This is a genomic window from Bacillus sp. UNCCL81, assembly GCF_900112535.1.
In the GTDB taxonomy this organism is placed as follows: domain Bacteria; phylum Bacillota; class Bacilli; order Bacillales; family Bacillaceae_G; genus Gottfriedia; species Gottfriedia luciferensis_B.
This window is the reverse complement of sequence record NZ_FOMF01000002.1, coordinates 824393-882063: the sequence shown is the minus strand read 5'-3', so window position 1 is coordinate 882063 and position 57671 is coordinate 824393. Positions and strand designations below refer to the sequence as shown.

General features: G+C 32.2%; 53 protein-coding genes and 1 riboswitch (2 of these 54 running past the window's edge). Of the genes, 44 read left to right on the top strand and 9 right to left on the bottom strand.

The window, feature by feature from the left end:
* The 7 genes from BM319_RS04305 to BM319_RS04275 form a co-directional block, all read left to right on the top strand.
* Nucleotides 1–178 carry the end of a YxiH-YxzG fusion protein gene (locus BM319_RS04305; protein ID WP_069032515.1) on the top strand. 686 nt of this gene lie to the left of the window's left edge, so 178 of the gene's 864 nt are visible here — the last part of the coding sequence; its start codon lies beyond the left edge, outside the window; its stop codon occupies nucleotides 176–178.
* A 219-nt stretch (nucleotides 179–397) separates the two neighbouring features.
* Nucleotides 398–1009, top strand: coding sequence for a hypothetical protein (locus BM319_RS04300; RefSeq protein WP_069032516.1), 612 nt, complete (start codon nucleotides 398–400; stop codon nucleotides 1007–1009).
* Nucleotides 1010–1434: 425 nt separating this feature from the next.
* Nucleotides 1435–2439, top strand: coding sequence for a serine hydrolase domain-containing protein (locus BM319_RS04295; protein WP_069032517.1), 1005 nt, complete (start codon nucleotides 1435–1437; stop codon nucleotides 2437–2439).
* Nucleotides 2440–2619: 180 nt separating this feature from the next.
* Nucleotides 2620–3288, top strand: coding sequence for a Type 1 glutamine amidotransferase-like domain-containing protein (locus BM319_RS04290; protein WP_069032518.1), 669 nt, complete (start codon nucleotides 2620–2622; stop codon nucleotides 3286–3288).
* Between the two features lie 162 nt (nucleotides 3289–3450).
* Nucleotides 3451–3675: a hypothetical protein gene (locus BM319_RS04285; protein ID WP_025568784.1), complete on the top strand. Its 225-nt coding sequence runs from the start codon at nucleotides 3451–3453 to the stop codon at nucleotides 3673–3675.
* A gap of 394 nt (nucleotides 3676–4069) precedes the next feature.
* Nucleotides 4070–4447 (top strand): barstar family protein, encoded by a 378-nt coding sequence (locus BM319_RS04280; RefSeq protein ID WP_084006753.1) that lies wholly within the window; start codon nucleotides 4070–4072, stop codon nucleotides 4445–4447.
* Nucleotides 4448–4541: 94 nt separating this feature from the next.
* Nucleotides 4542–4880 (top strand): hypothetical protein, encoded by a 339-nt coding sequence (locus BM319_RS04275; protein WP_084006754.1) that lies wholly within the window; start codon nucleotides 4542–4544, stop codon nucleotides 4878–4880.
* A gap of 500 nt (nucleotides 4881–5380) precedes the next feature.
* On the opposite strand, the gene BM319_RS04270 is transcribed toward BM319_RS04275, so the two are convergent.
* The 4 genes from BM319_RS04270 to BM319_RS04260 all read right to left on the bottom strand — a co-directional run bounded on the left by BM319_RS04270 (nucleotide 5381) and on the right by BM319_RS04260 (nucleotide 8161).
* Nucleotides 5381–5866, bottom strand: coding sequence for a DinB family protein (locus BM319_RS04270; RefSeq protein ID WP_069032519.1), 486 nt, complete (start codon nucleotides 5864–5866; stop codon nucleotides 5381–5383).
* Nucleotides 5867–5910: 44 nt separating this feature from the next.
* Nucleotides 5911–6576: a nucleoside/nucleotide kinase family protein gene (locus BM319_RS04265; RefSeq protein WP_069032520.1), complete on the bottom strand. Its 666-nt coding sequence runs from the start codon at nucleotides 6574–6576 to the stop codon at nucleotides 5911–5913.
* Between the two features lie 27 nt (nucleotides 6577–6603).
* Nucleotides 6604–6780, bottom strand: coding sequence for a hypothetical protein (locus BM319_RS24550; protein WP_175403445.1), 177 nt, complete (start codon nucleotides 6778–6780; stop codon nucleotides 6604–6606).
* A gap of 301 nt (nucleotides 6781–7081) precedes the next feature.
* On the bottom strand, nucleotides 7082–8161 hold the full coding sequence (locus BM319_RS04260; RefSeq protein WP_049813524.1) for a site-2 protease family protein: 1080 nt from the start codon (nucleotides 8159–8161) through the stop codon (nucleotides 7082–7084).
* 259 nt (nucleotides 8162–8420) lie between these two features.
* Between BM319_RS04260 and BM319_RS04255 the strand changes: the two genes are divergently transcribed.
* From BM319_RS04255 to BM319_RS04230, 6 genes are all read left to right on the top strand, one after another.
* On the top strand, nucleotides 8421–9890 hold the full coding sequence (locus BM319_RS04255) for a long-chain-fatty-acid--CoA ligase (RefSeq protein WP_025568466.1): 1470 nt from the start codon (nucleotides 8421–8423) through the stop codon (nucleotides 9888–9890).
* A 461-nt stretch (nucleotides 9891–10351) separates the two neighbouring features.
* The gene (locus tag BM319_RS04250) at nucleotides 10352–10939 is read left to right on the top strand and encodes a M10 family metallopeptidase domain-containing protein (protein ID WP_069032521.1); all 588 of its coding nucleotides are present in this window, start codon (nucleotides 10352–10354) and stop codon (nucleotides 10937–10939) included.
* A gap of 13 nt (nucleotides 10940–10952) precedes the next feature.
* Nucleotides 10953–11741 (top strand): hypothetical protein, encoded by a 789-nt coding sequence (locus tag BM319_RS04245; protein ID WP_139116333.1) that lies wholly within the window; start codon nucleotides 10953–10955, stop codon nucleotides 11739–11741.
* Nucleotides 11742–11826: 85 nt separating this feature from the next.
* Entirely contained in the window at nucleotides 11827–12249 is a 423-nt protein-coding gene (locus tag BM319_RS04240; protein ID WP_091021391.1) for a hypothetical protein, read from the top strand.
* A complete protein-coding gene (locus BM319_RS04235; RefSeq protein ID WP_069032523.1) occupies nucleotides 12246–12557 on the top strand; it encodes a hypothetical protein in 312 nt (103 codons plus the stop codon). The genes BM319_RS04240 and BM319_RS04235 overlap by 4 nt, the downstream gene beginning before the upstream one ends.
* A 613-nt stretch (nucleotides 12558–13170) precedes the next feature.
* Complete coding sequence (locus BM319_RS04230; protein ID WP_175495548.1) at nucleotides 13171–17334, top strand: S8 family serine peptidase; 4164 nt, start codon at nucleotides 13171–13173, stop codon at nucleotides 17332–17334.
* Nucleotides 17335–18179: 845 nt separating this feature from the next.
* Here BM319_RS04230 and BM319_RS04225 read toward each other — a convergent pair.
* Nucleotides 18180–19088, bottom strand: coding sequence for a nuclease-related domain-containing protein (locus BM319_RS04225; RefSeq protein WP_091021389.1), 909 nt, complete (start codon nucleotides 19086–19088; stop codon nucleotides 18180–18182).
* 256 nt (nucleotides 19089–19344) lie between these two features.
* Here BM319_RS04225 and BM319_RS04220 point away from each other — a divergent pair, with 256 nt between their 5' ends.
* Both BM319_RS04220 and BM319_RS04215 read left to right on the top strand, forming a co-directional pair.
* Complete coding sequence (locus BM319_RS04220; protein WP_069032526.1) at nucleotides 19345–20793, top strand: sensor histidine kinase; 1449 nt, start codon at nucleotides 19345–19347, stop codon at nucleotides 20791–20793.
* The gene (locus BM319_RS04215; RefSeq protein ID WP_091021388.1) at nucleotides 20790–21476 is read left to right on the top strand and encodes a response regulator transcription factor; all 687 of its coding nucleotides are present in this window, start codon (nucleotides 20790–20792) and stop codon (nucleotides 21474–21476) included. Before BM319_RS04220 ends, BM319_RS04215 begins: the two co-directional genes overlap by 4 nt.
* A gap of 226 nt (nucleotides 21477–21702) precedes the next feature.
* On the opposite strand, the gene BM319_RS04210 is transcribed toward BM319_RS04215, so the two are convergent.
* Nucleotides 21703–22644, bottom strand: a complete 942-nt coding sequence (locus tag BM319_RS04210; RefSeq protein ID WP_069032528.1) for a S66 peptidase family protein — start codon at nucleotides 22642–22644, stop codon at nucleotides 21703–21705.
* A gap of 166 nt (nucleotides 22645–22810) precedes the next feature.
* On the opposite strand from BM319_RS04210, the gene BM319_RS04205 reads away from it, so the two are divergent.
* The 9 genes from BM319_RS04205 to BM319_RS04170 all read left to right on the top strand — a co-directional run bounded on the left by BM319_RS04205 (nucleotide 22811) and on the right by BM319_RS04170 (nucleotide 32700).
* Nucleotides 22811–23995: an amidohydrolase gene (locus tag BM319_RS04205; protein WP_069032529.1), complete on the top strand. Its 1185-nt coding sequence runs from the start codon at nucleotides 22811–22813 to the stop codon at nucleotides 23993–23995.
* Between the two features lie 112 nt (nucleotides 23996–24107).
* On the top strand, nucleotides 24108–25742 hold the full coding sequence (locus BM319_RS04200) for a peptide ABC transporter substrate-binding protein (protein WP_254664541.1): 1635 nt from the start codon (nucleotides 24108–24110) through the stop codon (nucleotides 25740–25742).
* 355 nt (nucleotides 25743–26097) lie between these two features.
* Nucleotides 26098–26772 (top strand): ankyrin repeat domain-containing protein, encoded by a 675-nt coding sequence (locus BM319_RS04195; protein WP_069032530.1) that lies wholly within the window; start codon nucleotides 26098–26100, stop codon nucleotides 26770–26772.
* A 68-nt stretch (nucleotides 26773–26840) separates the two neighbouring features.
* Complete coding sequence (locus BM319_RS04190; protein ID WP_069032531.1) at nucleotides 26841–27812, top strand: DUF4822 domain-containing protein; 972 nt, start codon at nucleotides 26841–26843, stop codon at nucleotides 27810–27812.
* A gap of 287 nt (nucleotides 27813–28099) precedes the next feature.
* Complete coding sequence (locus BM319_RS24545; protein WP_175403446.1) at nucleotides 28100–28249, top strand: hypothetical protein; 150 nt, start codon at nucleotides 28100–28102, stop codon at nucleotides 28247–28249.
* Nucleotides 28250–28501: 252 nt separating this feature from the next.
* On the top strand, nucleotides 28502–29140 hold the full coding sequence (locus BM319_RS04185; RefSeq protein ID WP_217648343.1) for an SIMPL domain-containing protein: 639 nt from the start codon (nucleotides 28502–28504) through the stop codon (nucleotides 29138–29140).
* A gap of 469 nt (nucleotides 29141–29609) precedes the next feature.
* Nucleotides 29610–31499, top strand: a complete 1890-nt coding sequence (abc-f, locus tag BM319_RS04180) for a ribosomal protection-like ABC-F family protein (protein ID WP_286143676.1) — start codon at nucleotides 29610–29612, stop codon at nucleotides 31497–31499.
* A 393-nt stretch (nucleotides 31500–31892) separates the two neighbouring features.
* Nucleotides 31893–32237 carry a Na-translocating system protein MpsC family protein gene (locus BM319_RS04175; protein ID WP_069032532.1) on the top strand — a complete coding sequence of 115 codons (345 nt, stop codon included), beginning with the start codon at nucleotides 31893–31895 and terminating at the stop codon, nucleotides 32235–32237.
* Between the two features lie 52 nt (nucleotides 32238–32289).
* Nucleotides 32290–32700, top strand: a complete 411-nt coding sequence (locus BM319_RS04170; RefSeq protein ID WP_084006757.1) for a phosphate-starvation-inducible protein PsiE — start codon at nucleotides 32290–32292, stop codon at nucleotides 32698–32700.
* Between the two features lie 100 nt (nucleotides 32701–32800).
* Here BM319_RS04170 and BM319_RS04165 read toward each other — a convergent pair whose 3' ends face one another.
* Complete coding sequence (locus tag BM319_RS04165; RefSeq protein ID WP_069032533.1) at nucleotides 32801–33751, bottom strand: UCP032817 domain-containing protein; 951 nt, start codon at nucleotides 33749–33751, stop codon at nucleotides 32801–32803.
* A gap of 354 nt (nucleotides 33752–34105) precedes the next feature.
* Here BM319_RS04165 and BM319_RS04160 point away from each other — a divergent pair, with 354 nt between their 5' ends.
* The 8 genes from BM319_RS04160 (at nucleotide 34106) to BM319_RS04125 (ending at nucleotide 42174) form a co-directional block, all read left to right on the top strand.
* Nucleotides 34106–34540, top strand: coding sequence for a VOC family protein (locus BM319_RS04160; RefSeq protein ID WP_069032534.1), 435 nt, complete (start codon nucleotides 34106–34108; stop codon nucleotides 34538–34540).
* 244 nt (nucleotides 34541–34784) lie between these two features.
* A complete protein-coding gene (gene hutP / locus BM319_RS04155; RefSeq protein ID WP_025671549.1) occupies nucleotides 34785–35216 on the top strand; it encodes a histidine utilization transcription antiterminator HutP in 432 nt (143 codons plus the stop codon).
* Nucleotides 35217–35323: 107 nt separating this feature from the next.
* On the top strand, nucleotides 35324–36832 hold the full coding sequence (hutH, locus tag BM319_RS04150) for a histidine ammonia-lyase (RefSeq protein WP_091021386.1): 1509 nt from the start codon (nucleotides 35324–35326) through the stop codon (nucleotides 36830–36832).
* Nucleotides 36833–36849: 17 nt separating this feature from the next.
* On the top strand, nucleotides 36850–38508 hold the full coding sequence (hutU, locus tag BM319_RS04145; protein WP_091021385.1) for a urocanate hydratase: 1659 nt from the start codon (nucleotides 36850–36852) through the stop codon (nucleotides 38506–38508).
* A gap of 54 nt (nucleotides 38509–38562) precedes the next feature.
* On the top strand, nucleotides 38563–39786 hold the full coding sequence (gene hutI, locus BM319_RS04140) for an imidazolonepropionase (protein ID WP_069032635.1): 1224 nt from the start codon (nucleotides 38563–38565) through the stop codon (nucleotides 39784–39786).
* Nucleotides 39767–40726, top strand: coding sequence for a formimidoylglutamase (gene hutG, locus BM319_RS04135; RefSeq protein ID WP_069032537.1), 960 nt, complete (start codon nucleotides 39767–39769; stop codon nucleotides 40724–40726). Before hutI ends, hutG begins: the two co-directional genes overlap by 20 nt.
* Before the next feature lie 377 nt (nucleotides 40727–41103).
* Nucleotides 41104–41673 carry a dihydrofolate reductase family protein gene (locus BM319_RS04130; protein ID WP_091021384.1) on the top strand — a complete coding sequence of 190 codons (570 nt, stop codon included), beginning with the start codon at nucleotides 41104–41106 and terminating at the stop codon, nucleotides 41671–41673.
* Nucleotides 41674–41730: 57 nt separating this feature from the next.
* The gene (locus tag BM319_RS04125; RefSeq protein ID WP_091021383.1) at nucleotides 41731–42174 is read left to right on the top strand and encodes a hypothetical protein; all 444 of its coding nucleotides are present in this window, start codon (nucleotides 41731–41733) and stop codon (nucleotides 42172–42174) included.
* Between the two features lie 172 nt (nucleotides 42175–42346).
* Here BM319_RS04125 and BM319_RS04120 read toward each other — a convergent pair whose 3' ends face one another.
* Nucleotides 42347–42955 carry a YgaN family protein gene (locus BM319_RS04120; RefSeq protein WP_069032540.1) on the bottom strand — a complete coding sequence of 203 codons (609 nt, stop codon included), beginning with the start codon at nucleotides 42953–42955 and terminating at the stop codon, nucleotides 42347–42349.
* 196 nt (nucleotides 42956–43151) lie between these two features.
* On the opposite strand from BM319_RS04120, the gene BM319_RS04115 reads away from it, so the two are divergent.
* The 7 genes from BM319_RS04115 to BM319_RS04080 all read left to right on the top strand — a co-directional run bounded on the left by BM319_RS04115 (nucleotide 43152) and on the right by BM319_RS04080 (nucleotide 48871).
* Nucleotides 43152–43586: a hypothetical protein gene (locus BM319_RS04115; RefSeq protein ID WP_091021382.1), complete on the top strand. Its 435-nt coding sequence runs from the start codon at nucleotides 43152–43154 to the stop codon at nucleotides 43584–43586.
* Between the two features lie 558 nt (nucleotides 43587–44144).
* A complete protein-coding gene (locus BM319_RS04105; protein ID WP_091021380.1) occupies nucleotides 44145–44849 on the top strand; it encodes an HAD family hydrolase in 705 nt (234 codons plus the stop codon).
* Nucleotides 44850–45236: 387 nt separating this feature from the next.
* Complete coding sequence (locus BM319_RS04100) at nucleotides 45237–46676, top strand: hypothetical protein (protein ID WP_139226482.1); 1440 nt, start codon at nucleotides 45237–45239, stop codon at nucleotides 46674–46676.
* A gap of 182 nt (nucleotides 46677–46858) precedes the next feature.
* Complete coding sequence (locus BM319_RS04095) at nucleotides 46859–47254, top strand: hypothetical protein (protein ID WP_091021378.1); 396 nt, start codon at nucleotides 46859–46861, stop codon at nucleotides 47252–47254.
* Nucleotides 47255–47310: 56 nt separating this feature from the next.
* On the top strand, nucleotides 47311–47766 hold the full coding sequence (locus tag BM319_RS04090) for a DUF4240 domain-containing protein (RefSeq protein WP_091021377.1): 456 nt from the start codon (nucleotides 47311–47313) through the stop codon (nucleotides 47764–47766).
* 340 nt (nucleotides 47767–48106) lie between these two features.
* A complete protein-coding gene (locus tag BM319_RS04085; protein ID WP_069032545.1) occupies nucleotides 48107–48382 on the top strand; it encodes a hypothetical protein in 276 nt (91 codons plus the stop codon).
* A 210-nt stretch (nucleotides 48383–48592) separates the two neighbouring features.
* The gene (locus BM319_RS04080; protein WP_175495570.1) at nucleotides 48593–48871 is read left to right on the top strand and encodes a DUF3892 domain-containing protein; all 279 of its coding nucleotides are present in this window, start codon (nucleotides 48593–48595) and stop codon (nucleotides 48869–48871) included.
* A gap of 236 nt (nucleotides 48872–49107) precedes the next feature.
* Here the strand turns inward: BM319_RS04080 and BM319_RS24990 are convergent, their stop codons facing one another.
* On the bottom strand, nucleotides 49108–49557 hold the full coding sequence (locus BM319_RS24990; RefSeq protein ID WP_254664542.1) for a hypothetical protein: 450 nt from the start codon (nucleotides 49555–49557) through the stop codon (nucleotides 49108–49110).
* A gap of 242 nt (nucleotides 49558–49799) precedes the next feature.
* On the opposite strand from BM319_RS24990, the gene BM319_RS04070 reads away from it, so the two are divergent.
* The 5 genes from BM319_RS04070 to metA all read left to right on the top strand — a co-directional run.
* Complete coding sequence (locus tag BM319_RS04070; protein ID WP_069032547.1) at nucleotides 49800–50096, top strand: hypothetical protein; 297 nt, start codon at nucleotides 49800–49802, stop codon at nucleotides 50094–50096.
* Between the two features lie 14 nt (nucleotides 50097–50110).
* Nucleotides 50111–51976 carry a terpene cyclase/mutase family protein gene (locus BM319_RS04065; RefSeq protein ID WP_091021375.1) on the top strand — a complete coding sequence of 622 codons (1866 nt, stop codon included), beginning with the start codon at nucleotides 50111–50113 and terminating at the stop codon, nucleotides 51974–51976.
* A 113-nt stretch (nucleotides 51977–52089) separates the two neighbouring features.
* A riboswitch (SAM riboswitch) is annotated at nucleotides 52090–52193 on the top strand.
* A gap of 81 nt (nucleotides 52194–52274) precedes the next feature.
* A complete protein-coding gene (locus tag BM319_RS04060) occupies nucleotides 52275–54101 on the top strand; it encodes a bifunctional homocysteine S-methyltransferase/methylenetetrahydrofolate reductase (protein WP_069032549.1) in 1827 nt (608 codons plus the stop codon).
* A complete protein-coding gene (gene metH, locus BM319_RS04055) occupies nucleotides 54098–57475 on the top strand; it encodes a methionine synthase (protein ID WP_091021374.1) in 3378 nt (1125 codons plus the stop codon). Before BM319_RS04060 ends, metH begins: the two co-directional genes overlap by 4 nt.
* Nucleotides 57476–57604: 129 nt before the next feature.
* Nucleotides 57605–57671, top strand: partial view of a homoserine O-acetyltransferase MetA gene (gene metA, locus BM319_RS04050; protein WP_091021373.1) — the 5' portion only. It continues 839 nt past the right edge of the window; 67 of the gene's 906 nt are visible here — the first part of the coding sequence; its start codon is at nucleotides 57605–57607; its stop codon lies off the right edge, out of view.

Here is a 57671-nt window from a genome sequence, read left to right as displayed (position 1 = left end):
AGGTGAGGTATATTTATATTCGTTACAAAATAGGAGTAAGAATCTATTTTATACTCTGGATCAAGAGGGTAAATCTCTAAACTATGATTATGCTAAAGGTAGAGATAATAAATTATTCTTAACAAAGGATAAAGATATTTATCTAGTAGATATAGAAAATATATTAAGTGTAATTTAAATTGAAGTTTTCTAAAGAGTAAATGAACTATTTCTTACTCAACTAACGCACTGCGTTAGCCATCCATGAATCCTCAGATTCACAACAGTGAATGGTAGTTTATTTCGTACTCCCAAGGTAGTTGTATTAGGATCCTGTATCCAAAGTTGGAGCTTCAAAAAATATCCTTGAGTACCTTGAGTTTCATCATAGTTAAACAATAAGTGAGGTAAATAATTTATGGAATATCCAATAATGGAACCACCATTTGAAATAAAATCTTTTAGGGAATTAAGTGCTAAAGAATCGAAGGCACTTTTAAATTGGTTTGAGAGTCAAATACCTGTACGTCTAGATTTATTACAAAAAGCAATAAAACATACGACCGATGATTCAACTGAATTTCTAGATTTTAGTCCCTTATCATTGATACCATTGTGGCGTTGGTTCTTAGACCAAATTGAAATTAAGGAAAAGACACAAGAAGAAATCATGATCGAGAAATTGAATATTCCTGAACAACTTCGAAACATAATTGAAATAGAGACGCAAGAATTAAGTGTTGGAACACAAATTCTTGCGATGGATATTGCAATTTATACTGCCGAGGTATTAATAAGAAGTAATTCAGAAATAAAATGGGGAAGAATTAGAAAACCCAAGAGTTCTATAGATGTAAATCGTCCAGTTCTAATTAGTAATTCGTCTAAGGTGGTAATAAACCCGACTAATCAAATTAGCAATCTGACAGAGCGAATGGTGGAAATTGGAAATACTAACGAAAGAATACTTAAAGAAAAATATGAATCATGGGTTTATTTTTTCAGTAATAACCATTTAAAAGAATATTGAATAACTTTTATTAAATTTTAAAAATGTTGATTATTGCAAAAGAAAAAGGCATTTATTTCTAAATAAAAACAAGCTGAAAGACCGCATTTATTACTTGCTGTCTTTTTTAATATTTAATTGAATATGATATAGTCATTTTTTATGATTTAAATAGTAATCTTATTATATTTTAATCACTTCCGATGCAGCTAAATTTCTTTTGTTTATATGACCTATTATTTTTCTCAGAAAAAGCAGGATGCCACTAACTATTTTGCCAAAAATAAAAGTGACTGCTCATACACTCCTTAAACTAATGGAATGCGATATTTCAATAGAAGATCGCATTTTCTAATTCAACAAAAATGGAAGGTTAGTTGAACAAGGAAATTCAAATTAAATGTTGAATTTATAAACTTAAAAGAAGTAATAGGTGGATAAAGTATATGAGTGATAAATTCAAAGAAATAGTAAACTGGGTAGAGAATATAAATGTTCGAAATCGAAGTTCTGCTTCAGCTTTAATAATCATGAAAGATAATAATATAGTGCTAGAAAATTATAATGGTTTTCATAGTAATTCTGATAATTCTATACCTGTAACATTAACATCTAAGTTCAATGTTGCTTCAGCAAGGAAATGTTATTTAGAATTAGCAGTTGCGTTTGCACTATATGAAGGGAAAATTAAAAGCCTTGATGATTATGCAATCGAATATTTTGATGAACTAGATGAAAAAATACTTGGAAAAACAACAATAAGACATTTAGTTACACATTCACATGGCTTGAATGAGACAGATAATGGATCAGTTTTTAGAGAATTTGAACCAGGTCAAGGATGGGCATATAGAGGGATTAACATATTAATGATGACAAATCTCATAAAAAAACTGTATAACAAAAGCTTTCCATATCTTCTAAAAGAAAGGGTCTTTAGACCATTAGGATTTAAAGAAACTAGCTGGGAAACAAAAGAAAATGAGAGTTTAGTTAAAGTAATTGATAATCCTGACAAAAAAGCATCATTTAAATTAGGATATTCAAATGATGGTTCCGAGTCTAACCTTCATGTCTCAACAAGAGAATTTGCATACTGGGGTAATCTTCATTTGAATAAAGGAAATCTAAATGGAAAACAGATAGTCCCCAATGAAGTTATTGAAATAGCAACTCAAGTTCAAAATTTTAATAATAAAAATAAAGATTTACCACAAAATGGCTTGTTTTGGTATGTTCAAGATATTCCGAGGAAAAAGAGTGAGATTGGTGATAGAGTACCACAAGGATCTTATCAAATATTAGGAATAACAGGTCCAACTATTCTAGTAATACCTAAATATAATGTTGTTGTTGCTAAAATGTATAACAAAAGATATAACTATGGTGGAGATCATTATCTTTATTATTTAAAAGAATTCAGTAATATAGTAGCAGATGCTTTTAAGTAATAGAGTAACATTCTAATGTAACTTACGCAGTGCGTTTGTTGAATAAAGAAGTTACATGAATAATTTTCCGATTCGCCCATTGATTAAATTGAAGTGTTCTAATCAGTCATAAAGCTAGGGTTGCTATTATAGAAGAATGAACAAAATTGAAATTACCAAACTAGGACAAGGAGTGAAGTTATGAAATTTCTGCTTACATCTGGAGGCATCAATAACAAAAGCATACTCGACGCGTTGGTAGATATGCTAGGCAAGCCAATTGCTGACTCCAACGCCCTGTGCATCCCCACTGCGATGTATGGACACCCTTGGGTTGGTCCTGGCGTCAAAGCTTGGGAGTTCATCAGTGGGAAAGAAGAAAATCCCATGGTCAGCCTCGGCTGGAAATCAGTCGGCGTGTTGGAGCTCACAGCGCTGCCAAGCATCGACGAAAACCGCTGGAAACCACTGCTTCAGGAGACAGATGTATTGCTGGTGTCAGGCGGTGACGCCCTATACCTGAACCACTGGATGCGTCAATCTGGGCTGGCAGATCTTGTACTGTCACTGAACTCAGTCTATGTGGGAATGAGTGCTGGGAGCATGGTGATGGGACCTAACATAGGGGAATACTTCGTTGGCTGGACTCCGCCAAACGGTGATGATGAAACACTGGGACTGGTTGATTTTTCAATCTTTCCGCACCTAAATCACGAGATGCTGCCAGGAAACACCAGTGCTGCCGCAGAGAGATGGGCAGCAGGGATGCCGGGGCCGGCGTATGCGATTGACGATCATACCGCCATCAAAGTAATCGACGGAGAGGTTGAAGTTGTTTCCGAAGGGCATTGGAAACTGTTTTCGCCCTGATACTATTCCTCAGGAAACTGTTGCTAAATTAATATTGAAATAGATTGAGTTGCTCATTTTAACTTAAATAAGGATGGGCTATATTAAAAATTCATAACATAATGCAACTATCGCATGCAATAGTTGAACAACCTTTAATCTGCTTTGGTAGGGAGAATCAAATTGAATAGTTACATTTCATCAGGGGCTTGGTTTGTGCAAGTGATTGGTATTGGAATAATAGGAATTGCATATTTTCATACAAAAGACCGTCATGATAAAGCAAGAAAGAGAGGGAGTACATACTTTTCAGTAGAACTCTTTTTATTATTACCATGGTACATCGCTAAAAGTTTAATTTTCTTTTTAGGTGTATTTTTCATTTTAGTTCCTTTTAGTTCGTTGTAAAACTATTTAGAACTAATACAGTGCGTTAGTTGAAGATCACGATCTAGTATAATTTACAAAAAAGGATGTTTATATGGCACATTAATTGTAATTATTTATATAACTTCAATACTTGTATCATACTTTTTTGCGGGTACTTATGCTCCATTAGTGGGTATCGCTATTGGATTTCCGATACATGTACTATTATTACTAGATAAAATCCTTCAAAAACTAAATGAGATAGATAGTAAACTAGAAAAATAATAACTAAAAATCAACAAAATCGGCTAAAAAGTCGATTTTTTTTTGTGCTAACTGGCAATTTAGTTGAATAAAACATGGTAAAATATTGTTATTAATTTAATTAAAATAATTTTGTCCAAGCACTTTTTGAGATGTAAGGGGTAATAGGATGACAATTTTTGTACTGGGTTCTATTTTATTATTTTTTTTATTTGTCTTGCCTTATTTTATTGTATTTCTATCCAAAATTGAAAAGAAAAAAACTGAATCACCCACGTTGTACATTAATGTATCAACCGTACGAACTACCAAAGAATTGCACTCACTTTTGAAAAAAAAACTGAAATTTCCAGATTATTATAATGAGGACTGGGACTCGTTTTGGGAGATCATTTCTGGTGTCGTTGAGTTACCAAATAAAATCAGGTTTGTTGGGTGGTCAGAATTGGAGAGAAGATTCCCTGAAGATTCGAATATTATGAAAGAGTATCTTCTAGAACATAATCAGGAATTTCCCAATTGGAAATGTGAGTTCTTGTTCAACTAACACAATGCATTAGTTCAATAATTGGAGAGAGCTAATGAATAATACAATCATTTAATTTTATAATTAATGAATTATTTCAAATAGGAGAATATTAATGTCTAATTTTATTAATATCGAGAAATTCAAAAAGTGGGTAACTGAGAAAGATTTAGAAGATGAAACTATAAAAGGATTTTGGGAGAACTTTAATAGTTGGAAGGAAGAATACCCTGAAGAATTTAAAGAAACTTTTGAAGATGGATTTGAACTAGAAAAACTTTCAACATATATTAAATCAGTTTCATTTACATTTACTAACTGGCCAGATGACGATTATAATCACGTGATTATTCGTCTTAGCTTTGAATATGATGAAGAAATAGTAGGGGAATATAGAATGGTTTTTGAATATGAAACTGGTGAAATATTTGATGATGTATTTCATGTTTATTAATTAGTACCGTACTTTCTTGTTCAGCTAACGCATGCTAGAGTTAAATAAAAAACGCTACCAATTTAGGTAGCGTTTTTTATTCAACAAAATGGCAGATTAGTTCAATAAGAATTTCTAAGGACTTATTCCTCTCAGTTGTCTTAATAGTATCAGTAACTCTTGTGGGTGAAAAAAATGAAGAATTTGATTTTAATAAACATTTTTATTCCGGTAGTTGGATTTTTGATTTTCTCTTTAGAACCTGACCACTTTTCTTGGAAAAGACTGCTCGAACAAAGATTTAACACTTGTTGAAATGATAGTTCAATACCTCAAGGGGTGATAATTTGATATTTTTATATAGCCATATTTCATCTGCACTTGAGTGATATTCAACTATTGCAATGTGTTAGAATAAGTCCTACTTAATCCGAATGACTTAACTTATAAAAAAAGCTACCGTCACTGGTAGCTAGAACATATATATAAAACTAAAACTCTAAAACTATATTCTTTGTTAATTATTTATTCGAATAATTGACGAGACCCCGTCCAATTAGATTTGCAGAAACAGGTTGTTTCCCGATTTCCCTTGCCCAAATTGATAATTGACCTATATGGTGAATTTCATGAGCGATTGTATGTCTAATGATTTCCCCCCAAGTATCCGTCACCGTTCTTCCATCTGGTAAGGTATCGTAAAATAAACGATTTTCCATTTCATTATCCCAGCTGTCTACAAAATTTTTCACTTCAATATGAAATTTCGCGTCCAATTCTCGAATTTTATCTAAGCTTTTATAATCATTAAAACTCTCCTGAAAATCAGATTTGCCTTGTAAGACACGAATCCAGCTCCACTCTACATCAACTATATGAAATAGTGTATGTAAAATACTTCCCATTCCACCAGAACGAGTCAACAGTAGTTCTTCTTCACTTAACTCTTCACACCACCTATACCAATCTTCTCTTACCGACCAATTATAGCTAAAAAACATTTGCAATTAAAACTCCTCCTAATGCTCTATTAGTTAACGCATAGTAAAATTTATTTTTTATATACAAAACTCGGGTTATTTAAATCATTATTTTTAATAATTACATCGGCATTAAGTTGAGGTGAGTGATGCTCCAAATAGAGTTTCGAAGCTGCATGATACCTTTTAATAAACATTTCTTCGGCTTTATCATAGCTTCCAAATGCCTGTTCTTCACGGATAGCTCCTCTTTTTCTTGCAATATCAAATTCGGTATCTACGAATATTTTAAAATCGTACAGGTTACATAATTCCTTCTTAAATAAAAAGGTTCCATCTATAATAAAAATCATATCATTTGTTGCAACTTTTAAATCTGAATTAACATATTCATCCATGAGCAAGTCAAAGGAAATTGTTTGATAATGCAAGTTGCCATTTGGACCTAAAGGTTTTAAAAGCTTTTGCTTAAAAGACTCGTAATCATGGGCATCCTCATAATATCCTAAAGCAGATTCCTTCCCTCGTTTGTAACGAATTTCTCTCGGGTTATGAAAATGATCTATACTTGTTCTAATCACGTTTTTTTTCCTGTTTTTAAGTTCCTCAGCGATTTCATTAGCAATTGTTGTCTTACCAGATGCCGTGATTCCACTAACTCCCACTCGAATTGGATGATCTGTTTTTAAGCACAAAATTTTATTTACCAAATCGGAAATTAATTTGCTCCTTAACATGTATCCTCCTTATTAGCGAAGAACTTTTTAATTTGGTCCATTAATATTATTTGGACTAGTAGGATTAGTTGTATTTCTCCCAATTTCTTCATTAAGTGTTTGATTATCACTTTTAGTTGGAGCGCCGGTTCCAAACTTCTTTTCCATAAAAAAACCAAATGCAATCATAAAAATAACAAATCCCAAAATTATATATCCAAACAAAGTCGCATACCTCCTGTCATTATTAATTGTTATTTAGACAAAACTCAAATTTACACAAAATGTATGTGTATTAAAAAGCTCGTTATCGTTCTATCTTTATAGATATTCCATTTTTTTCCACTAAATTCCTTTTCCTTTTTAAAACTAAACTATCATTTAGCTATAACAACGGCATATTATATGCCCTAGACAATACTTCAAATCCCGAAGGAAATGGGAAAAAGTCACGAATATCAAGGGAGCATTTAAAATAAAAGAACCTATCTTGAATAATTAACTTCAAAATAGGTTCTTTATTCTATTATCTACCTAAAACATGTTCAATTAACCCATAGCTCCAAAATCCAAGTAAAGCTAAACTACTTGCTAAAATGATATAGGCAATAAAAATTTGCCATTTTTTACGATTGCTAGAAACATAGTAAGTTTCTAACGTTTCTTGTTGTTTTAGTAAAGGTGAAATCCTCTTATGCTTAATTTCTTGAATCTTTTCATCAATATAAATTCTCCAGTCTAAGTCTGGTTCATGTAAACGTGCACGAACGGAACGAATTAGATAGTTTATTTCAAGGCGTTCCTTATGAATTTCTAATTCTAATTTCTTATTATCCTCAAAAAACGGGAAAAAGAAACGTTTTACAATCGTTCGATCAGAATAGACATTAAAGATCCCAAATTGAAATTGTTTAATAGTATGTTCGTATAGTTTTATTTTTTCCTTAATTACCTTTAACTGGTAAGCTTCTCGAATTCGTTTAATGAAGGTTGTAATACCTAAAATAATAATATAAAATGCGAGAAAACTAGGTTGATAAAATAAAAATACTAGCATCATCATAATACCGATAAACCAAAATATTGGAGGTAATACACTTAATATTCTCCCTCCATCTAGAGGAGAAATTGGAATTAAATTAAACAAATTAAGTATACAGCCTAAAGCAATGACTAATCCGAAAAATTCATTATGTGTGTAATGATAGAGAGGAATTGCTGGTAGAACTGAAATTAAGCCTAAAAACGGACCACCAAACGCTACATAAGATTCAGTTACAGCATCTTTTGGCATTTCTTTAAGTGAAATCACTGCTCCGACAAATGGAATAAAAAATGCTGGTGAAGTTGGTAGACCCTTTTGTTTCGCAGCAATTAAATGCCCGCCTTCATGACAAATTAATAAGTAAACAAGAGCGAAAGCAAAATACCATCCAAAAGTAAATCCGTATACAAATAAATACAATATCATGCTTAAAAAAGATAAAAATTTTGCAGCTTTTAAGAGCGGTAAAAGTAGCTTTAACTTAGTACCGATTAGTGCGATTACAATACCGATTCTTGTTAACGATTTTTTCGTTTTATTATTGATCATTGGTTGTGCCATTCATTTTCACCTTCTCGCTAATTATGATATGATTATGTAGTATAAAAATTATATCATTAAAGATTATTTGTTTGATAGAATAATAAAGAAATGGGACTAAAGTCTGTCCTTTTACTGAATTAAAAAGAAAAAATTAAAGATGAATATAACAAAATAGATGAGTTTAAGTAAATGTTAGATAGTTATCTTTCTAACTTTTGCATTTTTCTAGAATTATATGAAATACTCACAATGAAATTAACTAAGGATTGATAAAGTAATGAATATATTTGGGATGATTAAAGAAGTAGCGGATCATAAAGGTAAAAACATAGCTTATCGATACGATGGAAGCAGAACGAATTATGAAGAACTCATTTCATCGTGTGAGAACATAGCACAACTATTAGTTGAAAATAAGATTGAAAAGGGAGATAAAATAGCGATTTTATTAGGAAATTCTCCTGAATTTGTTCAAACCTATTTAGCAATCTTAAGACTAGGTGCGATCGTCATTCCATTAAATCCAGCTTTTACGGAAAGTGAACTCAGCTATATTTTAAAAGACTCTTCTACTAAACTTGTAATTTCAACTAGTGAGCAGGAGAAAAAGCTTAAAATTGTTAAAAAACAGTGCCCTACATTATTAAATATTATTTTAATAGATGAAATACAACCGACAGTGACAATAAAAAATCAATTAGAAGAAATTGAAATCCTACAAGATGATACGGCTGTTATTTTATATACTTCAGGAACAACTGGTAACCCGAAAGGTGCAATGTTGTCTCATTTCAATTTAATTGAAAATGCAAATGATTTTTCCAAGTTAATCGAATTAAGAGAAAATGATCAGATGATCGCCGTCCTTCCAATGTTTCATTCATTTTGCTTAACATTATGTGTAAATATGATTTTGTTAAATGGGGCATCAACAATCATCATTCCGAAATTTAATCCAACTGAATTGGTTGAGGTAATCAAAAAAGAAAAAGCTACTTTAATTGCGGCGGTACCGACGATTTATAATTATTTATATCAATTAAAAAGTGCGACAGCAAACGATTTTAGTAGTTTAAGAGCATGTATTTCTGGCGGGGCATCTATACCAATCGAATTATTACAGTCAATTCAAGAAAAATACAATGTCCTAATTGTAGAAGGCTATGGATTATCTGAAACAGCTCCAGTTCTTACTTTTAATCCATATCGTGGAATTTGTAAACCAGGATCAGTTGGACTTGATCTACCTAGTGTTGAGACAAGAATAGTAAATGAAAATGGCGAAGAAGTTCCAACTGGCGAAGTTGGAGAAGTTGTTGCGATTGGACCGAATGTGATGAGTGGTTATTTAAATAATATAGAAGAAACTGAAAAAGCATTTTTTAACGGTTGGTTTAAAACCGGTGATCTCGGTAAAAAAGATAAAGATGGATATTTATTTTTATTAGATCGAAAAAAAGATGTAATTATAACGAACGGATTTAATGTTTACCCTCGAGAAATAGAAGAGAGACTTTATCAACATCCTAATGTTCTGGAAGCAGCGGTAGTCGGAAAACCTAATCAATTAATAGGTGAAAGTGTGTCTGCTTATCTAGTCGTTTCAAATGATTCAATTTCTGAAAATGAGATCATTGATTTTTGTAAAGAAGCACTTGTTTATTATAAAGTTCCTAAGGAAATTTATTTTGTAAAAGAACTACCTAAAAATAGTACCGGGAAAATTTTAAAAAGAAATCTTAGATAATTTTGGAGACCAATCAATTTGATTGGTTTTTTTGCGTTTTTGTAGATATTCAAAATAAATCCATGCTCTCTATTCTTTAACTAATCTTTCTTCAAATTTTTAAATCGTTAGTGAAAATATAATTCTTCTTTTTTTATTGGTATTAGATCTCAGAACACTATAAAGTTTTTCTCTTATAATTTAGTAAACTGGTTTTTTATCATGTTAAACCGTTATATTGGTTTGTTTTTATAGGTATTTTGTAGTTTTTTGATAATTTCATGTCCGAAGAAACTAGTAATTAGCACTATATAAAGAGTGATTTAACTAGTCTGAATTTCGTAAATTTGACACAATACACCAAACAAATAAATGCTAAATTTTGGTAAGATTTAAGAGGAATAGAAATCATTTTGCTGTTCTCTATTTCAAAGGATGTCCTAGGGAAAATAAGTTAAAAAAATTTATTTGTGGAGGGTATTATGAAAAGATTTGTAAAAAAAGCCTTATTATTAGGAATAACGTTTGTTTTTATGACTCCAATTAACGCAAAAGCTTATACCACATTTAATGGTCACAAGATGTCTTTTGGAATTGGAAACTACGGAAATAGTACAAAATTTTATTGGGTGGACTCATCGGCAAATACGTATTCTACTAAAATAGCAAATTCATTTGATCGATGGATATATTCAACAAAATATGCTGGAATTACAACACCAATTTCATATAGGAAGACAACTAGTAAAAGTGCCAGTACGGTTGATATTTATAAGGTCAAATCAATTGGAACAGGTATTGTAGGACAAACTATGTTTTTTGTAAATCAAACAAAAGTTAATCCGTCTGTACAAAATTGGTATTGGTCAAAAATCGAATTATCCGAAAGTTTATTGTCAAAATTTCCTCAATATCAACAAGTAACAATTAGTCATGAAATTGGACATGCATTTGGGTTAAGTCATGCTGCAAAGCAGTTAATGGATCCTGGTGCAGACTTAGCTTATTCTATTGGAATCGAATTTCCTAGAAAAGATGAATTCAATGGGATCAACTATCTTTATAAATAACGGAGGATTAAAAATGAATAAGAAGATGAAATCATTATTTTTTATTATATTATCAATTTCCTTCTTAACAGCATGTAATAATCAAACTCAAAGTAAGAAAAAAGAACCTACTACTTCAATATCAAAAGACATTAAGACTGATAATTCAATAGAAAATGAACTTATTAATGAGAACAATCAAGAATTTGTGGACAAAGTAAAAGTTGTAAATTCTGAACTTGCTTTTGCAGTTACGTACAATGATGTTAACCAATTAATGAAAGACTCAGAATTGGCCGTTGAGGGTGTAGTGTTGTCTACTGAGAATTATGTAAACATAGATAAAGCTACTGATATTGGTAATCCATTAACGAAATTATCGTTTAAAGTTAATCATGTATTAAAGGGAGATTCATCTTTAGAGGGTAAGAAAATAACAATTTTAGAGCAAGGTGGATATATTTCTGCAAAACAGCTTGGAATGAAAGATAAATTTCCAAATTTAACTGAAAAGGATTTGGACGAAACTTTTTTGGTAATACCAGACGGTCATAGACCATCGGTAAAAGGTGATGAATTTGTTGCCTTTTTATCAAGCGAGTCTTATTTTAATACTGGCTTTGATTTTTACGAATTTATAGCCGTATATCAATCAAAATTTGAATACGATAAAAACAGTCAAGAATATATAAGACCATCTGATGATTTTGCTGAAATGTTAAAAAAAGCAGATAGTCTTGATGAAAAAAAGGTAATTGAAGAGGAGATAAAAATTGAAAAAGAAATTAATGATGATGTAACTGAATTAGTGGAAGAAACGTGAGGGAATTAAATTAGTAGAATTATGCTTTTCAACTCTTTGTGCTTATGTGACTATTAAGTTAGTCATTTAACAAAGGGGATCGAAAATGAGAATGAAGATGTTTATTGTGTGTATAAGTTTAATGTGTGTATTATTGTCAAGTTGTGCAATTCCATCATCTAATGGCAACTATTTTGAATTGGATGATTATGATAAATTAACTTCATTTAGTGCACATAAAGGAGAAGTGTACTATATTGATTATTCTTTTGTTGTCAAAAAAGGCTATGTAGATTTAATTGTCTATAATAAAAAAACGAGAGATATTGTTTTCACAACATCAAATAAAAAGAAAGCAAAATATCAAGGTTCATTTAAAATACAAAGAAGCGGTATTTATATTGTCGAAATGGATGGTTATAAAGCATCTGGTGAATATAAATTCAAAATTAATAATGAAGCAATTGCAAAAAAAGAATCAACTATTGAACACATGGATGATGTTGTTAACGAATACAAAAAATCATGATTTTGAGAATAGAGAGATGGAAAGATAAAAAAAATACTTATTACAATGTAACATTCAAAACAGATTATACTGGAGTAGAGTTGTGTACGTTTGATGGTATAAAGAATGAAAACAGCGGAATAATAGCAGGAAATTACGATCGGCAGGATGATCTTGTTGCATTACCAACAACAATTGATGTTTGGAAAAGTGCAAAAACGATGATTCATTTTAATATTCCAAATGAAAAAACGATAGGTGGTATGGTAATATGCTATATTCCTATTGAAAAAGATGGGGAAACACTTAGTAAAGGAAATCAAATATGATCGAATCCTCTTTCATTAATAAATGATAATGCAATGTAACGCATCTCTCTATTAGGTAAAAAGTCCAACTGAAAAAACTGAAAAAACGTCTAAACAAAATCCGAATGAAACAACAATAGAAGAAATTAAAAGTGCATTAAACAGATTTTAGAGAGATTGAGAGCAAATTTATGAAGCTATACTTCAACAAGGAGTATAACTTTTTTTTATGTTTTAATATAATTTCCTGTATTTTGAAATGAATTCCTACAAATCCCACAATTTTTAGTCGAAAAAACCTTACAAAAAACAACAAAAACTATCTTTTTGTGATTTTTTTCCCTTTTTATTTCCAAAAAGCATTAAAAATGAAAATAATAAAAACTAGGTTAAAAATTTAAAAGAATAATCTGATTTTACTTAATAGATAAGTATAAAATGTAAATGTTTTTCATTTACTAAATTATAGATATGAACACTAGAAAAATAACAAGATTTATTGGGAATATTTGTAATTTTTGTAGAAAAATAAATGTGAATTTTATCTTAAATTCCCCCAATACACTTTATGAATTTGTCTGATTATAATATTAATTGTAAGATTTTTCAGAAAAGTGCAAAAAGGAGAATGCAGATGAATAAGCATAAAAACAAAAAAATCGTAAAGGTAATGACTGCTGGAGTAATCACTTCTAGCTTGTTTTCAGCTAGTTTAATTTCTGGTCATAAAACATTCGCAGTGACAAACTCTTCTGGCTCAAATACTAGTATTAAGGATATTGATAGTTATATCAAAAATATTTCCAATGCAGATCGAGAAATGATTCACAGCATGCAGGAAAATAATAATGCTGAAGGTCTAAAAATCTCACCTGACGTAGATTTAAATGTAGATACTCCTTTAAATGTAATTGTTCAGTTTAAACAAGCTCCATCAGAAATTGATTTTAAAATCAATCAAAAGAGCGGCCTTAATGCTTCTAAGCAGGATTCAATAGATAGGGTAGTGGAATCTCATAAAAAATTTAAAAAACAATTAAATGAAAATGAAAAATTAAAATCGATTGGTATTAAAAGAGAATACAAGAGTATCTTCAATGGTGTTGCAATGACGCTACCTGCTAATGAGGTAAAAGAACTTTTAACATTAGATACAGTAAATGCTGTTTATGAAGATCGAGAAATTACGGTGGAACCTTTCGTAGAACAAAATGGTGAGCCAACAAACAACGCTTCGATTAAATTAAATAATATGGAACAAATCGGTGCTGAAAAGCTACATAAAGAAGGTATTACTGGTAAAGGGATTAAAGTAGGTGTCATTGATACAGGTATTGATTATACTCATCCTGATATAAAAGATGTGTATAAAGGCGGATATGATTTAGTAAATAACGATTCGGATCCTATGGAGTCAACTTATGATGATTGGAAAAAATCTGGACAACCCGAATTAAATCCAACTTCAGGTGAACCTTGGTATACGGCACATGGAACACATGTATCAGGTATTATTGCGGGAACGGGTAAAAATAAATCCGATTTTGCCATAACAGGTGTAGCACCAGAAGTAGAGCTTTATGGCTATAAAGTTCTTGGGCCATATGGTACTGGATCATCGAATACAATACTTGCAGGAATTGAAAAAGCTGTAGAGGATAAGATGGATGTCATTAACTTATCGTTAGGGGCACCTGTTGCTAACCCACTTGATCCATTGGCGGTTGCGATCAATAATGCTACATTAGCAGGTACGGTTTGTGTTCTTGCAGCTGGTAATGCTGGACCTAACCAGTATACGATTGGTAGTCCAGCTTCATCTGCGCTTGGTATTACAGTTGGCGCAAGTAGCTCGCCTATTACAATCCAAACTAGTAATGCAGTCGCAACTTCAGCAACTGAAACCGCTAAATTAGACAATATGAGAATGATGGGTTCAGATTATACTAATCTAAATACGTTGAAGGGATCAAATCTTCCAATTGTTTTCGTAGGTAAAGGTCAAGTTGCAGATTACAATGGTAAAAACGTGAAGGACAAGATTGTACTGATTGAGCGTGGCGATTTAACTTTGAATGTAAAAATTAAGAATGCAAAGGCAAATGGTGCCAAGGCAGTAATCATATTCAATAATATTGATGGAGAGACGTATATTCCTTATTATTTCGGAAATAATTTTGACTTTATTCCAACCTTTAGTATTCCAAATGATCAAGGTACAAAACTTGTCAATATGTTATCTAAAGGTAATGTTAACGTAACGATGAATGATTTTGGATCTTTTGATACTGATGGTGATAAATTAGCTGACTTTAGTTCAAAAGGACCAGCAAGAAGGTATTATGACATTAAGCCAGAGGTCACTGCACCTGGTGTTGCAGTATTTTCTTCAATCCCTGCTTATTACAACGGAGTAGCTCATAAAGATGACTACGAACATGCATATGCGAGATTTGATGGTACTTCTATGGCTGCGCCACATGTTACTGGTTCTGCTGCTTTAATTTTACAAGCTCATCCTGACTATACCCCAGAGCAAGTTAAGTTAGCCTTAATGAATTCAGCAGATGCGTTAAACGGAAACTATAGTGTTTTTGAAGAAGGATCGGGAAGAATTGATGCAGATGAGGCTGTACATTCATCAATTCAAATTGGTGTGAAGGATGATGCACCAACACTTGATGAAAATGGCAATAAGATGATGATCCCAGAAACAGCTGGGGACCTAAGCTATGGTGCCATTGTATCGACAGATGAGGATTATACAGACAAAAAGACAATTGAACTGACAAACAATTCAGATGAAGAAAAAGTGTTTGATGTAAAAGTTCAATTTAATAATGTTGAAAGTTATGATAAGGACGCAGTAAAAAATGGCATTTCTTTAGACGTGCCATCTGAAGTTAGAGCTAAAGTACACGGCATGTCAAAAATCAAACCAAATCTTACTGTTCCAAAAACAGCTGAATTAGGAATTTATGAGGGATACATTACGTTTACAAATAAAGAAGATAGCAATGAAGTTTATCAAATTCCATTCGCCCTACATAAGATGGAACAAGGGATAAAAGACGTTCTTTTAACAACAAAAGCTTTTAATACAAGAAGAGATTTACCATTCCCTATCTCAGGATCTACTGGAATTGCATTCTCTCTAAACAGTCGTATGGAGACAGTTGATGTAATATTAAAGAATGCCGACACTGGCGAGCAATTGGGAATCATTGACTCATTTGATGGTGGATATAATGAAGGTATGACATATGGTTTAGATGCTGGATTTAATGGTCTTTACTTCCCGTTTACAGGAAATCCTGACCAACCAGTTCATATTACAAAGGCACTTGCTTCTCCAGGAAGATATGAGATTGAAATTGTTGGAACAAACGAAGAAGGGAAAATATTTAAAAAATCTCAGCAAATTGTCATTGATAATACGCTACCAACGATGAAAATGAATATTCCAGGTGGAGTTTATGAAGTAGATGATACAGGTCTAAAAATTACAGGTAATATTTCAGATTCAAGTATTGATCAAATAAACAAAAATGGTGATAATATTGACCAATCAAAAAATACAGTTAAAGTAACGGGTGCACAAAATCCTATTGGTAATGTACCATTAGTCGTTGATCGTAATGGAAACTTTGAATACACAAGAAAAATCCAAGCAGAGAAAAATTTCTCAACAATGACATTATTAGGACAAGACATTGCAACAAACGGAATTCAAAATCACCCTAGTCAGACATACACTTTGGTTAAAAAGGGACAACCTTACATTAAATTAACAACTGATAAGTTTGACGCGAAATACGGTGATACTATTAAAGTAACTTTAAGTGAACATAATCTTAAAAATCTAATGGGTGGTGAGTTTACACTTACTTATCCAAAAGATGTATTTGAATACCAAAGCACAGAAATAAGTAGCGAATATGTTAATGCAGCAAAAGCTTTAGGGTTAACTGCAAACCTTACAGCTCAAGATCAAAAAACAGATACATCAAACAATTGGATAAAATTAACGACAAGTTTAGATGGACCTACTCCTACAACTGGAATCAATGCAAATATGCCAGTAGCTACGATTACGTTAAAAGTTAAAGATAAACCAAGCGTATATACAAAATGGGTTCAACAATTAGGATTCCAAACTGCTAAAGCGAATATTTTAGGTCAACCACAAATGACAATAAACAATAAATTTGGACAAGGAGTTAATATCATTCCATCTTATTCAATTCTTGAAGGCGGATTCCTACCAGATGGATTTGTACCTAGTAATTCGATTTGGTTAGATCCTAAAAAGGATTATTCAAAAGTAGGAGCAGAAGTGTATGTAATTGGTGGAACTGATGGGAAACGTTATGATGCAACCATCAACAGTGCTGCTAGATTCTCAGTACCTAATCTACCATTACTAGATCAATCTTACGAAATTGTTATCAAAATACCAGGTCATTTCGAAAGACATGTAAATGTTAATGAAATGGTAGATTCATATGATGCAATGGATGCTGGAAAATTAAAGTATTTCTACTATGCTACGATGAGAGCTGGAGATGTCAACAATGATAACGTCATTGATATACTAGATGCAGTCTATATCACCAGCAAACTAAATACAAATGATCGAAATGCAGATATCAATTTTGATGGAAAAGTTGATGCGAAAGATCTTGATTATGTTAAGAGAAACTATCTAATACAAAACCCTGACGTATCTGGAAAAATAAAACCAGTTACAAAATACAAAGGGAAAACGATTGATGATTATATTAAACCATTAGGGTAAGTTTTGTAGATTTTGGCCACTAGCTTTTATGCTGGTGGTTTTTTTTGTACTCATAAGGAGTACATGAGTAAGTAAAATAGCAAAAAGATGAAAAATGATTACTCATAAGGAGCTCATGAGTAAGTAAAAACGCAAAAAAATGAAAAATGGTTACTCATAAGGAGTTCATGAGTAAGTAAAATAGCAAAAATAAGAAAAATGGTTACCCATAAGGAGTTCATGAGTAAGTAAAAACGCAAAAAGATGAAATGTGGTTACTCATAAGGAGTTCATGAGTAAGTAAAATAGCAAAAAGATGAAAAATGGTTACTCATAAGGAGTTCATGAGTAAATAAAATAGCAAAAAGATGAAATCTGGTTACTCATAAGGAGTTCATGAGTAAGTAAAATAGCAAAAATAAGAAATATGCTTACTCATAAGGCGTTCATAAGAAAGTAAAATAGCAAAAATAAGAAAAATGGTTACTCATAAGGAGTTCATGAGTAAGTAAAAACGCAAAAAAATGAAAAATGGTTACTCATAAGGAGTTCATGAGTAAGTAAAATAGCAAAAATAAGAAAAATGGTTACCCATAAGGAGTTCATGAGTAAGTAAAAACGCAAAAAGATGAAATGTGGTTACTCATAAGGAGTTCATGAGTAAGTAAAATAGCAAAAAGTTGAAATTTGGTTATTCATAAGGGGTTCAAGAGTAAGTAAAATAGCAAAAAATACAAAGATACTAACTCATAAAGGGCTATGAGTTAGTAAATTAAACAAAAATAAAGAAATATCCACCCATCAAGGGATAAAAAGTAGCTAAAATAAAAAAATGCACTCATAAAAATGAGTACAAGCTAAAGTCACTAATCAAAATAACTATATTTTCCATGTCCATTCTTAGTGAAATTTTCACGAAGTACTTTCCAAATCCCTTTTTTTGATTTATAAATTCCACACCACTCATAAACCGCATTAGTTGTTATTTTTCTATTTGGAAAGAGAAATTTAAGTTCTTCAACACTTCTTAATATTCCATTAGACAGGTCTTCTATATAGCCACAGGCTTGGCATACAAGTTTCCCTTTTTTAACTTCAGTAATATACGTATTACAGTTAATACAAATAATGCCTTTTAATAGCTGTTCATATTGATAATTTGGAAATTGTTTGTACTTAGACTCTGATTTATGAAGTGATAAAAATACTTCGGCGAGATGAAAATGATTAACATTTAATTTGAAACGTTGCAGGTTTAATTCGTTTATTAAGCGATTTAATTGTGATGGAAAAATAATGGGTAGGTTCATAGGGGCATTGTATAAAAAAAAATCGTAGTTTACAAAAACTAAATGAGGTTTTATTTTGAAATTGATCTTGTGTTCATTAAGTAATTTTCGTAACATGGATTCGGTTCTATTAAGTTGTTCGTAAGGATTTTTTATTTCGGTTTTTGATGTTTTATACCATTGATCCCCTTCTATATAATAATCTCCTTCAAAATTTTTTACTTCAAATAAATAGATTGTTTCTCCGTTTATACCAATCGAATCAATTTGAAATTCGGATTTGTTACATTCGAACAATAAATCGTTAAGGAAAAGCCAGTTATCTGATAGTTTTGAAGTCCATTCATCAAATTTTTTTTCACCCTTGAAACCTTTTTCTAGATAAGAAAAGTATGCTAAATCTTCATCAGAAAGCCTGCTCCTATCATTTAATCTTTGATAAATCCTTAGATCATTTGATTCATATCGTTCTTTTTGATTTTTCATAATCCACCTCCTTTCAATCTATCTTACATACAAATGAAACTAATAATTTGATGATTTTCTAACTATTTTATGAATTATTTGTTGTTTAGACTTATTTCACACAAATTTTACACTTTTTTAAGATTTATATGATATAGTTCACTTAATTTCAATTGAAAACAATCTTTTATTTTTAGAAGTGTAGTTTACGAAAGTAGATTGCATGCTAAGAATAAAGATATTTAAATAAAATTTTATTACCGAGCGAGTGAAAGAAATGTCAATTAAAATGAGGTTTCTGTTGTCTTATATTGGGGTGATTCTTTTTTCAATCACATTATTATTAGCAGCAGGTTTTTTAATAATTTTTGCAATAACAGGAGATGTAAAGTCAGTAGAAAATCTTTACAAAAAGACTTATGTACAAAAACCTTTGACTACAGTAGAGGAAAGTGTGTTTCTTGATTTGAAGCTACTTGCTAAACATAATCCTCAGCAGTTACTTAATAAGAAGGAACTTAAAAGTATAGAGCATAAGAATATTTTTATTGTAGTTCGAAATGGAAAACATATTGAGTACGCTTCCCCGTCATTAGATAAAAAAGTGTTGGGAAAAGCGCTACCTGGGTTTGAGGAAACGAATATTAATACACGCGATACGATTAAAATTAATGATTTGTTTTTTACGTATGTGAAATTTGATTTTTATTTTCCAAATCAAAGCCAAGGGAGTATTTTTGTCTTAAAGAAGGCAAGTTCATATGCCGAGGTTATTCGTAATCTTTTTCCAATTTTACTAGGTTTATTGCTTTTTTTATTTATCATAATCATCGGAATGCTAAACTATTTAGTTTCCCGAAGTATTATTAAGCCAATCTCAAAACTTAAAAATGGTGCAGAAAAAATTAAAGTTGGAGATTTGAATTTTGAAATTGATACAAGTTCAAATGATGAAATCGGTGTATTAAATAAAGCTTTTGAGGAAATGAGAATCAAATTAAAAGAATCGATCAATCTCCAAATACAATATGAGGAAAATCGTAAAGAGCTATTGTCCAATATTTCGCATGATTTGAAAACACCGATTACTTCAATAATTGGATATGTGGAAGGGATAAAAGATGGGGTAGCTAATACTCCTGAGAAAATGGAAAAATATTTATCAACAGTTTACTCTAAAGCAAAGGATATGGATTCATTAATCGATGAATTGTTCTTATTTTCTAAATTGGATTTAAAGAAGGAACCATTTCACTTTGAAAATATCGAAATGAATAAATATATAGGAAGCTATATAGATGAAATTTATTTGGATTTACTGCAGCAAGGCATCAAAATAGAATTTAGTCAGGCAAATGAATCAATCAATGTTACAGCGGATCGAGAAAAATTAAAAAGAGTGTTGTCAAACTTAGTAAGCAATTGTGTGAAATATATGAACAAAGAAGAAAAGAAAATTTCATTTTCATTAAATGAACAGTTAAATGAAGTAATTGTTGAAGTAACAGATAATGGTCAAGGTATTGATTCTACAGCTTTACCATTTATTTTTGAACGATTTTACCGTGCAGAACAATCAAGAAATTCGCAAACTGGAGGTAGTGGTTTAGGACTAGCAATTGCAAAACAAATTGTTGAAGAGCATGGAGGGAAAATCTGGGCAGCTAGCGAGATAGATAAAGGGACAAGTATTTTCTTTTCCTTAAAGAAAGGTGAGAGAAATTGAAAGAAATATTACTGATTGAAGATGATATAAGCATTGCAGAATTACAAAGAGATTATTTAGAAATAAATGATTTTCGTGTAGATATTCAACATATTGGCGATGAGGGCCTTCGACATGCACTAAAAGGTAATTACGATTTAATTATATTGGATATTATGCTGCCAGGAAAAAATGGTTTTGAAATCTGTAAAGAAATACGTGCAGTAAAAAATATTCCTATTTTATTTGTATCTGCTAAAAAAGAGGATATTGATAAAATTAGAGGCCTTGGTTTAGGTGCGGACGATTACATTACAAAGCCATTTAGCCCAAGTGAACTAGTTGCAAGAGTAAAGGCACATTTATCCCGATATGAAAGGCTGGCAGGGAACAATACCGTTTCAAAAACAATTTTTGTTCATGGAATATCAATCGATCGTTCAGCTCGTAAAGTTTTTATTAACGAAGTAGAAGTACCATTTACGACTAAAGAATTTGATTTAATGGTATTTTTTGTAATGAACCCAAACCAAGTTTTAAGTAAAGAACAGCTCTATGAAAAAGTTTGGGGCCTCGAATCAGCTGCAGACGTTTCAACTGTAACCGTCCATATTAGTAGACTACGTGAAAAGATAGAAAGAGATCCTACGAACCCTAAGTTTTTGGAAACAGTTTGGGGTGCGGGGTATCGATTTAATGTATAACGAAATTTTTAAACTATCACACTTGTTAATACTTACGATAGGAGCAGTATTTGAAGTTTAAAGTATTCTAGTTAATATGGGTAGTTAGAAATAGTTTCAGATGGTCCTTTGTAAATTATGATATCTGGTGCTTTCCTATCGTTCAGCTTGTTTTTGTTATCCCACCTGGGTGAGCAGGTGGGATTTACAATCTATAAAAATAGTACAACACATGAATATTAAATGTTCACTTTTGTGGTCGACACTCTTTCATTTGAATTCCGGGTTCAAATGAAATCGATTGATCGGCACCGTTCATCGTGACAGGGACTCCAAAGGGAACACCATAATTTGGTGAACAATGACCGATAAGAAATCCGCTTAAAACAGGCAATCCAAGCGGGACGATAAGATCATTTACAATGTCCGCTATAGTTAGGGAGTTTTGGCGTTTTTTCGGTCCGCAATCATTGAAATTTCCCAAGATAATCCCTTTACATTCTTGAAGCTTATTTGCTAATCGTAATTGATTAATCATGCGATCAATACGGTAGGGTTCTTCTTGAATATCTTCAATAAATAAAATCTTTCCTTTTGTATCCACTTCATATGGTGTACCGATAGTGCTTGTTAAAACTGTTAGATTGCCACCGGTCATCGGGGCAGTGACAGAATGTGAAAATGCAGGGTATGTATCTACTTCAGAAGCGGTGAAGGTCAGACTGAGCGGTTCTAATAATTGCTTGAAAGACGCTAATGTCTTTGGTGGGACAGTATCTACACCACACTCTTGCATCATAGGCCCATGGAACGTTACTAGATTTGCTTTTTGTTGCAAAGCAATATGCAGAGCAGTAATGTCACTGTATCCCCAAAAGATTTTCGGATTGTTTTTGATGAGCTCGAAGTCTATGTCTTGTAGCAATCTTCCGCTTCCATATCCTCCGGTTGCACACAGTACCGCCTTTACTTCAGAGTCAGAGAAGGCATCATGTAAGTCCGATACTCTATTTGCATCACTTCCTGCAAGGTAGCCTCGTTTTTCAGTTACACCTTTTCCTATAAGGACATTGAGGCCGGCTTGTTCAATTTTTAGCTTCATCTTCATTACATTTTCAATGTTTGGTGGACTTGATGGTGCAATTATCATCACTGAATCTCCTGTTTTTAACGCATTCGGTTTTTGCATAATGATCCCTCCCACTTGAAAATATCTTACTTTATATATTCTATATCTAGCAGGAAATTCCTCATCTTAGGCTGTATTTTTAAAAAATATATTTACTTAAATTAGGAAGGGATTATTTGTACGAAAGAGAAATTAACAATTGAATACTAGCAAGGGAGTGGTTTAAGTGAAATCCTTAGAAAATGTAGAATTTAAAGCAGAGATTTCAAAAGAAAAGCTAGTGCAGTGGAGAAGACATCTACACAAATATCCAGAGCTTTCATTTCAAGAGGAAAAAACTTCTCAATTTGTATTTGATACATTGCAATCATTTGGAAATCTGGAGCTCTCACGTCCGACGAAATATAGTGTGATGGCAAGACTAGTTGGTGGAAAGCCTGGTAAAACGCTGGCTATTCGCGCCGATATGGATGCCCTGCCGATTGTTGAAGAAAACAGATTTGAATTCGCTTCAACAGTCCCGGGTGTGATGCATGCTTGCGGCCATGACGGGCATACGGCCATTTTACTTGGAGCGGCTGAAATCTTGGCAAAGCATAAAAATGAGATTAGTGGAGAAATCCGTTTCCTGTTCCAGCACGCCGAGGAACAATATCCGGGTGGAGCGGAGGAAATGGTGCAAGCGGGAGTTATGAATGGAGTAGACTATGTGATTGGCTTGCATCTCATGTCCGGTTTGGAAGTAGGCAAAATCGGTATCGTTTACGGACCTATGATGGCAGCCCCTGATGCATTCCATATTACAATAAAAGGCAAAGGCGGACATGCCGCGCATCCAGAAGATACTGTGGACAGTATTGCAATTGGGGCGCAAATTATAACGAATTTACAGCATATTGTTTCGCGGAAAACTGATGCATTTGCGCAAAGGGTTCTGTCTGTTACCCAATTTCACGCAGGAACGGCTGATAATATCATTCCCGAAATTGCTGAAATTGTTGGAACCGTCCGTTGCTTTGACGAAAAATTGCGATATGATGCTGAGGTGCGAATAGAACAAATTGTAAAAGGAATTTGCGAGGCCCATGGAGCAAGCTATTCTTGTCATTACCGTTATGGGTACAGACCAGTTATTAATCATGATGATGTCACAAAAGTAGTAGAACAAACAGCAATTGAAGAATATGGCAATGAATCTATTTCGTATATCAAACCATCTATGGGAGGGGAAGACTTTTCTGCTTTTTTACAAAAAACGGACGGTTGCTTTTTTAAAATTGGTTCAGGATCAGTGGATAGTGAAAGTACGTTTCCACACCATCATCCAAGGTTTACAATCGATGAAGAATCCCTTGTTATTGGAGTTAACATGTTTCTGAATGCAGCATGTAATCTTTTAAGTAAGGAATAAAAACTACTAATATTATTTTTCTGTTCGATAAATTGAACATTTAAAGAGGTAATTCGATGAATATACAGAATATTATAACTATTATATATGTTAAATATTGAGGAGGATTTCATTGAATAAACGATCTAAACGTTTAACCGCTTTACTACTAATCATGGGCATTACACTTCCAGGATGTGCCCCCCAAAAAGAAAAGGCATCAACAGCTGCGGGCTTGGGAAAACAACACACAAAACAAGTGCTGCGTTTAGTTGAAACATCTGAGCTTTCTTCAATGGACTCATCCCTTGTAGAAGACTCTACAACACTCAGTGTACTAAATAATGTTATGGAGGGGCTATACAGACAAGGAAAAGATAGCCAGCCAGTACCTGGAATTGCAAAATCCTATACAGTGAGTAAAGATAGAAAGACTTATCTTTTTAAACTGCGTGATGCAAAATGGTCTAATGGGGATCCAGTGACGGCACATGATTTTGAATATGCTTGGAAACGCACTTTGGATCCGACAACAGCTTCAGAATATGCCTACATAATGTATGATGTTAAAAACGCAAAGAAGATAAATGAAAAGCAACTACCTGTTGATCAATTGGGAATAAAGGCTATCGATGATCATACGTTAGAAGTACAGCTCGATAATCCAGTGCCGTATTTTCTAAGCTTGACCACACTTGCCCCTTTCATGCCTATTAATGAAAAGGTTGTAAAGGAGCAGGGCAAGAAATATGGTTTGGAAGCGAACACAGTTGTTTATGACGGTCCGTTTAAAATGAGTGAATGGAAGCACGAACAAAGCTTTAAGCTTGAGAAAAACACGGAATATTGGGATAAAAAGAAAGTAAAGCTGGATGAAATCAAGTTTAATATTGCGAAGGATAACTCCACAGCTATTAATCTATATGATACGGGAGCAATTGATAGGGTCAGTCTTACAGCCGAATATGTGGACAAGTATAAAGACGATAAAGAATTTAAAACAGCACAAGAAGGAAGGCTTATTTACTTAAAGCTAAATAACCAAAATCCTATTTTAAAAAATGTGAATGCGCGTAAAGCGATCGATATGGGCTACGACAAAAAAGGGATTACGGACGTACTCTTAAATAATGGGTCTACACCAGCTTACTATTTTGTAGCCAGACATTTGGCGTATGGTCCGGATGGAAAGGATTTCAACGATACTACAGGGGACTTCAATAAAACAAATATTGCGATGGCAAAGGAATATTGGGAAAAAGCCAAGCAGGAGCTTGGAAAACAAAGTGTAGCTTTAGAGTTTCTAATTGCAGAGGACGATAATAATAAGAAAATTTCCCAGTATATGAAATATGAACTTGAAAAAAATCTACCTGGTTTAACAGTGAACATCAAAATGCAGCCTGCACAGACTAAATTTGCGATGGAAGATAAGCTCCAGTACGATATTTCTCTTGCAGGATGGGGACCGGATTATCCTGATCCGATGACATTTTTGGATAAATGGGTGACGAATAATAATATAGCGTACTCGAATCCAAAGTATGATGAATTGATCACAAAAGCAAAAACGACACTCCTTCAAGATCCGAAAGAACGATGGAAGGCTTTAGCAGATGCTGAAGAGCAATTGCTTGGAAAGGATGCAGCTATTTCACCTATGTATCAGAATGGCGTGGCTTATTTAGAGAAATCGTATGTGAAAAATGTTTACAATCATCCGTATGGGGTGAAAAACTCCTACAAATGGGCGTACATAAAAAAATAAAATGCTTATAGTTTATTTTGAGATAAACTATATGAAATACGAAAAATAAAGTGATTAATTATCACAAATTTCATTTGAAGGAACTTACAAAACAATAGAAAATAGCTAATACTTATGACTGTCTAATTAGGCAGTCTTTTTTTAGTTCAAAAAACATGGCCAATTTATAAAGAAATATTATTAAAAATTTTATACTTTTTTAATAATTTGTTTAGAAGGAGTTTTCATTTAAGGATTAACATAGATTTCATACCAACAATGGTCTAACTTATTAGAAAGATTGGAGGGAAATTTCCCAGGAATAAAGTGATATTTTCATAGTGATTAGTAATGGAAAAGGAGGACGTTATATTTTATGTGGAAGTTACTTGCAGTAATAACCAGCTGCATACTTTTGCTAAATGGATGTGCCTCATTTGCTAAGGGGGAAGAAAAAGTGAACGAACAATTATTTCAAGCAGCTAAACGAGGAGAAACTGATATCGTTAAAAAGTTGATTGAGAATGGTGCAAATATTAATGCACAGAATTCTAATGGACAAACTGCCACGATGATTGCAACTTATCAAAATGATTTCAAAACTGCAAAAGTACTGATTGATGCAGGCGCAGATGTCAATATTCGAGATCACATGAAAAACAATCCTTTTTTATATGCTGGTGCTGAAGGCTTTATTGATATTCTAAAGCTTACAATAAAAGCTGGTGCTGATCCAGCCATTACGAACCGGTATGGTGGAACAGCATTGATTCCCGCCTCAGAACATGGATATGTAGATGTGGTCAATGAACTTCTTACGAATACCGAGATTGATATTAATCATGTTAATAATTTAGGATGGACGGCCCTTTTAGAAGCAATTATTTTGAACGATGGAAGTGAAAAACAACAGCAAACAGTACAATTACTTATTGTGAACGGAGCAGATGTTAATTTGTCTGATCGTGAAAATGTTAGCCCCATACAGCATGCGCGTGAAAGAGGTTTTAAAGAAATCGAAGAGATTTTGCAAGTAACAGGTGCTAAATAAGGTAAGTTTTTGAATAAATGGAGAACATATATAAAACGATAAAATGAACATTGAGGAGACAATTAAAATTGAATAATAAAACAAAAACAATTTCATCTATATTACTCGGATTAACATTAGTAGTAACAGGTTGCAATACAGCTGCTGACGCACAAGTAGAGCAAGGTAAACAAAAGCAAGAAAGAGTATACAAAGCTCCCAAAAAAGTAAAGAACAAATTAACAAAAGGCCAGGTCATGGCTAATATTTTAAGTAGCACAAACTGGCAAGGTACAAGAGTGTATGATAAAAATCATCATGATTTAACAAAAGAGAACGCAAATTTTATTGGACTTGCTAAATATGATGCAAAAACGGGCAGATACGAATTTTTTGATGCAAAAACGGGTCAAACTCGTGGGGATAAAGGTACATTCTTTATTACAAATGATGGTAAAAAACGAATTTTAATTTCTGAATCAATGAATTACCAAGCTGTAGTCGATATGACAAAACTAAATAAAAACGTATTTACTTATAAAAGAATGGGGAAAGATGCAAACGGGAATGATGTAGAAGTATATGTTGAACATGTTCCTTATAAAGAAAAACAGCTTTCTTTTACAGATCCTGATAAAAAATTAGATTCTAAAACAGGCGAGATTGTAAAAAACGTTGATGGTGATAAAATTTTAGGTAGAACACTTTGGAATGGTACAAAAGTTCTAGATGAACAAGGGAATGATGTAACGAAATATAATACGAATTTTATTAGCCTTGCAAAATTTGATGGATACACTAATAAATATGAGTTTTTCAATCTTGAAACAGGTAAAAGTCGTGGTGACTATGGATATTTCGATATTGCCCACGAAAATAAAATTAGAGCACATGTTTCAATTGGAGCAAATAAGTATGGTGCTGTTCTTGAATTGACTGAGCTTAATAAAAATAAATTTACTTACAAAAGAACAGGCAAAGACAAAGATGGTAAGGATATAACAGTATTTGTTGAGCATGAACCTTATAAAGGTGATTTTAAACCGATGTTTAGTTTCTAATAAACTTAAAAAGGGATGGAGAAATCCATTCCTTTTTTTATGTATAAATAATTTTCAATAAAAATGTTAAATTTCCCCCAATACAATTAATATTTAAATTACTGGATTTAGAAGGTATTCCAACCTGTAATTAACAAATAATTGGTATTTTTAACATTCTTTTTAAGATGAAATTGTTAAAATTCCCCCAATAGTATTGAAAGGTATTATCTTGTTTAATTAAAATGTGGATTGATTTTCACATAATTAAGACGCTTCCAATCTATCATTTAAAAAGGGGAATTCAAATGGAAAACAATTCTACATATTACAATGGCAGTGTACCAGAATATGAAGTACCAATAGAGATTGGGAAACAAAAAGACGATGAAGATATCTTGGTTGAAGATGAATCAATAATAAATGATGAGAAAGCATCAACGTTTATTATTGAGTAAATTTAAATTGCAAAAGCTTGTAGACAGTGGGATTTTCCCGTTGTTTACAAGCTTTTTTGATTAGATCCTCATAACAATAAGTCGAACTAATCACAGAAAAAGCCTTCCATACATAAAATAAATGGGCACAAATACAATATTTCATCTTAAAAGGATGTGAGGAAGATTTATCCATTAAATCATTATAACTTAGCAGGCATGCGATATGATTATTCAACCCCTCAATATCAAAGTGCTATCCGATCAGGCAATTTGAATACTAATTATACGATTAAAGCAACAGGAAAAGGTGAAGTATCAGTAAAGCCCGACCAGTCGTTTGTACTATTAGGATCAGTAGTAGAAAATATGAAAGTACAAACGGCTCAAACAGAGAATGCAATCATTTCGAATAAAATAATAGAAGCATTAAAAGGAATAGGAATTAAACAAGACGAAATTGAAACGAATTCATATACAATTGATCGAATCGTTGATTACCAAGATTCACAGCAAATTTTTAAGGGGTATCGGGTGAGTCATATGTTCAAAGTAATCGTGAAGGATCTTGCAAATGTTGGGAAAGTGATTGACGTTGCAGTTGAAAATGGAGCAAATGAAGTTCGAAATCTTACATTCGAAGTATCAAATCCCGAACCATATTATGGAGAAGCACTACAAAAGGCCACTTTAAATGCAAAAATGAATGCAGAAAACATCGCGAAATCCCTAGGGTTATCGATTAATAACATACCGATTTGGTTGGCTGAAGAAGGAATTCAAGTTGTACGTCCGATGTCTTCATTAACAATGACTGCAGCAGCATTCAGCGGTCCAACTACGCCAATTCAAGAGGGTCAAATTAAAATAACTGCTTCAGTGCAGGCAATGTTTAATTATGTAAGTTATTAAATGTATAAAATATTGATTGGAAGTAAAAGTATAAATACATGGCAAGCTTAAATATAATGTGTTCGATAAATTAAAATAATTAATAAATTTAATGTAACCATTTACAAAAAAACGGAAAAATGGGATAATATAGAAAATTTCGAAGGAGGAAAGTAAGTTTATGATGCCAACTAATTGCTGATATTAATTTAATTTAAATTAATATGTTTTCCAAATGAGTTGAAAAACGCCTAATGAATAGGCTTATTTGTTATGCTCTTATGGAAAAAGGTAAATTAGAAGGTAACTTACTTTACTGATAACGAGATGATTATTTTTATTGAATACTAAGGAGCTTTTGGAGTATTCCATCGTTTATAACGGATGGGGGTTATATAAGAATTGTATGCTTATATAGCTCTAGATAAATGATAAATCACCAAGTTTATTAGACTGTGAGAAGATACTTTCTTCTTATAGTCTTTTTTATTTGGTTTTTGTAAAACTTACAAACTTAAAAATAAAATTAGTCGAAGCTTATAAGGGTGATAAAGTCGGTATTATTGGAATCAATGGGAGTGGTAAAAGTACCATTCTTAAGATAATAGCAGGAATTGTGCCGATGAATTATTACCCAGGTTATCCTCAAACCTCAAGCTATGGTTATGATGAAGGATTAATTAATTTCGTACCTAAAGGACTCACTACTGCATATTTGGAACAAACGCCAGTCTATCATAAAGGCTTAAAAGTAATTGATGTTTTAAATATGGCTTTTGATGAAATTGTTCAAATAGAAAATCAAATGCGTGAGTTAGAAGATCAAATGAAAGGTTTAGAAAATAATGCACTAGAAAGAGCTATGAAAAGGTATAGTGATTTAGTCCAATTATTTGAAGTAAATGGCGGATATCAACGGGAAGAAAAGTTAGGAAAGGTATGTACAGGACTAAAATTTGAAGAAAGTTTTTTAAACAGAGATTTTGATTTATTAAGTGGTGGAGAAAAAACGACTGTATTACTTGGTAAACTTTTAATCAATAGCCCAGATATACTATTACTTGATGAACCTACAAATCATCTAGATATGGACTCAGTAGAATGGTTAGAAGACTTTCTTAAAAATTATAAAGGAATTGTATTGATTGTTTCGCATGATCGATACTTTTTAGATAATGTCGTAACAAAAATTGTAGAAGTGGAAGATATGGAAGCAATTACGTATAAGGGCAACTATTCATCTTTTGTTGAGCAAAAAGAAAAAAACATACAGATTCAATTTGAGCATTTTAAAGAACAACAAAAAAAGATAAAAGCGATGGAAAATACCGTAACCAATTTAAGAGATTGGGCGATGCGTGCTGATAATAACAAATTTTTTAAAAGAGCTGCGAGTATTCAGAAAAAACTTGATAAACTGAATAGAATTGAAAAACCTGTTTTTGAAAAAGAAAATATGAAATTAGATTTAAAAGGATCCAAACGATCAGGAAATGACACAATTAAAGCAATTGGACTTTCGAAATCTTATGAAGAAAAAGTACTATTCAAAGATACGAATTTATTGATTAATTATGGGGAAAGAGTTGGGCTTGTCGGTCCTAACGGAAGCGGAAAAACTACTTTCTTAAAGATGCTTTTAGGTGAAGAAAAATCAGATAATGGTGTGGTACAACTTGGAGCAAATGTGCTAACTGCATATTTACCTCAGAAAATAAGTTTTAATAACGAAGAAATGACAGTACTTGAATGTTTTAGAGAGGATATCTCAATACCTGAAGGGAAAGCAAGGGAATATCTTTCAAAATTTATGTTTTATAAACAAAGTGTTTTTAAAAAAGTTAAATTCTTGTCAGGTGGAGAGAGAATTAGGCTGAAATTAGGTATGTTATTATTCAAAGATATCAATTTGTTAATCCTTGATGAACCAACAAATCATCTTGATATTGATTCAATCGAAACGCTTGAAGAAGCACTTGATGAATTTAAAGGGACAATTTTCTTTATTTCACATGACAGATATTTTATTAATAAAATGAGCCAAAGAGTGATCGCAATTGAGGAGTTTGAATTAAAAAGCTATCTTGGTAACTATGATGATTATAAAAGAATAAAAGAAAAAATTAGTTTTAAAGTAACGAAAGAACCGGTTGAAAAAAAAGGCATTCGAAAAAAAGTTAATAATAAAGAAGATCATAAACAAGAGAAAATTAAAGCTGAAGAACTAGTAAAAATTGAAAGATTTGAAAAAGAATTAAGTGAGATTGATCTAGCGATGAATAGTGAGCAAGATTATAATAAGCTCAATGATTTATATTGTAGGAAAATTGAATTAAGTAAAGACTTAGAATTGGCAATGGAAATGTGGTTAACGTTATAAAATCTCAGGAAAATCATCAATATTTAGAAATATATAAAATTAACATTATGATTGTTAATTTAAAAATATAGAGATATAATAAATCCGGATGATATGGAAACATGATAATGTATTTGTTATGGATCTATTAAATTCATTTAACTTAAATTGGATTGGTATTTTAGTAAATTTTTTTGCTAATTAACTATTCCACCAAGAAGACAGTAAGCCTATGAATCGGCTAATTGTCATCCTGGTGGAATTTTTTTTTGAAAAAAGTGGGAAGTGAAGTGATTTTGAAAAATGTAATAGAAACTAAGATGATATTCCTCGTCTTTAGTAAATAGGTTAAAGAATTCTGTGTAAAGATAAGCTATAACATTTAAAAAAAATGGAAATTGAGGCGAATAAGTAATGTCAAAAAAAATACATGAATTTAATGATCTGATGAGAAAACTTCGGAAAGATTTGTTTGGAAAAGGTCCAGAGCGGATTCATACGGTGTTTGTTGAAAACATGGCCATTTCAACATTATATGGTAATTTGACTCCAACTGAAAAATTTATTTCTGGAACAATGAACGGGGCAGAAATGGTTCATACTGCACGAACAAAAATGATTCAAGATTTATATTTAAATAACCCACCAAAAGGTTTAGAAGAACTTGTTGGCGCAAAATTAGTCCATCTATTTTCAGATATGAAAGTTGAAGAAAATATAGGGATTTCGGTTTTTGTGTTCGATCGAAATATTATATAGAAGAAGCAAAAATGATAAGTGTTTTTCATAAATAAAAAACTGGGGGAGACAAATGATTGGAATGAGTTGGTTTAAAAATCGTAAATTGTTGATCAAGCTTTATCAAACCTTATTAAATATATCATTATTATTACTGAGCCTAATTCTTGCTTACTTCCTTTTCAGAGAACTTTATTATATTTTTAATGATATTTTATTGGAAAATAAAAATGTTCATCAGATTTTTGGAAAAGTTTTAATATTTTTCTTATATTTTGGATTTATATCAATTATTGTTCAATATTTCAAAGAAAATTATCATTTTCCTATACGCTATCTTCTATATATAGGGATTACAGCTACAATTCGTTTTATTATTGTAAATAATGGAGAATCGTCACATAATTTTTGGTTAGCAATCATTATTCTAGTGCTAACAATTAGTTATATCATTTTACCTTTTGGGGAAACGAAAAATGGTTGAATTAATCATAGGAGAAGTCAAATTTTCTAAAATTAAGACAATTTAACCCAACCTAAAGGTTGAGTTAATGTAATTATACATGAATGACAATATTCATAGATCAACTTGAACAACCTGAACTTGAGCAACTCGAACTAGAACACGAAGAATGAGAACTACTAGAACATGAAGAATGTGATGAACTTGAGCATGAAGAGTGCGTGTTATGATGTTGACTATCACTATTGTTTGAACCATCATTTGTACTTTCATTTAAAGCAAAAAAAGTATTTGTAGCTAAAAATGCAGAATTAATATGACCATCATCTGATTTTTTGCTAGTAGATGAACGATTAGTCGAGCTTGGGAACGATTTTTGTGATAGGTGTTTAGTTCTTGCTTCTTCATTTTCTTTTTCTACTAAATTTTTTTGAATTCTAGCAAACTCGTTTAAAAAATTATTTTTAGTTTGTGAGTTTAAATGTGAAACGAAACTTTTTGTTTGAATTGTTTTGCTCGATAAATATTCTTGAACTTTAGTATTTTTATAATTAACAAATAAATTTCCTAACATATAGGTATTTACAGATGTCGTTTCAAACAAAGTATTATATAACAAATTGAAAACAGCCCTAGCATCGCTTCGATCGGTTATCGTTACATCATCCTTATGAACATTTGGTTCATGGTGTATCATTTCACCACAAAAAGTCTTGCAAAAATTAGGATAACTTTTCGTAAATAAAATCATTTCGTGCCAGATTTTATCAACTTCTTGACTATACATTTGAATGTTTTCAAAAATTGCTGCCATTAAGAAAAAGCGCTTTAATTCCCTTTCAATAAAGGAATACTTTTCGCTGCTCCAACCTTCTTTTTCAATAACTCTTTCTTTAACATTAGCTAGGAAATCCATTTTCCATGCGTTTTCTAGTCTAGAAACTAATGTTAAATCAGCGAAGTTAGAATTTACCTTTAAGTCGTTTATATTAAACTGAATAGAAAGATCTTTATAGTATGCATTATCATTTTTTAAATTCTTTTTAAAAAATCTTCCAAAAAATTTTTTCATATAAACCTCCTTTTATTTATTTTTAATCTAATTATATAATTAAAAAATTAACAAAAGAAGAAAATTGTTAAGATTAGGAAATTATTGAATTGTGAACTAACAAACCTTGCATAAAAACTGTTTATGGAAGAAAGTCCAAAGGTTGATCGTTAAATCTAGTTTTTTCATTCTTTATTAACGTCGGTTTTATTTCAATTAACTGCAAAGTTTTTTGATATGTAAAAATATGGTACAATCTATATCTATTCACAATTTTTTTAGGGCTAAATCTTTAGTTGAAATAGATATTTCGAACTGGTTTGTTTAAAGTTCTATAATTAGGTAATTTAAATTTGTTTGGAGGGTTTTATAGAGATGACACAAGAGCCTGTAATACCGGTTGTATCAGGGCAAAGAATTACTCCATTTCTAACGTTTAGCGGCAATGCGGAGGAAGCGATGAATTATTATGTTCGTACTTTTCCGAATTCAAAACTCGTTTCTCTTCGAAGATTTACGAAAGATGACCGAGGTGTAGAAGGGAAAATTATGAATGGTATCATTGAAATTTTAGGACAGTCTTTTATGGTTTTGGATATGGAAAAAGAACATTGTCCTGAATTTACTTGGGCTGTTTCCTTTTATTTAGAATGCAAAGATGATGCGGAGTTTGATTTAATTTTTGGTGGCTTGAAGAGTGATGGGAAAGTACTAATGGGGCCAGTAGAAATGAATGATTTTAGTAAGGTTACATGGGTGACTGATTGTTTTGGTGTTACTTGGCAGCTAGTGTTAAGAAAAAAATCTTAACAAACGGCGAATGATCCCTTTTTTGTTATTCAACCAAGTTATTTTTATTATGACAAGTAGACAAATAGACAAGTTTTCTTAAATAATAAATCATTGGTAAATAATTTGAATATTTACATAAGTTTCAATAAAAAAATATTTTTTAAAAATAATAATCTGAATATATTGAAGTTTACTAATTGTTGGCATATAATGTAATCAGATACTAGTTTATTAGAGAAAGTAAGTAAGAGGTATTAGCGATATGGCAGAGCAAAGTCAACGAATTGGTCGAACAGCTATGATGCTTGCTTTGACCGATCAAGAAGAAGAATTAATGAAAAATGAAAACGTTGTATGGTGTGTAGGTAAGGTCGGTACAATGGATGCTCAAAAGGTCGTTGCCGCGATTGAAACCGCTGCCAAACAAAATGGTGTAATTAATGGAGCTCTATATAGAGAAGTTCATTCATTATATCATGCAACACTTGAAGCAATTCAAGGCGTAACAAGAGGTCATGTTCAATTAGGTGATGTTCTTAGAACAGTAGGACTTAGATTTGCTGTTGTTAGAGGAAAGCCTTATAAAAACGTGAACGAGGGTGACTGGATAGCAGTTGCACTATACGGTACGATTGGTGCTCCAATTAAAGGATCGGAGCATGAATCAGCAGGACTCGGCATTAATCACATATAATCGCCCATAGTTTATTAGATGATAGGGGGCTATGATTCGTAAGTTACTATTTACGTCTCATAGCCTCTTTCTGTGTTTTTTTTGACAAAATTCGGAGGTGTTTTTTAATGGTAACTTTAACTGGTAATAGCTTAACAATGGAACAAATGAAAAGTATTTTATTCGATAAGGCATATGTAAAAGCAGGAGAAGAGAGCTTAGTTGCGGTAAAAGCTTGTAGAGAAAAGGTAGAAGAAATCGTAAATAATGGCAAAGTCGTATATGGTATCACAACAGGTTTCGGAAAATTTAGTGATGTATTAATTGAAAAAGAAAATGTTTCAACACTTCAATATAACTTAATCGCTTCTCATGCATGTGGTGTTGGTGAACCGTTCCCTGAATTAGTTTCAAGAGCGATGTTAGTACTTCGTGCAAATACAATGTTAAAAGGTCACTCTGGTGTGCGTTTAGTAGTAGTTGAAAAATTACTTTCATTAATTAATGCTCAAATTCATCCAGTGATCCCATCTCAAGGATCATTAGGTGCAAGCGGAGACTTAGCTCCTTTATCTCACTTAGCTTTAGTTTTACTTGGAGAAGGTGAAGTTTTCTATAAAGGAAAACGTATGGAAACAGCAGAAGCTTTAGCAAAAGAAGGAATTTTACCAATTACGCTAGAAGCTAAAGAAGGTTTAGCTTTAATTAATGGTACGCAAGCAATGACAGCAATGGGCGTTCTTACTTATCTTGAAGGTGAAGAATTAGCTTATCAAAGTGAATTAATTTCTTCTATTACATTTGAAGCATTAAATGGTATTACAGATGTTTTTGATGAAAGAATTCATATTGCTCGTGGATATAAAGAACAAATTGAAGTAGCAGAACGTTACCGCAATATTTTAGCAACAAGCCAATTAACGACTAGACAAGGTGAAATCCGAGTTCAAGACGCTTATACATTAAGATGTATCCCTCAAGTTCACGGAGCAAGTTGGCAAGTTCTGAACTATGCAAAAGAGAAATTAGAAATCGAAATGAATGCTGCGACTGATAATCCATTATTATTCGGTGATGATGTATTTTCTGGTGGGAATTTCCATGGTCAACCAATCGCATTTGCAATGGACTTCTTTAAATTAGGTGTTGCCGAGTTAGCGAATATTTCAGAAAGACGAATTGAGCGTTTAGTAAACCCACAATTAAATGATTTACCACCATTTTTAAGTCCAGAACCAGGATTACAATCTGGTGCAATGATTATGCAATACGTGGCTGCTGCTTTAGTTTCTGAAAATAAAACTTTAGCACATCCAGCAAGTGTTGACTCAATTCCTTCTTCTGCAAATCAAGAAGATCATGTAAGTATGGGTACAATCGGTGCACGTCATGCTTACCAAATTTTACAAAACGCTAGAAGAGTTTTAGCAATCGAATGTATTTGTGCAATGCAAGGTGTTGAATATAAAGGAATTGACAAAATGTCTGAGACAACTAGAAAATTTATGGAAGATGCTCGTAAAACTGTTCCATCAATTACTAGAGATCGCGTATTCTCAAAAGACATTGAAAAATTAACAACTTATTTAAAAGAAAATTTCTTAGCACGAAACTATACAAAACAAACACAAATATAAGAAGAGGTGGAATTAAAATGGAAATTACAAAAGGATCTTTAAAAGCGCCAAGAGGTACTGAATTAAACACTAAAGGTTGGATTCAAGAAGCAGCACTTCGTATGTTATTAAACAACTTAGACGAAGAAGTAGCAGAAAGACCAGAAGATTTAGTCGTATATGGTGGAATCGGTAAAGCTGCTAGAAACTGGGAAAGCTTTGATGCAATTATTGAATCACTAAAGAAATTAGAGAGCGATGAAACTTTATTAGTTCAATCAGGTAAACCAGTTGCAGTTTTTAAATCACACGAAGATGCACCACGAGTATTATTAGCAAACTCTAACTTAGTTCCTAAATGGGCAACTTGGGAACACTTCCGTGAATTAGATGAAAAAGGCTTAATGATGTACGGTCAAATGACTGCTGGTAGCTGGATTTACATCGGTACTCAAGGGATTTTACAAGGTACTTATGAAACTTTTGGAGAAGCTGCTAAACAACATTTCGGTGGAAGCTTAAAAGGTACAATTACAATTACTGCAGGTCTTGGCGGTATGGGTGGAGCTCAACCGCTAGCTGTAACGATGAATGGTGGAGTTGTAATCGGTATCGATGTAGATGAAACTAGAATTCAACGACGTATCGACACTAGATATTGTGACGTTTTAACTCACGATTTAGAGGAAGCATTACAACTTGCTACTGAAGCTAAAAACGAAGGAAGAGCTTTAGCAATCGGTTTAGTAGGTAATGCTGCTGAAATTTTACCTCAATTAGTTGAACGTAATTTTGTACCAGATTTAATTACTGACCAAACTTCAGCACATGATCCATTAAATGGTTATTTACCAATCGGAATGACAATGGAAGAAGGAAAGAAACTTCGTGTCCAAAATCCAGATGAAGTCATTAAACGTGCAAAACATAGTATGGCAGTTCATGTTGAAGCAATTTTAGCAATGCAACAACGTGGTGCAATCGCATTTGATTACGGTAATAATATTCGTCAAGTTGCGTTAGATGAAGGCGTTAAAAATGCATTTGATTTCCCTGGTTTCGTACCTGCATTTATTCGTCCATTATTCTGTGAAGGGAAAGGTCCTTTCCGTTGGGTAGCACTTTCTGGTGATCCAGAAGATATTTACAAAACAGACGAAGTAATTTTACGTGAATTTGCTGATAACGAGCATTTATGTAATTGGATTCGTATGGCTCGTGAAAAGGTTGCATTCCAAGGTTTACCATCACGTATTTGCTGGTTAGGCTATGGTGAGCGTGCTAAATTCGGTAAAATCATTAACGAAATGGTTAAAAATGGCGAATTAAAAGCTCCAATCGTAATCGGTCGTGACCACTTAGATTGTGGATCAGTAGCATCTCCAAATCGTGAAACAGAAAGCATGAAAGATGGTAGTGATGCAGTTGCTGACTGGCCAATCCTAAATGCACTTATTAATGGTGTAAACGGCGCAAGCTGGGTAAGTGTACACCACGGTGGTGGAGTAGGTATGGGTTACTCTTTACATGCTGGTATGGTAATCGTTGCTGACGGTACTGATGCAGCTGCAAAACGTATCGAAAGAGTATTAACTTCAGATCCAGGAATGGGTGTAGTTCGTCACGTTGATGCAGGTTATGATTTAGCTGTTGAAACTGCGAAAGCAAAAGGCGTAAACATCCCAATGATGAAGTAGGTGTTTGAATTGAAAGCAGATATTCTATTAACAAATATTGGTCAATTATTAACTATGGATCATGGTGATGGTCCAATTCATGGAAAAGACATGAGTAATCTACCTGTTCTAGAAAATGCGGAAATCGCATGGAAAGATGGGCAAATTATTTATATCGGACAAATGAACGAACAAAAAATTGATGCAAAAGAAGTAATTGATTGCCAGGGAAAACTAGTCACGCCAGGATTAGTTGACCCTCATACTCACGTGGTCTTTGGAGGATCACGTGAGCATGAAGTTAGTTTGAAATTACAAGGTGCTTCATATTTAGAAATATTAGAAATGGGTGGCGGAATCCATTCTACTGTAAGTCAAACTAAATTAGCATCTCATGACGATTTGAAAAAGAAAACGATTCATCACTTAAACAGAATGCTTTCATTTGGTGTAACAACAGTTGAAGCAAAAAGTGGTTATGGACTTGATGAAGAAACTGAATTAAAACAACTCCGAGTTGCTAAGGAATTACAAGCGGAGCATGATATTGATTTAGTTTCAACTTTCTTAGGTGCGCATGCAGTACCAAAGGAGTATAAAGGAAATGAAGAAGCTTTCTTAGAAAAAATGCTTTCTTTATTAGATGTTATTAAAGAAGAAGAACTTGCTGAATTTGTAGATGTATTCGCTGAAACAGGTGTATTTTCAGTTGAACAATCAAGAGAATTTTTATTAAAAGCAAAAGAACAAGGCTTTAATGTTAAAATTCATGCCGATGAAATAGATCCTCTAGGTGGCACTGAAATGGCAGCTGAAATTGGTGCTATTTCTGCTGATCATCTATGTGGAGCTTCTGAACAAGGCGTTGAAATGCTTGGTAAGAGCAATACAATCGGTGTCATTTTACCGGGAACTACTTTCTATTTAAATAAACCTGAATTTGCACCTGCAAGAGCGATGATTGAACATAACGTAGCAGTTTCATTAGCAACTGATTTCAATCCAGGAAGCTGCCCAACTGAAAATTTACAATTAATCATGACAATCGCAATGCTTAAATTAAAAATGACGCCTGAAGAAATTTGGAATGCCGTTACGATTAACTCATCATACGCGATTAATCGTGGGGACCAAGCTGGTAAACTTAAAATTGGTCGTAGGGCAGATGTCGTTATTTGGAATGTACCAAACTATACTTATGTACCTTACCATTTTGGTGTAAATCATGTAGAATCAGTATTTAAGAATGGTAAATTAGTAGTAAGTAGGGGTGAACACGATGTCGCTATCACATCTTAAAAAAGCAGGAGATGCCATTTTCATTGATTCAAAAGTCACAAAAGCCAACGAAATCATCTCTGCATGGAATGGAACAGAAGCATCAAATTTCTCAATAATTGGTGTACCATTATCTAAAACATCAATTAGTCATTCAGGCGCAAGCTTTGCACCTGCTTCAATTCGAAAAATGTTAAGTAGCTACAGTACTTATCATATTGAAGACCAAATTGATTTAAAAGATTACAAAGTTACTGATTTTGGCGATATTACGATGCATGTGACTGATTTTGAAGAGTCTAGAAATCGTATTAGATCGACAATCTCTGAATTGCTAGGTCAATATAAAGAAACGATGCCAATCATTTTAGGTGGGGATCACGGAATTAGTTTTCCAAGCATTTCAGCTTTTGCACAAGAACGAGGAACAGTAGGCGTAATCCAATTTGATGCTCATCATGACCTAAGAAACACTGAAGATGGTGGACGTTCAAACGGTACACCTTTCCGTAGCTTAATTGATGAAGGCATTCTAAAAGGTGAACACTTAGTTCAAATTGGAATTAGAAATTTTTCAAATAGTGCTCCATACACTGAATTCGGTGTTAATAACGGAGTAACAATCTATTCAATGCGCGATGTTCGTGAATTAGGAATCTCAAAAATTATTAAAGAGAGTATCAACCATTTAGTAGACAAAGTAGATGCAATTTACATTAGCCTTGATATGGATGTACTAGACCAAGCATTTGCTCCTGGTTGCCCAGCGATTGGGCCTGGAGGAATGGACAGTCAAACGCTATTAGATGGCATCTGTTATCTAGCATCACACCCAAAAGTTTGTGGAATGGATATTGTTGAACTTGACCCAACAATTGACTTCCGTGACATGACAAGCAGAATCGCAGCACATGTTATCTTAAACTTTCTTGTTGAGAAGGTTAAGCTATTAAATAAGTAAAATGTAAAACTCGTAAACTAAGTTGTTTGCGAGTTTTTTGCTTTTTATGGGTAGGGGTGTGAATAAAGGTGAGGTGCAAATAAAAATAAAGAAACTGCAATTAAAATAGGAAAAAGTGCAATTAAAAATGACAAAACTGCAATTAAAATTGTGATAGCTGCAAATAAAAATTTCAAGAATGCAAATAAAATTAACCAAAGTGCAAATAAACCTAGAATTCACGATCTAAAATAGTAAAATCACGATGTTTTTAGTTCTTTTAAACCATTAAATACATATTTGATAGCACCAAGCCAGCTTGTTATAATTAAAATAAGAACAAATATTCGATTTCGTTATAAGTGTGAGCTACAAGAACGAATGAAGGAGGAACAATTTTGTCAAATAACATAAAACAGAGAAAAATAATTTTAGATCTAGCGGTTACTTTAGATGGTTTTATAGAAGGGAAAAACGGTGAAGTTGATTGGTGCATAATGGATCCCGAAATGGAATTCACAAATTTCTTGAATCAAATTGATACGATTTTATATGGTCGAAAAAGCTATGATTTGTGGGGGAATTATATTCCCAATATAGATGACGCTGAATCTGATAAAGAAATGTGGGATTTAGTACATAGTAAGAAAAAATATGTATTTTCCAGAACTCAAACAAAAGATGAAAATAATGCAACATTTATAAATGAAAATATAATTGAAGAAGTAAAAAAATTGAAGGAAAATCCCGGCAAAGATATCTGGTTGTATGGAGGATCAAGCCTTATTACATCATTTATAAATTTAGGTCTAGTAGATGAACTTAGATTATCAATTCATCCCGTAATATTGGGTGAGGGAAAGCCTTTGTTTGTTGACATTAAACAGAGAAAGAATTTAATTATGATGAATACTAGTACTTTTTCCTCTGGTGTTGTACAGGTGACTTATCATTTGAATGAAGAATGACCTTGTTTAAGAGAAACATTTATATTTGGCTATATGTAATTATATAAGGGGGTAACAATGATACTTCTTAATGGTATTACTGGATTCTATGAAAAACAAGATAAACCTCCTAAAACTGATAGTAAACAATTTAAAAGATTGTGTTTCAGTATTATAAACCAAAATAAAGGAACTATTTTGAACTTTCAAGAACCACAGATAGCTTCAAATTATTATTCAATGGAAGTGAAAATTTCCAATAAACATTTTTCCATACTTTTGAATGCTCATTATCCATTTTTAGCCTTTGCTTCAGCTGTTAATTTTGGAGAAATTAATTTTATAGAAGTTCCTCATTTAAAAGAAGAGTTTAGTCCATTTTATATAGTACTGAGTAGAAAGGTACTAAATGAACCACTCTTATTAAAAAGTGAGAATGAATTGAATAAAGCAGAATTAAATCAAATAGCATACTGGAAACCTGAAAGAATAGGTGAAGTCTTATTTAATCATTTGGACTAATTTTAAAATAGGCTCTGTTAAATTAAAATGTTGTTTTTTGAATTTAAAAAAAGGTTGTCTAATAAGACAACCTTTAAACGCTTATGTAATTCTAAATCTGTTAGTTCGAAAACGTAGTAACAAGAACAGCTAATTTTAGCCCGTCTTTTCTTTGCTTATTGTAACACTTTGCCTATTTAATAAAATCAGCTCTAAGTAAGTAGACAACATCATAGTCTCTTATTTCATCGATATGTTTATTAACATCTCTATAAAAATCATCAGTAAGCGAATCCATACGACTTCCATCTTTTTTATAACAAATGCTAGCTAAAACTATATTATGTTGAATAGGGTTGTTTTCTGTTTGGTTACTTCCTGAAATACTCGTAACACCTTCTAATCCATCTTTAAAAATCGTTTCCACCTGATTACTTGCACTTGTTGAACCATCACTATTAATACTTATATTAAACAAAGATTGATTTTGATTAGTTGGTGTTTTAGAAGTCGTAAAAATAATTGTGCCGTCCTCTTTAATCCCAGAAGTAATATGATTGATCTTATCTCCAACTAATTTACCAAATTCATATTTTTCAATCCAAACAGATAATTCCTTGTAATTACTTGCAACATTGAAGTCATAAACAAAAGATTTATCCGAGGTTGTTGAAAGTATTGCGTTTTCTCTTTTTGTCAACTTAACTTCAGAAATAGTATTGTTTGATTTTTGGATTTTAGTACAAGCACTCAAAGAACAAAATAACATAATTAGTATTGTTGTGAATATAATCTTTCTCATTTATACCTCCAAACCTTAATATTTTAAATTATAACCTAAATATTGGTAAAATTGTTACAAAACTTTATTCAATTAACTTGGTATTTAGTTGAATAAGAAAATAAACAATTTAATTTAATAGAGCCGTAAAATATACTATATTACAATATTCTTATTCAGCTAAAGCAAATAGCGGAGAACATAAGGTGGATTAATCATGAACTCATGGAAATATCAAACAACAAACGATTACTTTGATTACTTAGACTTTCACGATTGTATCGTTGAAGAAATAAAAATAGAAAATAATATTGTTACTATATATTTTGAGTTTATTTACATCTCTAATGATCATCCTCTAAATCCTTATAAAGTAGCAAAATCAACAGATAAATGTAAACTGACTTTCTACAATGTAAAAATAAGTAAAGCAATTATCTATTTAGATGATGAACAGGAAAAAGAAGTTCAACTGATCGATTTAGATGGAATGGAATTCTTAGAGGTTAAGCAGCAACTTGTTGAAAAAGATTTCATTTATGAAATTTTTGGTACTGACTGGAAAACACATAATTTTTGTAGCATTAAACTTAAAGCGAAAAGTTTTAAAGTTGAGTGGAATGAATTCACTGGAGATGCATGGTATGAATGACTGATTTTTTAGTATACCGGTCTCTTACAATGAGGTGAAAAGCTATGAGTAATGAAGTCAAAGAAGAATGTAAAAAAGATCTCGAGGGTCTTCATGTATTTTTAATTGTCATTGTGTTTTCATGTTTACAATACTTTTTTCATTTATCCGATTTCATTATGTTAATTCTGTCTGTTCTCTATGTTTTTATCATTGTTTATTTTGTTGATAAATGGAAAACTAAAGAAATTTTAAGGTATTTTACTTTGTTAATCATTGTTTATTTTATAAATAAATTATTTTTTTTTATAGATAATGATATCTTAAGTAACTGAAACTTCATTAATAGGGGTACAAAAAAGAGGATGATCTATGGATCTTCCTCTTTTTTGCTATAAGAATGTAAATAAATTTTTACAGTAAATGACAAAACGAACTTTACCTTTACTTTTATATCATTTTAAGAAGAAATTAGGGACACTTAGCAAATTAGCATATATAATTAGTAAAGCCGAATCCATAGGCGTTTGTAAAAATTAATAACTATATGCTTCAGTTGGAAAGTGAGATAAATTAATTATGAAATATGATTTAGTTTTTGATTTAGACGATACATTAATTCAAACCCAAGCCGCATTTCGGCATAATGTAGATTTATGTTCGAATCTAGTACATCAAGCGCTAGATGAAAAAGTAATAATAAATGACATTAAAGAAGTTTTTAATAAAATTGATCTAGAACTAATAAAAGAATTGGGTTTCAGTAAAACACGATATCCTTATGCATGGGAATCAACTTTAGATTTATTGGCAACTCGTTTTAATATAGAGATCTCAAGTATTGTCAATGATCAATTACAATCATTAGCAAAAACGATATTTAAAGTAAATATTCCACTGCAAAATGACACGTTTATAATAGAAGAATTATCAAATCGCAAAGATGTAGCAAGTATGACTATATTGACTTTAGGTGAAAAGGACGTACAATCAAAGCGAGTAATGGATACTGGTTTAGTACATCATTTTGATAACGTATTTATAACAAGTAAAAAAGATAAAAGTACCTATCTTGAGTTAAATGAAAAATTAAGTAATCCAGTTATGATCGGTAACTCTCTTAGAAGTGACATTGTCCCTGCTTTAGATGCAGGGATGAAAGCAATTCATATTATAAGAGATTCATGGTCTTATGACGAAATAGAACATAATCATAGAATAGATAGTATTAAGTCATTAGTCGAGATTAAATTACTTTTATTTGGTAATTTGGTAAAACTCTAAAGGGTGTTTTTTAGTTCGTTTTATTGATTGATAGTTCAATTAACATTACTAGCTAATAAGTAATTATTAAGTATGCATTAGTAGGATAACAAATGGAGGATAATCATTAATCGATCATCCTTTATTTTATTTTTAGATGGATAATTGAATATGGTTTATGCAGAATTATTATTCAACATAATGGCAGGAAAGTTGCAGCAGAAAAGGATAATTAACCTAATATTTTTTGGTAACTTTTAATCCTTATGTATTTAAATGATAGATTATCTTTTTTAATTTAACATTAGATTTCATACTTTCGGATTAGGGCAATTCTATTCAAAAATGTAATTTTACATATATTCCCATATAACATGAGGTGGTATACTTATTTTGGGAGGGGAAGAAATGAAAGATTTAAAAAGGATCATTATCACGCTAATCACCTTGTCATTTTTAATTACTACTTCACATGTATTTGCAATGGATATGGGAACTGGTGAAAAGGGGAGCGTAACGAACCTAAATGCTACACATAAAGACCATATTGTTACACTTACATGGGATTGGAATGCAAGTGATAGTTACACAATTGAACGTAACGGTGAAATTTTAGATAATGACGTTTGGGGTAGTGGGGAATATAAAGATTCAAATTCAGTGCAAGATGATATTACATATACTTATACGATTTGGGCAAATGGGTTTGATGATAAAAAATCTGTAACAATTACGATTGAAAAAGATACAACGCCACCACCAAATGTTATTTTTGATGATTATCCAGTCATTGATAATCATTTTATTCGTTTTGCATGGCGAAACCCAACATACACACCAGATTTAGAGTCTGTAGACATTTATATGAATGGAGAATTGTTAACAAACTTGGGTACTGGTGCATTAAATGGCGGTGTTTATACCGCAAATAATTTAGAAGCAAATACTACTTATTTGTTAAAATTATGTCCAAAAGATAAATTAGGAAATGTAGTCCCATATATAGATTGTTCACAAAAAACGGTTAAAACAACGAATGAGAACAGACCTCCAGGTGAAATTAAAAATGGTAGGATCCAATATGTACAAAAAAATCTCATGTACAATATGGCCACAAGAACAGACTCTAGCGATAAGTATATGGATTTCTCTTGGGATTCCCCATCAGATGCAGATTACGTTGGAACTTATCTAACATTGCCTAATGGGAAAAAGATTTACATTCCAGGAAGGCCTAATTACGGTGGTTTTTATGAATACAAACCTGACACGGTATTTAAGGAACAAAAGTTTATTCTTCAAACTGTAGATTATAATGGAAACATCTCAAAAGGAAAAACATTAATTTGGGATAATCCATTACCACCAGGTCCTGTAACGAATGTAAAAATTAAAGAAACGAATGGGATCGTTACAGTTTCATTTACGCCACCAGTAGATCATGATTACAGTTTTACAAGAATTATCTTACCTAATAAAAAAGAAATTGGTTTAAATAAAGGAACAAACACTTATAGTTATAAAGGGAATTTAGTAGTTGGACAATCCTATAATTTTGTATTCTCTACGTCTGACGTAGATAAACTATCAGTGTATGCTCATTACTCACCAGAAGTAACAATTACGATAACACCGAAAGCTACAGTGGTTAATAAATACTATTATTTGAAATCAGCGGCTACTCTTAGAACACTTTCGGATGGTAAAGGGAAGGTAGTAAAATCAATTCCAAAAGGTAAGAAGATATACGTTATTAGCTCCGGGTATGGCTTGAAACATGATTATGTTTATGTAAAGTATTCAAATAAGTATACCGGCTATATTACGAAATCCACCGTGAAATTTTAGGCTCTCTTAAACTTAAATGTTGATAGTTGCGTACTGAAAAAGACTGTTAATTATGATATTATCCCCTTATAGTAGACACGCGAAAAAACCTATCCGTTAAAATGGATAGGTAGTCTACTATAGGGGGATTTTATTATGGCTTTAAAAGGAACAAACGGTAATAGACGGAGGATCTAAAAAATATGAGTAAAAAAGGTATTGAACTTGGAGATATCTATGCATGTAAATTACCAGATGGAAGATATGGAACGATTAAAGTTATAAATAGAATAGAAAAGTCATATTTAATTTTTGTTTCAAAGTACATTGACATTAATTTACCAACCATAGAAAACAAAGAAATAAATGAGATTTTGAGATCAAATAGATTTCTATATGAAAATGAAGAAGCTTTACTTTGGAAAGATGGAAAGATGTACAAAGATATGATTTATATAGGGAATTCTCCTATTTCGGATTATGAAAAAAGATTAGTCAGTTCATCATACGGAGGAAAGTGGCATCCAAGTATTGCTAATCCAGTATATTATGAAGGCGCTGGTTACATGACAGAGAAAATTTTGAAAGAGAAGTTCTAGAAAGTCAAAAGATAGAAAGAGAAGAATTTCTAAATAAACCTCAAAAATCTAAAAAAATGATGAACGAAGAAACATTTTGGTCAATCATTTCACTTCTGGATGTAGAATGTTCAATTGATGGTGAAGAAATCATTCAACCAGCCGTAGAAGTGCTTACTAAAATGAGTGTAAAAGATATAAAACAATTCGAAGAAACACTTTCATATAAATTATATTTACTAGATACGAAAGAACACGCAAAAAACATAGGCGAAAATTCATACAGTGAAGATGATACATCGCATTTTTCACCAGATTTATTTTTGTATAAAAGATGCTTTGTAATATCTAAAGGAAAAGAGTTTTATGACCATACATTGAATAATCCGATCAATATGCCAAAAGATTATTCCTTTGAAATGTTACTGTCCTTAGCTTCTGTTGCATATGAAATGCGAATGAAGAAAGAGTTTGAATATATACCAGGTTGCGATTATGAAACTTTCTCTAATTTGGAAGGCTGGAAATCATAAAATAACTTGGTTCTTATATAACTACCTTGTTTGTTCTATTTGTAACGATTTTACTTATATTTTTAAAATCTACTAATTCTATATTACTGTCCTTTAAAAACTAAAGGAAGTTTTACATATATGGTTCAATACTTTTATTCATTAGTTGTGTATGCATTAGTTAAGTCATTTAATTGAAGAGAACATGCTATCGTTGAAAATCATGAGTAGCCCAGTGTGGCTCTTTTTTTAAAAAACATAATGACAGTTTAGCTGAACAAAGAAACCGAAAAATGGAAATATATGTTAATATATTAAATAGCAAACATAAAAAATAATAATTATTAGAAGAGGTGAAACAATGAAAAATTTCAGTTCAATTTCACTAATATTATTAATCATTGGATTGGTATTGTTTGGAATAATTTATGTTGTTCCAGGCTTCAACGAACTTATTGCTTTAATTGGTTTTATATTGTTATTATTCGGAGCGATCTGTAGCTTTATAGCAATTTCCAAAAGAGAAAGAGGCAACACAAAGTTTTTTGCAGTATCGTCGTTTTTTATCATATTTTTATTGATTACTTGGTTTGAACCTTTTCTAATCCTACGTATGTTAACTTGGATTAAAAATTAAAAAACGAAATAGCTTCTAACCAACTAAGCATGCAATTCTTCTATTAAAATTAGAGAATTTAATTAAGATGTACAGACTGGAAAATCAGGGGGATTTCACTTTATCCTTCATCTTTGACTAATTAGTTTTACATCCTTTATCAAGTGGCAAAACTAATGATAAAAGGAGGATGTAAAAGTGACTCAAGATCGATTTGAAGAAGCATATGAAATGTATAAAAATCAAAGTGATGACGAACAATTGATGGAAGATGAATCAGTAAATCAGGACAAGGAACATATTGTTGCTGTTCGTAAAAATGAAGATGGTGATTTAATTGGTTTTAGAACAAGTTTTAATCGTGAACTAGATTATCTTCAAGCTCTGCAGGAAGCAAAAAGTGGAAATTTAGCACATGTAGATGTAATCCATAAGTATGGTCGTGACATCCTTAGAAGTGAACCGGATGGTATAACAGAGAATAATTTGAGTAATTTACCAGAGTTTTAAGACTAAAAAGCCTATAAAAAATGAAGTAAACCCACTAGGGAATTTTCCTCGTGGGTTTTTTATTCGATCTACTCATTTGTCGTCAATCTTGTAATAGAAGTCAAATGAAATTGAGTGAACAAAAAATTATAGAGTTCAATATCAACATTCTCAATCATGATGAGGCATCTTCTATTTAAATCTTAGTATAGCTTGTCCACACTTTTAAAATATTAGTCTATAAGTGGGGAAGTCACTTATTCAGTTTGACTAAGTCTATTTAATCTTGGCAATTGGAATTGTGCAGCGTTTGCTTCTTCAGTTCCAGCGCCTTCGTTGTGTTCGGAATCTGTTCTGATTCTGCTTCTTTTGATTTTGCTGTCTCTGATTTTAATTCCTTGCTGTCCGCCTAATTCATCGTTATCTCTTCCAGCAATACCGCTTCTACCATTTCCATCTGCAAATTGTGAACGATCATTTGCTGTTTGGCTATTGTCTCTAGCATTTTGTCCGCCTTGATTTGCGTTCATTCCAACATTTCGATTAATTTGTCCTCCGCCTTCAGCTCTTTGTTCGACCTGGATGCGATTCTCTTTAATTTCAATGTTGAAAAAATTAAAATTGATTGAACCATCTGGATTAGCTGCTGCAAGCACCTCTTGAATTTCTTCTTTTAAAGCTTTGAAATCTTCAAATTCTGCTGCCATTGTAAAACACTCCTTTCTATCAATACTCTCACTATATTCACTTTTAATAGTTTCTGATTAGACATTTAATAGATTAGTCAATATATTAAATATTTTTGAGAAAAAAGTTTAAAGTAAATTATTTATTTCCCCTGAAATTCCCACTAGAAAATGTTGTTTTTTTCAAGTAACAGTTACTAATTACACAGAATAATTCATTATTTCACATTTAAATCATAGATTAATAATGGAGTGTGATCTAATTGAATCCTTTTTTAATAAAAATAGTGAAATCATTTTGCGGTGTAATTGTTATCGATCTGTTATTACTTATTTATTGCTTGTTACTAGGTAGCTATTTTCATATTTTACATTCATTTACTTGGTTCGGATTTAAAATAATTGTTTTACCTTTTAGTCTATTAGCATTTATTATTTCAATTGTTTATTTTAGTAAAAAGATAGAAGTCGAAGTATCAGAAGAAATTGATGAACTTGAAGAAATTGAAATTGAGCATTCAACAAGAATGGAAAAATACCATCAGCCAGAAAAAAATTGAACTGAGGTGGTAAAATGGACCTCGAAAATATTGTTTTACGAAATATTGAAGAGCGGATCAAACGTCTAAGAGCGAAACAAGATGAAGATGGTTCTTGGGAATATTGTTTTGAAGGTTCATTAATGACGGATAGTTTTATGATTTTATTAATGAATGATCTTGAATACAAAAATCAAAAGGTAATTAATGGGATTATTGATCGAATCATTAATCTTCAGCATCCGAATGGAGCTTGGAAATTATACGAAGATGAAAAAGATGGAAACATAAATGCAACAGTACAAGCTTACATAGCTTTATTAATCTCAAAAAAGTATTCAAAAGAACATTCGAGTATGAAAAAAGCTGAAAAATTTATTCGTGAGAACGGTGGTATTAAAAAAACACATTTTATGTTAAAAATGATTCTGGCTACTCATGGTTTGATTGAATATCCAAAATTATTTTATTTTCCAATGAGTTATTTTTTGCTCCCAGATAAAATGCCGTTAAGTTTATTTGATTTAAGTAATTATGCTAGAGTTCATTTAGTTCCAATGATTCTTTGTATAAATAAGCGATTTAAATTGAAATTGGATGACGATCTAAATATCGATCATCTTCTGGAAACTAGCGAGGTAGATTGGTTTTACGAAGAACGAGGGAGTTTTTATCAATTTTTACTTGAAGAAGGTAAGAAGCTAGCTTCATATCCTCTCTATTTTCACCAAAAAGGATATGAAAAGGCTGAAAGATTTATTCTGGATCGTATCGAAACAAATGGAACTTTTTATAGCTATGCTAGTTCTACATTTTATATGATTTATGCTTTAATGGCTTTAGGCTATGAATCTACTTCATCTGTCATTCAAAATGCACTACAAGGACTTCTTTCGTATGCAACCGATACAGAAGCCGGACTTCATATTCAAAATTCGCCATCAAAGGTTTGGGATACTGCATTATTGTCATATGCAATTCAAGAAGCTGGTTACCAAATAAATGATCCGATTGTTGCGAAATCAATTAGTTATTTAAGTAAAAAACAACAGAATTTGAATGGTGACTGGAAGGTTCATGCTAAAAATTTAAGTCCTGGTGGTTGGGGCTTTTCTGATGTTAATTCGTTTATTCCAGATAATGATGATACTGGAGCAGCTTTACGTGCAATTACAAGAAGTGCTTTGGATCAGTCCACATTACATGAAAGTTGGTTAAGGGGTGTTCATTTTTTACTTGGACTTCAAAATGACGATGGTGGTTGGGGAGCTTTCGAAAAAAATGTAACAAATAAATGGTTAACATTATTACCAATTGAAAATGCAAAAGGTGCAATTATCGATCCTTCAACTGCAGATTTAACTGGACGTATTTTAGAATTTATTGGAAATTATACGACGGTTTCAAACGATGATCCGATTGTGAAAAAGACGGTTAATTGGCTTTTAAAAAACCAAAAATCAAATGGTAGTTGGTATGGTAGATGGGGTATTTGTTATATTTATGGAACTTGGGCAGCGATTACTGGCTTAAGAGCCGTTGGAATTCCTAAAAATCATGAGGTGATTAAAAAAGCTGAAAAATGGTTAGTTAGTATTCAAAATGAAGACGGAGGTTGGGGAGAATCGGGTCTTTCAGCTGTTAAAAATAAATATATTTCTTTAAAATATAGTACACCTAGCCAAACAGCATGGGCAGTTGATACTTTACTTTCAATTCGTAATAAGGAAGATGAAGTAATTAGAAAAGGGATTAAATTTTTAACTACTCAAAGTGAATTGACTAATAAAGCATTAACTTATCCAACTGGATTAGGTTTACCTGGTCAGTTTTATATTCACTATCATAGCTATAATGAAATTTATCCGCTATTAGCACTAGCACACTTTAAAAATAGTTAAATAATACTATTATGTAAACAAAATATATTTATTTTTGGAAATCTTTCCATAAATGTCTTTTCTTAATCATATAAATATAGTAAACTGTTTTTATATTAAATATAACTAAATAATCCTTATCGAGAGTGGTGGAGGGACTGGCCCTTTGAAACCCGGCAACTTTAGCGAAAGCTAAAAAGTGCTAAATCCAGCATGTTTAAAACATGAGAGATAAGGCGTAATCTGTACTTAAACGTCATTCTCTCATTTTTTTTGAGGGAATGGCGTTTTTTATTTTATCTAAATGGGAAGTGATTGAATGGGTTTATTAGAAAAGTTAAAAGATGGAATTGTTTTAGGTGACGGTGCAATGGGAACGCTTTTGTATTCTGGCGGACTTCACAGCTGTTTTGAAGAACTTAATATTACAGAGCGTGATCGAATCATTCATATACATGAACAATATATAGATGCTGGCGCAGAAGTGATTCAAACTAATTCGTACGGTGCTAATGCTGGAAAACTGAGACAATATGGATTAGAAAAGCTGGTTAAGCAAATTAATCAAATGGCTGTTAGAAATGCTAGAGCGGCTTCAAAAAGAAGAGCATTAGTAATTGGCGGTATAGGTGGAATGAAATATGTAGGTTCTACTTTTACGACAGCTTTAGAACGTGAAATGATGTTGCTTGAGCAAGCTTCAGCTTTACTAGAAGAAGGCGTAGATGGGATCATGCTTGAAACATTTTATGATGAAAATGAATTATATGATGCTGTAAATCTATTAAGAGGAAGAACGGATTTACCGATCATTGCACAAGTAACACTACAAGAAATTGGTGTCATGCAAAGTGGTCAATATATCGAAAAAATTCTTCCTAATTTAATCGATTTGGGTGCAGATGTTGTTGGAATCAATTGTCATCTAGGACCACTTCATATGTTGGAGTCATTAAATACTGTCTCATTACCAACGAATGGTTACTTATCGGCATTTCCTAATTCGGGATTACCACTATACAATGAGGGAAAATACGTATACAAATCGAATCCAGAATATTTTGAAGATATGGCAAAACCATTTATTGAACAAGGTGTAAGACTTATCGGTGGATGCTGTGGTACAACACCAGCACATATCGCTGCTTTACGAAGTAAGATTGATACTTTACAGCCTGTTACAAAAAAAGATGTAAAAAACAGAACAATAAAAATTACAATCCCTAAGCAAGAAGAACAAAAGAATGAAACATTAGCAGAAAAGGCAAAAAAGAGAACGACGATTATAGCAGAGCTAGATCCACCAAAAACATTACAAACAAGAAAGTTTTTTGAAGGAGCGAAAGCATTACATAGCGCAGGGGCTGATGCAATTACGCTAGCAGATAATCCATTAGCTTCACCTAGAATTTCGAATGTGGCGATGGCATCACTTCTTCAAAGATTGGATGTACCAGTTTTGACGCATTTAACTTGTAGAGATCGTAATATGATTGGACTTCAATCTCATTTAATGGGACTTTCAACTTTAGGTTTAAATGAAGTTCTTGCAATAACAGGTGATCCAGCAAGAGTAGGCGATTTTCCAGGTGCAACTTCAGTATATGATGTAGCATCACTTGAACTTATTCGAATGATTAAGGAAATGAACGATGGAAGGTTATATTCTGGTAAAAGTTTAGGAACTGGAACGAGATTTTCTGTCGCTGCTGCTTTTAACCCGAATGTTCGAAAGTTTGATGCCGCAATTAAAAGGCTTGAGAAAAAGGTTGAGGCGGGAGCGGATTACTTTTTAACTCAGCCAATTTATGATTTTGAAACGATTGATAGGTTATATGAATCAACTCGTCATATTAAACAGCCAATTTTTATTGGGATTATGCCACTAGTTAGTAAGAAAAATGCTGATTTTATCCATTATGAAGTTCCAGGAATTACATTATCCGATGAGGTAAGAAACAGAATTTCATCAGTTGAACCTGAGAGAGCAGTTGATGAAGGTAAAAAAATTGCAAAAGAGCTTATTGATTATGTAAAGGATAAATTTAACGGCATTTATTTTATCACTCCATTTTTGAAGTATGAAATTACAGAGGACTTAATTCAATTTACTAAAAGCAGCAATAAAGAGGAGATTCAACTATGAAAACATTAGACGTAGCATTAAAAGAAAAAATATTACTTCTTGATGGAGCAATGGGAACGATGATCCAGCAAAGAGATTTAACAGCAGATGACTTTGGTGGAGAAGAATATGAAGGTTGTAATGAATATTTAGTTGTTACAAGACCAGATGTTATACAAGAAATTCATGAGGAATATATATTTGCTGGGTCTGACATTATCGAAACGAATACATTCGGAGCAACAAATATTGTTTTATCGGATTATAATTTACAGCATTTAGATATTGAACTAAATGAAATTGCAGCAAGTATTGCAAAGCAAGCTGTTGTGGCATCCGGTAAAGATGTATATGTTGCAGGTGCGATGGGGCCAACGACAAAAGCAATTAGTGTAACAGGTGGTGTGACTTTTGATGAATTAATTACTGCTTATAATCGACAAGCAACTGGATTAATAAATGGTGGTGTAGATGTTTTATTAGTTGAAACTTGTCAAGATATGAGAAATGTTAAAGCTGCTTGTATTGGGATTAGTAATGCATTTAACGAATTAAATAAAAAATTACCAGTTATGATTTCCGGGACGATTGAACCAATGGGGACAACATTAGCAGGTCAAACAATTGATGCTTTTTATTTAGCCATTGAACATATTTCTCCTATTTCAATTGGATTAAACTGTGCAACAGGACCTGAGTTTATGAGAGATCATGTTCGTTCATTGTCAGAACTATCTGAGACTTTTGTTTCATGTTATCCAAATGCTGGTTTACCAGATGAAGATGGACATTATCATGAGTCACCAGAATCTTTAGCACACAAAGTACGCGATTTTGCTGAACAAGGTTGGATTAATATTATCGGTGGTTGTTGTGGAACAACTCCTGAACATATTAGGGCAATGAAAGATGCGGTAAATGGAATAACTCCTCGTCAACCTAAAAAAAGAGAGGATCATGCTGTTAGTGGTTTAGAATCACTTCGATATGACGATAGTATGAGACCACTTTTCGTCGGCGAAAGAACAAACGTTATTGGATCACGTAAATTTAAAAATTTAATTGCAGACGGAAAATTTGAAGAAGCTTCAGAGATTGCTAGAGCTCAGGTGAAAAAAGGTGCCCATGTCATCGACGTCTGTATGGCAGATCCAGATCGTGATGAAGTTGAAGATATGGAAAATTTCATTAAGCAATTAGTTAACAAAGTAAAAGTACCCATCATGATTGATTCAACTGATGAAAACGTAATTGAATTAGCACTAACTTATATTCAAGGTAAAGCGATTATTAATTCGATTAATCTTGAAGATGGGGAAGAGCGATTTGAGAAGATTTTACCTTTCATTCATAAATATGGTGCTGCAGTTGTAGTTGGTACGATTGATGAAGATGGAATGGCTGTATCAGCAGAAAGAAAATTGGAAATTGCAAAAAGAAGTTATCAACTATTAACTGAAAAATATAAAATTCGTGCGACAGATATCATATTTGATCCACTTGTTTTCCCTGTTGGAACAGGTGATACGCAATATATCGGTTCTGCAAAAGCGACAGTTGATGGAATTAAATTAATTAAAGATGAATTTCCAGAGTGTTTAACGATTTTAGGTTTAAGTAATATTTCATTCGGATTACCAAATGCTGGTCGAGAAGTGTTAAATGCCGTTTTCTTATATCATTCTACAAAGGCTGGTCTTGATTATGCGATTGTAAATACTGAGAAACTAGAACGATTCGCTTCAATTCCTACTGAAGAACGTGAACTTGCTGAGAATTTATTATTCCATACGTCTCAAGAAACATTAGATAAATTTGTTGAGCATTTTAGAAATTCAGTAAAGAAAGAAGAAAAACCGAAAGAACAGCTTCCAATTGAAGAAAGATTAGCGGCGTGTGTAATTGAAGGTTCAAAGCAAGGATTAATAGAGGATCTTCAAGCTTGTCTCGACCGTGGTGACATACCGTTAAATATTATTAATGGTCCACTAATGACTGGGATGGATGAAGTTGGAAGACTTTTCAATAATAATGAGCTAATCGTAGCTGAAGTATTACAAAGTGCAGAAGTAATGAAAGCATCTGTAAACTTCTTAGAGCAATTTATGGAGAAAACGGAAAGCTCTAGAAAAGGGAAGGTTATTTTAGCTACAGTTAAAGGTGATGTTCATGATATCGGAAAGAACCTAGTTGATATTATCTTGACGAATAACGGATTTGATGTTGTCAATTTAGGTATTAATATTCGTCCAGATGATTTAATTACAAAGATTCGTGAAAACAAACCAGACATTATTGGATTATCAGGCTTATTAGTAAAGTCAGCTCAACAAATGGTTATTACTGCTGGGGACTTAAAAAGTGCAGGGATTGACACACCAATATTAGTAGGTGGGGCTGCATTAACTAGAAAATTTACTGAAAACCGTATTCAGCCAATTTACGATGGATTAGTTGTTTACTCAAATGACGCGATGACTGGTTTAGACTTAGCAAATAAAATTGTTAATCCTAATGAATTAAAAGCATTAGAAGAAAAGAAAAAGGCAATTAAAAAAATAGACAATGTTATTGAATTACCTGTTCCTGAAATTAATACAACAAGATCAGCAATACAGAAGTCAGATTGCTTAGTTCCTTCATCATTAAGTAAAACAGTCATAAAAAATATTCCGGTAGCTCAAGTGGCACCATTTATTAATTATCAAATGCTTATAGGTCATCACTTAGGTGTTAAAGGTAAATGGGAAAATCAAGAGCGTGGCCAAGAGTTATATGAGTTAGTGCAAGAATTCTTAAAAGATGGAAATGAATATTTTGACTGCCAAGTAATCTATCAATTTTTCCCTGCTCAAAGTGATGGCAATGATGTCATTATCTATGACTCTGAAACGAAAAAACCGATTGAACGTTTTCAATTTCCGAGACAAAGAAAAGAACCAAATCTTTGTATCAGCGACTTTTTAAATCCTGTTGGTGAAGAGATGGATTATGTTGGATTCTTCTCTGTTACATCGGGTCCACGAGTAAGAAATATCGCCGAAAGATTGAAACAAGAAGGGGAGTATTTAAAGAGTCACGTTTTATTCTCATTAGCTTTAGAATTAGCAGAAGGATTAGCCGAAAAAACTCATAAGCTGATGAGAGAAAAATGGGGATTCCCAGACCGTCCAGATTTCACAATGTCTGAGCGTTTTAAAGCAAGATATCAAGGAATTAGGGTTTCATTTGGTTACCCTGCTTGTCCAAACCTAGAGGATCAAGAAAAGCTATTTAAGTTAATTAACCCAAATGAAATTGGGATTAATTTGACAGAAGGATTTATGATGCTACCAGAAGCATCTGTAACTGCAATGGTATTCTCGCATAAAGATGGAAGATATTTTTCAGTTTAATATCTGAGAATAATTATTCAATTGATTCAATAAAACCAAAATTTAGTTTAGATATTTCAAATAGGTAGTAGAAATAGTTCATGCATCAATCTACTACCTTTTTCTTAAGAAAAAAGAGGAGTGGAAAAAATGCCTATAATTATCAACAAAGATCTACCTGCAACGGAAATACTAACGAAAGAAAATGTATTCTATA

What these genes read in the sequence shown, in the direction of transcription:
- BM319_RS04265 (WP_069032520.1), bottom strand. Translation starts at nt 6,576, where the DNA reads ATGTTAAGGAGCAAATTAATTTCCGATTTGGTAAATAAAATTTTGTGC.
- BM319_RS04060 (WP_069032549.1), top strand. Translation starts at nt 52,275, where the DNA reads ATGGGTTTATTAGAAAAGTTAAAAGATGGAATTGTTTTAGGTGACGGT.
- BM319_RS04195 (WP_069032530.1), top strand. Translation starts at nt 26,098, where the DNA reads ATGTGGAAGTTACTTGCAGTAATAACCAGCTGCATACTTTTGCTAAAT.
- BM319_RS04295 (WP_069032517.1), top strand. Translation starts at nt 1,435, where the DNA reads ATGAGTGATAAATTCAAAGAAATAGTAAACTGGGTAGAGAATATAAAT.
- BM319_RS04080 (WP_175495570.1), top strand. Translation starts at nt 48,593, where the DNA reads ATGTATAAAAATCAAAGTGATGACGAACAATTGATGGAAGATGAATCA.
- BM319_RS04065 (WP_091021375.1), top strand. Translation starts at nt 50,111, where the DNA reads ATGGACCTCGAAAATATTGTTTTACGAAATATTGAAGAGCGGATCAAA.
- hutG (WP_069032537.1), top strand. Translation starts at nt 39,767, where the DNA reads ATGTCGCTATCACATCTTAAAAAAGCAGGAGATGCCATTTTCATTGAT.
- BM319_RS04170 (WP_084006757.1), top strand. Translation starts at nt 32,290, where the DNA reads ATGATTGGAATGAGTTGGTTTAAAAATCGTAAATTGTTGATCAAGCTT.
- BM319_RS04260 (WP_049813524.1), bottom strand. Translation starts at nt 8,161, where the DNA reads ATGGCACAACCAATGATCAATAATAAAACGAAAAAATCGTTAACAAGA.
- BM319_RS04220 (WP_069032526.1), top strand. Translation starts at nt 19,345, where the DNA reads ATGTCAATTAAAATGAGGTTTCTGTTGTCTTATATTGGGGTGATTCTT.
- BM319_RS04120 (WP_069032540.1), bottom strand. Translation starts at nt 42,955, where the DNA reads ATGAGAAAGATTATATTCACAACAATACTAATTATGTTATTTTGTTCT.
- BM319_RS04300 (WP_069032516.1), top strand. Translation starts at nt 398, where the DNA reads ATGGAATATCCAATAATGGAACCACCATTTGAAATAAAATCTTTTAGG.
- BM319_RS04105 (WP_091021380.1), top strand. Translation starts at nt 44,145, where the DNA reads ATGAAATATGATTTAGTTTTTGATTTAGACGATACATTAATTCAAACC.
- BM319_RS04290 (WP_069032518.1), top strand. Translation starts at nt 2,620, where the DNA reads ATGAAATTTCTGCTTACATCTGGAGGCATCAATAACAAAAGCATACTC.
- hutI (WP_069032635.1), top strand. Translation starts at nt 38,563, where the DNA reads ATGGATCATGGTGATGGTCCAATTCATGGAAAAGACATGAGTAATCTA.
- BM319_RS04160 (WP_069032534.1), top strand. Translation starts at nt 34,106, where the DNA reads ATGACACAAGAGCCTGTAATACCGGTTGTATCAGGGCAAAGAATTACT.
- BM319_RS04100 (WP_139226482.1), top strand. Translation starts at nt 45,237, where the DNA reads ATGAAAGATTTAAAAAGGATCATTATCACGCTAATCACCTTGTCATTT.
- BM319_RS04085 (WP_069032545.1), top strand. Translation starts at nt 48,107, where the DNA reads ATGAAAAATTTCAGTTCAATTTCACTAATATTATTAATCATTGGATTG.
- BM319_RS04225 (WP_091021389.1), bottom strand. Translation starts at nt 19,088, where the DNA reads ATGAAAAATCAAAAAGAACGATATGAATCAAATGATCTAAGGATTTAT.
- BM319_RS04240 (WP_091021391.1), top strand. Translation starts at nt 11,827, where the DNA reads ATGAGAATGAAGATGTTTATTGTGTGTATAAGTTTAATGTGTGTATTA.
- BM319_RS04280 (WP_084006753.1), top strand. Translation starts at nt 4,070, where the DNA reads ATGACAATTTTTGTACTGGGTTCTATTTTATTATTTTTTTTATTTGTC.
- BM319_RS04230 (WP_175495548.1), top strand. Translation starts at nt 13,171, where the DNA reads ATGAATAAGCATAAAAACAAAAAAATCGTAAAGGTAATGACTGCTGGA.
- BM319_RS04095 (WP_091021378.1), top strand. Translation starts at nt 46,859, where the DNA reads ATGAGTAAAAAAGGTATTGAACTTGGAGATATCTATGCATGTAAATTA.
- BM319_RS04175 (WP_069032532.1), top strand. Translation starts at nt 31,893, where the DNA reads ATGTCAAAAAAAATACATGAATTTAATGATCTGATGAGAAAACTTCGG.
- hutU (WP_091021385.1), top strand. Translation starts at nt 36,850, where the DNA reads ATGGAAATTACAAAAGGATCTTTAAAAGCGCCAAGAGGTACTGAATTA.
- BM319_RS04125 (WP_091021383.1), top strand. Translation starts at nt 41,731, where the DNA reads ATGATACTTCTTAATGGTATTACTGGATTCTATGAAAAACAAGATAAA.
- hutP (WP_025671549.1), top strand. Translation starts at nt 34,785, where the DNA reads ATGGCAGAGCAAAGTCAACGAATTGGTCGAACAGCTATGATGCTTGCT.
- BM319_RS04235 (WP_069032523.1), top strand. Translation starts at nt 12,246, where the DNA reads ATGATTTTGAGAATAGAGAGATGGAAAGATAAAAAAAATACTTATTAC.
- BM319_RS04245 (WP_139116333.1), top strand. Translation starts at nt 10,953, where the DNA reads ATGAATAAGAAGATGAAATCATTATTTTTTATTATATTATCAATTTCC.
- hutH (WP_091021386.1), top strand. Translation starts at nt 35,324, where the DNA reads ATGGTAACTTTAACTGGTAATAGCTTAACAATGGAACAAATGAAAAGT.
- BM319_RS04275 (WP_084006754.1), top strand. Translation starts at nt 4,542, where the DNA reads ATGTCTAATTTTATTAATATCGAGAAATTCAAAAAGTGGGTAACTGAG.
- BM319_RS04210 (WP_069032528.1), bottom strand. Translation starts at nt 22,644, where the DNA reads ATGCAAAAACCGAATGCGTTAAAAACAGGAGATTCAGTGATGATAATT.
- BM319_RS24545 (WP_175403446.1), top strand. Translation starts at nt 28,100, where the DNA reads ATGGAAAACAATTCTACATATTACAATGGCAGTGTACCAGAATATGAA.
- BM319_RS04255 (WP_025568466.1), top strand. Translation starts at nt 8,421, where the DNA reads ATGAATATATTTGGGATGATTAAAGAAGTAGCGGATCATAAAGGTAAA.
- BM319_RS04090 (WP_091021377.1), top strand. Translation starts at nt 47,311, where the DNA reads ATGATGAACGAAGAAACATTTTGGTCAATCATTTCACTTCTGGATGTA.
- BM319_RS04250 (WP_069032521.1), top strand. Translation starts at nt 10,352, where the DNA reads ATGAAAAGATTTGTAAAAAAAGCCTTATTATTAGGAATAACGTTTGTT.
- BM319_RS24990 (WP_254664542.1), bottom strand. Translation starts at nt 49,557, where the DNA reads ATGGCAGCAGAATTTGAAGATTTCAAAGCTTTAAAAGAAGAAATTCAA.
- BM319_RS04115 (WP_091021382.1), top strand. Translation starts at nt 43,152, where the DNA reads ATGAACTCATGGAAATATCAAACAACAAACGATTACTTTGATTACTTA.
- metH (WP_091021374.1), top strand. Translation starts at nt 54,098, where the DNA reads ATGAAAACATTAGACGTAGCATTAAAAGAAAAAATATTACTTCTTGAT.
- BM319_RS04165 (WP_069032533.1), bottom strand. Translation starts at nt 33,751, where the DNA reads ATGAAAAAATTTTTTGGAAGATTTTTTAAAAAGAATTTAAAAAATGAT.